We start from the raw sequence: 57,671 nt of genomic DNA on the forward strand, positions 1-57,671 counted from the left end.
GCAATGGTTAAATTGTCAATCCACTCTGGGCTGAGTATATTATTTAAGTCCATCTTTACCGAACCATTTTTGTACTATTTCATCATACTTCCCGTCTTTTTTCATATCTTCAAGTGCTTTGTTCACTGCTTTTACTAAAGAATCATCATCTTTACGGAACATAAATCCACTGTTAGAAGCATCATTTTCTAAAGCCGCAATTTTAACTTTTTTGTCACCAGTTTCTTTAATATAGTTTTGAGCTGATAATTTATCGTTAATTGTAACATCAGCACGACCAGTTTCAATTAATTGAATTGCTTGGCTAAATCCTTCTACGCCAACTAATTTAGCTCCATATTTTTTAGCTAAATCACCATAATTACTTGTTAATGATTGAGCAGCATTTAAGCCTTTAATTCCATCAAATGATGTAACCTTTGAATCTGATTTAACAATTAATGCACCTGATGAAGTGATATATGGATCAGAGAAATAGTATTTTTTCTCACGATCTGGTCTAATACCAACTTCATTTGCAATGATGTCAAAACGCTTTGCATCTAAACCTGCAAACATTGCATCCCATTGAGTTTCAAAATATTTTGGTTTTACTCCTAAACGTTTTGCAACTTCATTTGCTAAATCAACATCAAAACCTGTTAATTTACCAGATTTATCATGGAACGTGAAAGGTGCATATGTACCTTCAGTACCAATTTTTAACTCTCCGCTATCCTTCACTTGAGTTAATAAATCTTTTCCTTTTGCAGTTTCTTCTTTTTTATTTGTATTGCAACCTGCCATAACACCTGCTGCTAAAAATAACGAACCTAATGTCAAACCAATTTTCTTAATATTCATTCTTTAATCTCCCTTAACCTTATCGGAATTGTTTGTTTTGGATTGTGTGTCTTAAATATATTGCATGTATTAAAAAATTACAACAAAAAAATCTTATATTTTTATTATTTTTCTTTTTGTCTTTTTAATTCTATTTTTATGTTTGAAAATCCAATTTCTAAAACTGAAATTTCACTTTACTTTAGGTTCGACTAAATTAACTTTTACAAGAAAAGAATATGTAGTTTAGTACCACCACAGGATGCTCGCTTTCCATTGAGCATGAGCTGAGCCTCCTATTCAATTCGTTCCTGTGCGTCTCAAGCCTTCCTGGGAATTTCACTTTTGTTCTTTTTTCAAATGACTGTATTTCAACACATAAAAAACTCGGCTCCTAAGAACCGAGTTTACTTTGCAAATTTTGGTGATTTATTTTTACTATTACACTTTGTATTCTTCTATTTTGAACATCTTTAATGATGAAGGTTAAATTTTTATATTGAAGTAATTCTCCATTTTTTGGTATATGTTTAAAACTTTCTAATAACCATCCACCTAATGTTAAATATCTACTACTAGGCTTTTTTATGTTAAATCGATTAAAAAAACTCGATAAGTCAATTGAGGCTTGGAATTGGTATTCATTTTCATTTATTTGAAAAAAATCATCCTCTTGCTCATCAAATTCGTCTCTAATTTCGCCAACGAGTTCTTCTATTATATCTTCAAGCGTAACGATACCGGAAGTTCCTCCAAATTCATCCATAACAATTGCTAAATGTGCATTTTGTTTTTGAAGGATTTTTAGCACTGTAGAAATTTTCATTGTTTCCATAACATAAATCGGCTCTCTAATCAGTTCATGAATAGTAACTGATTTTTTTTGTATTAGTTGAGTTAAAAATTCCCTTTCAGAAATTACACCAATTATATGATCAATATCCTGCTCATAAACTGGGATTCTAGAATATCGTTCTTGTAAAAATAAATTACATATATAATCCACAGATTCATTTATATCAATCGCTACAACATTTGTTCTGGGTGTCAAAATGTCATTTACTTTTTTTTCTTTAAAAGAGATTGTTCTTAAAAATAATTCATCTTCGTACAAATTAAATTGTTCTTCATAAACAACATCAAATAAATAATTATGAATTAAGAGATGTTTTTCTTTCGAATCTACATTTTTGCGATCCTTTGATTCTTTTAAAAAAAGTCGGTTAATAAAGTTTAAAAATTTTTTTATACTATTACCCGAGGGAGCATCTGACAAACACTTCACACCCCTATTACAAATTTTTAAATGAGACTATCGACAATCCTTTACAAATATTTAATTTATATGTATTCAACAAAGGAAAAATTATGCAAAAAAAAGCCTCTGACTTTAGAAAAGTAGAGGGGGGAAAATGAGGTATTTTACGAAACGATTAAAAAATAAGCTGATTGAAATAGTTAATAGTACAACTAGTAGAAGAATTTAAAACTTCTGCTCAAATCAACCTTACAACCTTATTTTATAATAAAAGGTAATGAATTGGAGATGTAAGTTGTTAACTTTTTGTGAACTAATGTACAAACTTTAACACATATCGTATTAGTGTTAATTGTTTATAGAAAACAAATAAAGAAGGTATAAAGTCTTATGCCTTTATCCTTCTTTTTCATCTTTTTTATGATTTTACTGCCTGAATCAACTCATTTTTTTTTATTTCAACCAATTTAACTTGGTGTGAATCTAATTCAATAACTTTGAATTCAAAGTCCTCAAATATAACAGATTCACCTTGTTGGATGTCGTGATTTTGAGTTAAAATCCAACCACCAATTGTGTCAACATCATCTTCCTCAACATACAGTCCGAATAAGTCATTAATTTCAGTAATTAATACCTTTCCGTCTACAATTTTATGTGATTCTGAAATATGTTGAACAGCTGGTTTTTCATCATCATCATATTCGTCACGTATTTCCCCAACAATCTCCTCAAGAATATCTTCCATTGTTAATAATCCTGCCGTTCCACCGTATTCATCATACAGTATTGCAAGTGGAATACGTTTTTTTTGCATTAACAATAATAAATCATGGATAGCGATTGTTTCAATTACTTGTATAACTGGGCGAGTATAGTTTGCGAAATCGTAAGTTTTTTCAACTTTTCCATCAAGATAACGAATAAAAAAGTCTTTTACATTAACCATACCTAATATATCATCTTTATCTTCACCAAAAACTGGGTAACGTGTATATTTTTCATTTTTAATTATTTCAATTTGTTCTTCAATTGGGTCTTCTGCATATAAACCGATAATTTCAGTACGAGGGACCATAATTTCTTTTGCAAGTCGGTTATCGAATTCAAAAATATTATTTAAATATTTATACTCAGCTTGATTAATTTCTCCGCTTTCAAAGCTTTCTGATAAAATAATTCTCAATTCTTCCTCAGTATGAACTTCTTCTGATTCAGATGCTGGCTTAACTCCAAATAATCCTGTAAAAAATCTTGCAGAACTATTTAATGCCCAAATAAATGGATAAGCTATTTTATAGAAAACGATAAGTGGAGTAGAAAGTATTAAAGTGATCGATTCAGCTTTTTGAATAGCAACCGTTTTAGGTGCTAGCTCACCAATTACTACATGAATAAATGTCATAAATGAGAAAGCTAAAATAAACGAAATAGTTGTAGCGATTGTTCCGTTTAATCCAAGAAATTCTACGACTGGGTGGATAAGATGTTCAAATGTTGGCTCACCTAAATAACCTAACCCTAAAGCTGTAACCGTAATACCTAATTGACAAGCTGATAAATATTCATCCAAACTCGTCGTAACCTTTTTAGCAGCTACTGCACCTCGCTTTTTTTCGGCTACTAGTTGATCAATTCTACTTGATCTAACTTTCACTATCGCAAATTCTGCTGCTACGAAAAAAGCTGTAAGTGCGATTAAAACTGCAATCATAAACAAGTTAACTATGTCCAATGACGAACTCGAGTACATTACTCGAGTATTCACCTCCTGAGAATTTCAATCTACAAAAATATAAAATTATTATTTTACTTACTTAATAGATTACCATAATTTAGTAAAACACACATATTTTATAGCTTTAATAAATTGTTAAGTTTTAAAATTAATTTAGTCGTTATTTTACAAAATGTTTCAATGTTTCAAATAACGGAAATGTATGATGTGACAATGAATCTACTAAAGCATTTTTTTCACAATCATTCATACCTGATATTACTGGTACTAATTGAGCTAATTTAGCTTCAAGCTCGATAATTTGATTTGATATTTGTTGAAATTGTTCAAAAACGGAATTTTTTTGATTATAATTAGCTTGCAACAAATCTTTTATCTCTTCTAAGGATATTCTCATTTTTTTACATTGTTCAATAAATCTGAGAGTCTCAATTGCCTCTGTGGAATAATATCGATAGTTTGATTCTGATCGTTTTGCTTCTAGTAACCCTAATTTTGTATAATAATCAATTGTTCTTTTTGAAACTTGAGCTATTTCAGCTAACTCACCAATGCGATACTCGATCCCAAGTGACAACCCTCCCCATTTTAAATACTATTTCTATTATATAATTTAGAAAGTATACAGTCAAACGTTACAGTTCTACATAATTTTCATTATATGTAAGGTATATAAATAAATTATTATAAATTCCTGACAAATCTTTGTTGTTTTTTAAGAAGTTGATGTGTTGATTTTTCGCTCCAGGATGTTCGCTTTCCATGGGGCGAAACCTGAGCCTCCTCGGCAAGCCTGCGGGGTCTCAGTTTTTCCGCATTTCCCAAAAATTGGATCACTTGTCCCTAAACCAATTCACTTCATTGAATTGCCTGAAGAAGCTCTCACTATACATGCTGTCGAGTCTATTGTTGGAATTGATGGTGAGGAGTACTTGCAAATAATTTCTAAGGAACAACAATATCAATTAGGTATTCAAGCTGGAAATGAATTGCTTAAAATTCATTCTTTAGCAAATCCCGAGCAACATCAATCTTGGAAAGATGTGAGACTTACTAAATACAATCGATACATAGATTTACTAATGGAATCTTCTATTTCATTTCCAGAACTTGATTTTATTCTTAACTTTGTTGAGGAAAACAAGCATCTATTATCAAATCGACCAATTACATTTTTACATGATCATTTTCATCCATCAAATTTACTTTTTAAAGATGAGCAACTAAAATCTGTTATTGATTTTGATCGATTTGAATGGGGAGATCCATACCATGATTTTCACAAGATTGCTCTTTTTACAAAAGAGATAAGTATTCCGTTTGCAATTGGTCAAATTGCTGGCTATTTTTCAAACAATCTCCCTGATGATTTTTGGACTCTGTATGCTTTATATGCTGCGATGATTATTCCATCGGATATTATTTGGTCTTATAAGACTACACCACATTTGGTTGATTCCATGTGGAAAAGGGTTCGAACGATATTAGATGACCATCGCAATTTTAATCAAGTAGAACCAAGTTGGTATAACAATAAGAGTAGCCAATATAAATAAGGCTACTTTCTTTTTGCTGATCTATTCGGGGATTTTTTTATTTGTAGTTGTTAAAAACAATCTTTATTATTGATTCTAAGCAAATTTTTATCAAATTATTATTCTAAAAAGAGGTCTATTTGCTAATTCCATTTGAATTTTTTATTTTATTTTCGATTCACTGGAATTTAATTGCGATTCTCTAAATTTAATTGCAAAGCTCAGATTTTATTTGTGATTCCCTCTATTTAATCGTAATTCTCTGATTTTAATTGCAGTCCCTTGTTCTTTTGTACCTTTTCAAACTAAAAAGAGATTCCCCATAAAGCTTTTGAGATACCCTCTTTTTTAAGAATTTTTCATTCTCTAAAATCAAATAAGCTAAGGAAAACATCCGTAATTTCAGGATCAAATTGGGTTCCTTTATTCTTTGCTATTTCCTGTAAGCAGTCTTCTAAACTCATCCCCTTACGATATAATCGATTTGAGACCATCGCATCATAGCTATCGGCTATTGCTACTATTCTAGCAGTTAAAGGAATTTGATCACCCTTAAGTCCTTTTGGATATCCTTTTCCATCGTATCGTTCATGGTGGTATAAAACGATATCAAGGATACCATTTTCATTAAAAATAGCAATATGCTTAATAATGTCATATCCAATCACAGGATGATTTTTAATTGTATTATATTCATCTTTAGTCAATTTCTCATGCTTCAGTAAAATATGCTCCGGAATTCCAATTTTACCAATATCATGTAGTAGCCCACCTTGGTGGATGACTGCACATAGATTTTTAGATACTTTCATTTTCTTTGCTATTTTATAAGCAATATTGGCAACACATTCTGAATGATGTGCAGTATAGTTGTCTCTGGAATCTAATGCCTTTGATAAAGCTAATATTAACTCGATGGATCCAGTATTAACTCTCTGGTATTGTTTCATTAATCCGACTGATATGTACGTGATTAAGTAATATGTAATTAGATAGCTAATCATATGCCCTGCTTGGGGAACTAAATAGTATCTAGAAAGCACAATCATTGTTGAAACTAAGATGATAAACCAATTAGAGCTGTTGTAAAAACCAAGACCAAATATTACTGTATTAAGCATGTACAGAAGGTAAAAACTATCATTTTTTTCAGAACAAATTAGATTAAATAATATACTCACCGCAAAAAAAATGTAAAAGGCATAACGAAAATAAACTGGATTGTTAAACCATTTAGAAAACATTTAAACTCCCTTAAAAACAATATAATCTTTACATTTTCCATTTTCTTCTAAAATTATGCATTATTATCTTTCATCAATGTTTTAACCGACTTAATTTTTTTTTTACTCACATAAATTTTCTAATTTGAATTTACAATCAATACCATTCCATATTCATTAATTTGAAAATTAATTTATTTTTTGAAATTTTTATTATTTTATTTCATCTTTTATTGACCAACGTATATTGGTGGTTTAAAGTAAGAATATTATAAAAATAACAAGTGAGGATGATTATTATGGAACGCGTCTTTAACTTCTCCGCTGGTCCATCTGTTTTGCCTGTTCCTGTATTGGAAAAAGTACAAAATGAACTTGTTTCTTATGGTACTTCTGGTATGTCAGTTATGGAAATGAGTCATCGTTCGGCTGAGTTTGAAGGAATTATTAAGAAATGTGAAAGCTTATTACGTGAACTTTTAGAAATTCCATCAAATTATAAAGTGTTATTTTTACAAGGTGGCGCATCAACTCAGTTTTCAATGATTCCATTAAACTTATTAAGTAAGTATAAAAAAGCTGCTTATATTAATACAGGAACTTGGTCAAAGAAAGCAATCTCTGAGGCGAAAAAATATGGAAATGTAGATGTTATAGCTTCTTCTGAAGATGAAAATTTTTCATATATTCCTAATTTAGAAGATTTAGCTCTTTTTGAACCATATGATTATTTACATATAACAACCAATAACACAATTGAGGGGACAAAATATTCTACTTATCCTAAAACAAATTCCCCTTTAGTTGCAGACTTTTCTTCAAATATTCTTTCAGAACCAATTGATGTCTCACAATTTAGTTTAATTTATGCTGGTGCTCAAAAAAACCTCGGCCCAGCAGGGTTAACAATTGTCATTATTAGAGATGATCTCATTGGAAGTGCAGATATAAATTGCCCGACAATGCTCGACTATAAAACACATGTAGAAGCATCTTCACTTTATAATACACCTCCTACATTCAGTATTTATGTAGCGAGTCTAGTTTTAGAATGGATTAAAGAATTAGGTGGTTTAAATACTATTTATCAAAATAATCTTTTAAAAGCTCAGTTATTATATGATTTTATCGATCAATCCGACTTGTTCTCTTCACCAGTTAAGAAAGAGAACAGATCGCTTATGAATATTCCATTTACGTCAACTTCTGATGAATTAAATAAGCAATTTCTTGCACAGGCAAATTCAGCAGGCTTGGTGAATCTTGAGGGCCATCGATCTGTTGGGGGAATGCGAGCTAGTATTTATAATGCGATGCCATTAGAAGGCGTTGAGAAATTAGTACAATTTATGAGTCAATTTGAAAAGAAAATATTAGAGGAGATTGTAAGATGATTAAAATTCAAACATTAAATAATATTTCTGAGCATGGAATGAAAGAATTTCCTTTGGAAAACTATTCAATTAACAATCAAGTAAATGAACCAGATGGGATTCTTTTAAGAAGTCATAGTATGCATGAAATGACGATACCAAGTAGTGTTAAAGCAATCGCAAGGGCTGGTGCTGGTGTAAATAATATTCCAATTGATGAATGTACTTCAAGAGGAATTGTTGTATTTAATACGCCTGGTGCAAATGCAAATGCAGTTAAAGAACTAGTTCTGACAAGTTTATTCCTTTCTTCACGACGAATTATTGAAGGAATTGAGTGGACTCGTTCTTTATTTGGTGAAGAAAATGTTTCTAAAATTGTCGAAGCTGGTAAAAAAGAATTTGCAGGAACAGAGATCGCAGGAAAGAAATTAGGTATTATTGGTTTAGGCGCAATTGGTGCATTAGTAGCAAATGACGCTCTTGCGCTAGATATGGAAGTATACGGTTATGATCCTTATATTTCTGTTGAAACTGCATGGCGATTATCTAGAAATGTGCAACGAATCGATAATTTGGAGCAGATTTTTTCAACCTGCGATTATATAACAATCCATGTGCCTTTAACACCTGATACAAATGGATTTGTGAATGAAAAACTTTTATCAGGAATGAAAAAGGGAGCAAGATTATTTAATTTTTCACGATCTGAATTAGTAGACGATGTAGCACTTGAATATGCGCTTAATAACGGGACTGTAGGAGTTTATGTGACAGATTTTCCAAATGAAAAAGTGATTGGTATGAAGAATGTCATTCCAATTCCTCATTTAGGAGCATCTACAACTGAATCAGAAGAAAACTGTGCTCGAATGGCTGCAAAACAATTAAAAAATTATTTGGAAACAGGTAATATAAAAAACTCTGTTAACTTCCCAAATGTAGAATTACCTTATACAGGGAAAAAACGAATTACGATTGCACATAAGAACATTCCAAATATGGTCGGTCAAATTACAGGATTACTAGCAAACTATCAAGTAAATATTGCTGATATGCTTAACCGAAGTAAAGGTGCTTTTGCTTATACAATGATTGACCTTGATGAAACGATCAATGGTCCAGTTGAGCAGTTGTTAAGGGATATTGAGGGTGTTATTTCAGTAAGAATCATCTAACCTTCAGACTGCCCGCCAAACGCTCGCTTTCTTCGTTGCTTCGCTTGTCTGCGCGGTGCTCATTACGTCTAGGGTAACTCCGCTCCTCACCAGGCTTCACGCCTCGAAAGATAAGCGTTGCAATCAGTCTGAAACTCAGAATTGTTTTTGTGTTTTTGGTTTTGTCTACACAATAAAGCGGTAGGGTCATTTTGAGTCCTACCGCTTTTTTTTATTTTTTATTCATAACAATTTTCAATAATTGTCGCAACGCCTTCTCCACCACCAATACATAGTGTTGCAAGACCGTACTGTGTCTCTCTTCTCTTCATTTCGTGAATCAATGTAACTAGTATTCTAGTTCCACTTGCACCAATTGGATGTCCTAGCGCAATCGATCCTCCATTTACATTCACAATATTTTCATCAAAACCGCATTCCTTCATGACAGAAAGCGATTGCACAGCAAATGCTTCGTTCGCTTCAATCAAGCCTATTTCACTTAATTCAATCAATGATTTTTCAAGTGCTTTTTTAGCTGCAACTGCTGCTCCAATTCCCATTATGCTCGGATCAACGCCTGCACTACTATTTGCAGTAATTTTTACTAATGGTTTAATACCTAGTTCTCTTGCCTTACTTTCACTCATTATTACAACTGCTGCTGCGCCATCATTTATACCAGAAGCATTTGCTGCTGTAACTGTTCCATTCTTTTCGAAGGCTGGTCTAAGTGATGATATCTTATCAACAGTCGCACCAAATTTTGGATATTCATCTTCTTTAAAAATGATTGGGTCCTTCTTCCGTTGTGGAATTTCAATCGCAACAATTTCATCTTCAAATTTACCGGCCCTAATTGCATTCTCGGCTTTTTGTTGGCTATTTACCGCAAACTCATCTTGTTTTTCTCTTGAAACTTCATAACGGACAGCTAAGTTTTCAGCTGTGTTTCCCATGTGATAATCATTAAACGCACACCATAGTCCGTCTGCAATCATACTATCTACAATCTTTTGATCGCCCATTCTATATCCATCTCTTGCACCTTTAAGTAAATAAGGAGCTTGACTCATATTCTCCATACCGCCAGCAACTATAATTTCAGCATCTCCTGCTATAATTGCTTGAGTCGCCAAATGAATTGATTTTAATCCAGAACCACAAACCTTATTTATTGTCATTGCCGAGACAGTATTTGGGAGTCCTGCCTTTAATGCTGATTGTCTAGCTGGATTTTGACCTAAACCAGCTTGAAGTACATTCCCCATTATTACATCATCAACCTGATTTTCTTGAATACCCGCTCTATTAATCGCTTCTTTAATAACTTTAGCGCCTAAGTCTACTGCACTTACACCTTTCAATGTACCACTGAAACTTCCGATAGCAGTTCTAACAGCACTAACAATTACAACGTTCTCACTCATTTTATTTCCCCCTTTTTATTGCATCCTAATTTACCAAATTACATGAATTCCTTTAACTTTTTATGTTATAAGCCTTACATTTTTCATAAAAAGTTGACTTACTAATTTCTAATAATTTTGCAGCTTCAATTTTATTACCTTGAGTTTCAATTAAAGCTCTCTTAATTGCTTCTTTTTCGGTCTCTTCAATCATTTCTTTTAACGATTTTAAGGAATTTTGATTGTTTAAATGAGATGCATTTTTTTCGAATTCGACTGTATTTTTTTGATTAGTTGGATTTTCATATAAATAAAGAGGTAATTGCTTTGGTGTAATTACTTTACCATTTAGGACATTTATGCATCTCTCAAGTACGTTTTCTAGTTCTCGAATATTTCCTGGCCAATGATGTGACTTAAGAATTTGAAAAACTTCATTTGAAATTTGAATTCCGTTTCGATGAAATTTCCTTTCGAGTTTTTTTATTAGCGAATCTGCTATGAGAGGTAAATCATTTATCCTTGATCTAAGTGGAGGAATGTATATTTTAATTACATTTAAGCGGTAATACAAATCCTGGCGGAATTCTTTTAATACTACCATATTCTCAAGATTTCGATGGGTAGCGGCAATGACTCTTACATCAATAGAAATAGGAGAACTTCCACCAACTCTTTCAATCTCTCTTTCTTGAAGTACTCGCAGTAATTTACTTTGCATATGCAAAGACATATCACCAATCTCATCTAAAAAAATCGTTCCACGGTTCGCAATCTCAAATTTCCCTTTTTTCCCGCCTCTTTTTGCCCCTGTAAAAGCACCTTCTTCATAACCGAAAAGCTCTGATTCTAGTAAATGCTCTGGAATTGAAGCGCAATTTACTCGTACAAATGGAAAGTTTCTTCTTGGACTAGCATCGTGAATTGCATGTGCAAACAATTCCTTTCCTGTACCAGATTCCCCAAAAAGTAAGATTGCAGAGGAACTTGCAGATACTTGCTCTGCCAAATTTTTTGCAGCGTTAAAGACTGGCGTATCACCAATAATTTGATTGAAGCTATATTTACTATTTAATTCTTTCTCAAATTTTCTTTTATAATAGTTTAATTCTTCTACTAAAGGTTCTACTTTTTTAGAATACTCAATCCAATCTTGCGCATTTCGGAACATTACCGTTCCGACAGCACCTACTAATTCATCACCTACATACAGCGGATAACGATTAGCTACCATTTCAGTATTTTTTATTGGATGGATCTCAGCAACTTCTGCCTGACCGGTTTTAGCGACTATATGCATTCTTGAGTTTTCTATAACATCTACTACTGGCATTCCAATCACTTCATTGGGAGAACGCCCAACAAACTCACAATACGATTCATTCATATACAAAACTTTTCCTTCACGGTTGACGACAACAATCCACTCAGTTGCGAGATTAATAATCTCGGAAATCCAATCAAAAGGAAGACTTTTTAACATACTATTCATACTTACCTCGCTTAAAGTAGTAGGGTTCTAGAAAGGATAAGAGCAGGAATCTCCCCCTGCTCAAACAACCTTTCACACTTATCCTACTGAACTGTATACCCTGCATCTATTACATTCGCTTGACCTGTAACCCCACCAGTATATTCACTAGCAAGAAATACTGTATAATTTGCAATTTCTTTTACTGTAAGTAATCTTTTTTGAGGTACTAATGGATAAATTACTTCTTCAATTACACTTTCAATTGGTACATTTCTTGTTTTTGCTAAGTCCGCCAACTGGTTTTGAACTAAAGGTGTATCAACGTAACCTGGGCAGATTGCATTGACAGTAATACCATCTGTTGCACCTTCTAATGCGGCAACCTTTGTTAAACCAATCACACCATGCTTCGCAGAATTATAAGCAGCTTTACCAGCGAAACCTATTAATCCATTGATAGAAGCCATATTAATAATTCGGCCATACTTTTGCTTTTTCATAATAGGAAATACATGTTTGATACTAATAAAAGGTGCTGTTAACATGACTTTAATAAGTAATTCAAATTTCTCAGTAGGGAAATCTTCAATTGATGAAACGTATTGTAAACCAGCATTGTTTATTAAAATATGTAATTCACCAAATTGATCGATTACTTTATGAAACGTGTCAACGACTTGTTCTTCATTTGTAACATCACATGCATATCCAATTGCATTAAACCCTAGCTCTTGTAATGAAGAAGCAGACTTTTGAACATTTTCCTCATTTAAGTCGGTTAAGACAACTGTTGCTCCTTGCTCTGCAAAGGTTTTAGCAATTTCAAAACCAATTCCACTACCAGCACCAGTTATCAGTGCAACCTTCTCAGAAAGCACTTGCTGCATTTGTTTGCCTCCTTTTAAAGATTAGTTCACGTTATTTAATAACTTCGGACTAATTGTAAATGTAGCCTCTGTATTTTCAGTAATTTCTTGAATCGTTGCTCCACCAACGCATTCAACTAAAACCATTCCATTTTCTGTAAAATCAAAAACTGCTAATTCAGTAATTAGTCTATTAACTACGCTTTTTCCAGTTAAAGGTAAAGTACATGCTTTTTTAACTTTACTTTCACCATATTTATTCACATGTTCCATCACTACGACGATTTTCTTAGCTCCATTTACTAAGTCCATCGCGCCGCCCATACCTTTTACCATTTTTCCTGGAATCATCCAGTTAGCAAGATCACCAGTTTCAGAGACTTCCATGCCACCTAAAATAGCTAGATCAATATGGCCTCCTCTAATCATCGCAAAAGATTCAGCGCTATCAAAATAAGAAGCTCCTTTAGCCGCAGTTACTGTTTCTTTACCTGCGTTGATTAAGTCAGCATCTATTTCAGTTTCTGTTGGGTATGGTCCAATACCTAGTAAACCATTTTCAGATTGTAGCATTACTTCAATTCCTTCTGGAAGATAGTTTGCTAATAAAGTAGGTAGTCCAATTCCAAGGTTTACATACATACCATCTTGAATTTCTTTAACCGCAGTTTGAATAATTAATTGACGAATATCTTTCATGTTATTAGCCCCCTATACTCCTGTAGTCATTCTACGTTCAATTCGTTTTTCGTATGTTTCACCGTGGAATACATGTTGTACATAAATGCTTGGCGTATGAATTGCATCAGCATCAAGCTCTCCAACTTCTACTACTTCTTCGACTTCTGCAATTGTGATTTTTCCAGCCATCGCTGCAAGTGGGTTAAAGTTACGAGCAGTTTTTCTAAAAATTAGATTCCCTTGTTTATCAGCTTTCCACGCTTTAACAAATGCAAAGTCTCCTACGATACCTTCTTCTAATAAATAAGTTCTTCCATTAAATACTTTATGCTCTTTTCCTTCTGCAATTGGTGTACCTACACCTGTTGCTGTATAAAAACCTGGAATTCCAGCACCGCCTGCACGAATACGTTCAGCTAGCGTCCCCTGAGGAACAAGCTCTACTTCAAGTTCTCCACTTAAGAACTGCTTTTCAAATATTTTATTTTCTCCAACATATGAAGAAACCATCTTTTTAATTTGTTTATTTGCTAATAAAAGACCAAGACCCCAATCGTCTACTCCACAGTTATTACTTACGATTGTTAAATCCTTTGTCCCTTTATCTCGTAATGCTAAAATCATTTTTTCAGGAATACCGCAAAGACCAAAGCCACCGACAATAATTGTAGCTCCGTCATGAATTTGTGAAACAACCTCTTCAACTGAAGTAATTACCTTATTCTTGCCCATTATTTTGCTCCCTTCAAAAGTAAGATTAGTAGTTTAACATTCTTAAACAAGTCCTGTAAGTTTAAATACTGCAATGATTAAGAATACTGCAACTGTTTTAATAATTGTTATTGCAAAAATATCTTTATATGACTGGCGATGAGTTAAACCAGTTACAGCTAATAATGTAATGACTGCACCATTATGAGGCAAAGTATCCATACCACCCGATGCCATCGAAATTACACGATGCATTACTTCTGGCGGAATATTGTATTTATTTATCGCCTCGATATATTTTTCAGACATCGCACTGAGTGCAATACCCATACCACCTGATGCAGAACCTGTAATACCTGCTAAAGTTGTAGTTGTTACAGCTCCATTTACTAATGGATCCGTAAATGTATGAGAGATTCCTTTACTTACCATTCCAAATCCAGGTAAAGCAGAGATTACTCCACCAAAACCATACTCAGCACCAGTATTCATAGATGCAAGTAGTGCTCCACCAATGCTTGCATTAATACCTGTCTTTAGATTTGTACGTATATTCTTATAACCATAAATCATCGCTGAAAGAATCCCAATAACTAGAGCACATTCAACTGACCAAATACCAACAACTGCAGGAATTTGAACAACCCCAAAAGCTTCTAGTCCAATTGATTTAAAATCGAATCCATTTGGATACCATTTTGGGAACGAAAGAACAAAAAATTTATTTGAAAATCCAACTAATAAAAGTGGAACAAATGCTAAAATCTGTTTTAAAACTGGTGTAGAAGTATTCGTCGTTAATGAAGGAACTTCTGTTTGCGTTTCATTTGCAGCAGCTAGTTCCCCATTAAATCCAAAATAGCCTTCACCTGCTTTTTCTGCTTTTTTACGTCTTGATTCTAAATACCAAAGACCAACTGCAAATACAAAAACAGCAGCTAAAATACCTAGAAATGGTGCCGCATAAATATCCGTTTTGAAAAATGTAGTTGGAATAACATTTTGAATTTGCGGTGTACCTGGCAATGCATCCATCGTAAATGTAAACGCACCAAGTGCAATTGTTCCAGGAATTAATCGTTTTGGAATATTACCTTCACGGAATAAGTTTGCAGCAAATGGATAAATAGCAAATACAACAACAAACAAGCTTACTCCACTATATGTTAAAATTGCACCCATTAATACAATCGCTAAAATAGCTCTTTTTGCTCCAACTAATTGAATAATCGTCTTAGCGATTGACTCAGCGATTCCAGACATTTCAACGACTTTACCAAAAATTGCACCAAGTAAAAACACAGGAAAATATAGCTTTATGAAACCAACCATTTTTTCCATAAAAATATTACTAAAAAATGGAAGAATATAACTTGGCTCAGTTAAAAGTACTGCAAATAAAGCACAAATTGGTGCAAATAAAATAACAGAAAACCCACGATAAGCAACAAACATTAAAAGTCCTAAAGCTAATAAAATAATTAAGATTTCCATAATAACCTCCTTATGATCTTTCATTTTGATACTTTTTGATAACGCTTTCATTCAAACTATGCACTAGTTTAAATACCACTATTTACTGTATTTAGCTCCTTTCAACAGAATGTTCTTCTGTTTTTAATACAAGCAAATAGTATGCCAAGAGTTACTAACGGATTTTATGTGGAATGAATTAACTAGATTTAGGACCGTTTCTACACGGTAAAAACTTTTTTATAATTCTGATAATATTATGTTAATTTATAATTTTCAATATTTTTAAAGTGGTTTTTTCCGAAATTCCGGAATTACACTCTGATAAAATTCCGAAAACCTGGAAATTCCAGAAGTTCGGAATTTTATTTTTTGAACATTTTATGAACTTTTTATAATGAGCAATAATGATGAATTAATTTTCCCATCCAATCATGAACTTCTAAAAATTGGAAACCTTCTTTTTTAGCTTTCTCATTACTCAATGATTGATCGCTATAAGCATCAAATGGTGATTGATGTTCGACTGCACCATGAGAGTTAATAATAGCCATTTTTCCAGTTTCCTTTTCACAAATGTTAATAATTTCTTTAAACGTTATTACACCATTAGAACACGCGTTAAAAGGACCACTTTTAATCGATTCATTTTCACCTAACCAAAGTAGAAACTCGGCCGTTTCATTAGAATCGATAAAGGTCATCTCTTTGCTTAAATCAGATAGTATTATTTCTTCATTTCTTGAAATTTTATGAACATGGAAGAGTAATCTCTTAGTATAATCATCCGGTCCTAATACGATTGGGAATCTAGCCGCAAACACCGGAAAATTGGCTTCTTGAAATAAAACAGCCTCACAAAGACGCTTCCCTTCAGCGTATGAATATTCGTTATCTTTATTATACTCAATAGGATAGTTAGAAGGATCGAAGTCATTTTCCACATGGTTTAATCCCGAATCATAAACCGCTAAAGATGAAGTGAAAATATATTTTTTAACATGATTAGTTAATAGTTTAATAATTTCTTTCGCTTCATTTGGCGTGTAACAAATATTATCATAGACTATGTCCCAATTATGATTACTTAACTTGGTCATGGTTTCTGGATTCCGTCGGTCAATTATCAAGCGACTAACTCGATCTCCGAAGTTATCTTCTGTAAGTCCCCTTGTTGCGATTGTAACATCATAACCTTTTTCTACTAATTTATGAACAAGTCGTTTTCCGAAAAATCTCGTACCGCCTAACACTAAAACCTTTTTCATTTTTTACCCTCCAAACAAAAAAATCCCATATTAATAATTCGCCATAAAACTACAAATCACCTTTTTTTATAGGAAACTTCCTTTACTAAGTCGTTTTTCTAGTAGTCTATTAATTTGATTAGCGAAAAAAAAGAGCCTCATTCACAGAGGCTCCCCGTTTTTAATATTATTTGTTTAATACGACTGTTTCAGTAGCAACACTCACATTTCCTGCAGCATCTTTTGCTGTTACAGAGATGACTAATCCAATATAATCACCATACGATTTATGAGGTATTTCTAAACTGAAGTTACCATTTTGATCTACTTGTACTTCTGTCACTACATTGTTGAATTTTATAGCAACCGTCGCATTTGCTTCTGTTCTACCTGTAATTTTTTGATCTTTTTTCGTAACTGTATTTACGATTGGTGCGTCTGGTGCTGTACGATCTAATACAACAATCGATGCTGTTTCACTTTGGTTTCCAGTTGCATCATTTGCACTTACTGTTAATACACTGTCTGCTTTTTGTGGTTTAATTTGGATACTGTAGTTTCCACTTGCATCCGTTTTTCCTGAACCTATTACAGTACTATTATTTTTCACAACAAGATTGACATTAGCATTTGCTTTACCTGTAATCGCTGTATCATTATCATCGATTACATCAATAGTTGGTGTTAAAAGTAGAGTAGTCATCTGAATAACATTTGAATATCCACCATTTAAAGTTCCATTCAAGCCCCCTACAACAACCAATCTAAAACGATAGTTTGTACTGTCAATTAACCCTGTCACTTTCGCACTTGTTGAGCTAACTGTGATTGGTGTATCCAGTTTTGCATCTGTCCAAGTAGTTGGCCAAGTGATACCATCATTGCTTGATTGCTGCTGAATTTTCACTCCGCCCGATACAGATACGCCAGCAGGATCTACAGCTAACCAATTAAGTGTAACTGAGTTTGCATTTTTTGAATCAACTTTAAACGTATTTACATTACTATAAACTTTAGCTTTATTGAAGATATCTGATGCATACACATCTTTACCGTCAACCTTTGTGACTACTTTTGGTGTAATTGTAACATCTGGATTTGTTTTACCGAAATTAGTTGCGACAAACTGCATGTCCTTCTTATCAACAGTACCGTCTTTATTTAAATCTTCTATTGGATAGTCAACACTATTTTGTTGACCCATTTTATCAGATACTTGCTTCGCATCAAGAACGTCAATTACGCCATCGCCAGTTACATCACCAGCTGCTCCGTATGGTTGAGTTCCTGCGATGTATCTGCGCTCTGCAATATCCTCACCCCATGGTGATTTTTTACCAAGTGTGACAGATTGTATACTCTTTAAGTGTCCTGGACCTTCTACAATGAAATTGATTGGATCATTTGAAAGTGGAATGCCTTTGATATTGATGTAGCCTTTACTATCAATTGTACCTGGTATTTTCGTACCGTCCTTTAGTTGTGCGTACCCTTTAGCACCAATACTATCCATTTGCAATGAATAATTATTTTTTAACCCTTCTAATTTCACGTACGATTGTACTAGTGAATGCTTTGGAACGATTTGAAATTTATTTAATCGGCCAAAAGCTGGAATCTTTTTCTCTTCATCACTACCGTACTGTGTCATATTAAACGTTGTTGTGTCATCATCTTGTGTCAATTTTCCTGCCATAATATCCCACATGTCATCTGTCACTTTAAAGGTCACATCTAAGAATGGGCTATCGCCATTGAATCCTTTAAAGTCTGCTCCACCAGTTAAATGAGCCCCAATCTTTAAGTCTTTCGCGTTATTTGGGTAATCATTACTTGGTGTTACAACTGGTGTATCCACATTTACTTTGACATCATTTTGGTCTGCCCACTTTTGGAATTCTGGGTTGACCGTTATACCTTGTAGGTCGAAGTTACCATGGTAATACATCCCAGTATACGTTCCCGACATCATGTCTTTCACATTGTTTAGGTTTAACGTCATCGTGATCGTATCGTTTAGTGAAACTTTTTCTTTGTTATACGTTGGCACCATATACGGTGACCCTTTTTTAATAAACGCGTACTCATGGAAATCATTAATAAGCTCCACGTTATGTGCTGCATCACTTGGCATTAAGGTAATCGTTGCTGGACCATTTTCGATATCTGATTTTTCAATACCGAATTTTGTATCACCGTTTGCATCAACTGGGAAATCTCCTTCTGGGTACCAAATGCTATTGTGATAGTACCAAAGCGTATTTTCTGATTGTGTCATGCCAAGGGGTGCCAATTTTGCTGTCCCTTCATCCGATAAATTCGCGTGAACCCAGAATGCGTTGTATGTGTTGCCGTCTTGTTTTTCATCGGTAAAATCTTTGTCTTCTAACTCGTACACACCTGGTGCATGGTCTTTATACGTTAAAGTCGGTAACGTGTTGTCCACCACAAACAATTGCGATTTTTCATACGTTTTTGCTTTCATGTCAGTCGTATCAGTTGTTCGAATTTTCAACGTATATTGTCCTTCTGTTAATGATGCCTTCGTGAACATATTTGTTTTTTCTTCTTTAGGATCCCCAATAAATGGATAGTACGTACTCGGATCAAAGCTCACAGTCAAATCAGTATCAGTCGGAACAGTGCTCACATTTAATGGAGAATCCGTTGCTGCACCAATTGGATTGCCGTCTTTGTCATAAATTACAATCCAGAAATACTTCATTGGATTGTTGAAACGGAACCTTAAATAACGCAATGGATTTCCGTTAAAGTCCGAAGAAATTAACGGTTTTCGAGTCGGAGCAGCTGGAACATCCATTTGTAAGTTCCCAATTCCTTTTTCGACCATACGAACAGCCAATGGCATACGATATATTTCGCTTGGATCGTCATGGTTCACGATGTTCACATACCCTTCGTAACGACCAAATGAAGCCGTGTCTGGTACATTAATCGTCGCTGTGAAATTCGTTGTTTCGCCAGCTTTTACCGTTACAGATGATGAACTTGCTGAGAACGTCACTCCGTTTTTACTTGCATCATTCACCGCTGCACTTGGTTTTATGAATTCTGCTGAGATATCAAACGTTTTGTCTTTGTTGCCGCGATTTGTGACTTTCACTGTACGATTGCTCGTGTTCACTGTACCGTCTTTTTTGTAAACCGCACCGAATGTAAGAGAACCTTTTTCATAATTTAATGTTACACTACTACCAGAAGAGGTAATATTTGTAGTTGTATCTTGTACTTTAAACGATACATCGTTTTTCACGGCTTTTGCGACGTCAACAAGACCTGCCCCTTGCTCGTATACAGAGTAGTTGCCGTTTAATTTACCTGCACTATTTGTGATGGCTGCTTTTACATCTGCTGGTGTGTAATTCGGATGTGCCTGTAAAATCAGTGCTGCAACCCCAGCGATATGCGGAGAAGCCATTGACGTACCAGAAATACGCGCATACGCATTCGTGTAATCCACTTTTCCTGGACTATGAACAAAGTATGGATATGTGGAGTATACAGATACACCTGGTGCCACGATGTCTGGTTTTATATCGTACGTTGCTGCGACTGGTCCTCTTGAGCTAAAACTTGCTAAGTGGTTGCCATCAGTTACTGTTGAACCGATACTCGTAAACGTGATTGAGTGACTACCTGTAGATCGTAAACGCTCACCGTCTGCTTTTGTCATGCGGAACGTTGGGATAAAGCCAACATCACTCGCTAAATAGTTATCGATGTCGCCATCAATGTTGTTCGTCATTACTGCTGCGACCGCACCAGCTTTTGCAGCATTTGTTATTTTTTCTGCTAACGCGTTCGTTCCACGTGCAATTAGTGCCACTTTTCCTGTTAAGTCGATTGGGTTTCCATTAGCATCTTTAAAATCCGCTGCTTGCGCTAGCCCAACATCAACGAAGTCATATGTTTTACCAGAAAGGTCTGCTACATGATCGTTATATCCTTTTCCAAGTAACTTGAAGTTTGAGAACGTTTCGTTCCCAACTTTTGCAGTTGCTATAGGAATACTTACTGGGAAATCACTTGCCCCAACTGTAATCGCTAACGCAGATGCTCCTGGCGTACCTAATGTTCCTTCACCTGGACCTGAGTTTCCAGCTGAAATAACACATGTTACACCTGCAATTGTTGCGTTGTTAATCGCCACAGCTTCAGCTGATAAAGGATCGTTACTTGGTGCCCCAAGAGAAAGGTTGATAACTTTCATTCCATCTTTTACAGCTTTATCAATACCACCAATAATTGCATCTGTATAACCTGTACCATATGGACCAAGTACACGATAATCGTATAAGTTAACACCTGGAGCTACACCTTGAGCTGGGAATTCTACACTATTTTTACTTTGTGCTGCGATTGTTCCAGATACATGTGTTCCATGGTAAGTGATGTAATGTTCATACGTCCCATCCGGTTTACCAGCTTTTTCCCAGTCATCAATCGTTGTCTCCATTGGATCTGCATCGTTATCAACAAAATCCCAACCTTTGACTGACGTTGGATCCACTTTGCTTGCATCTTCACCCTTTGTCGCACGGTACCCTTTATAAACTGTTGTTAAATCCGGATGATTGTAATCAACCCCTGTATCAATAACCCCAACGTTCACGCCTTGACCCGTTGTACCATTTTTTTGTAAATCTTCAATTCCCGGTAGTGGAATATAGTTTTCTTTTAAGTCAGTACCGGATGATTCGTTAGTTGAGATTTTTTCTTCATTCGGATCAACTTTTACGATGTCATCATGTAATACACGGTTCACGACACCAGAATCCAATAGTCGTTCGACTAAATTTCCTGGTAATGTCATCGCTACCCCGTTTAACGCGTGTGTATATTCGCGCGTAATTGTAATAGATGCATCTGATGACGTCTTTTCTTCTGAAGGTGAAACGCTTAATGCTGATACACTATTTGGTTTCGCGCTCGTTTTTAAACTGCTGACAAACGTTTTAAACGCCGCATGAGATTCATTAACGGCACTTTTTTCAGCGCTAAGAGTTGTTGTTTCGCCCTCCACTTGTTTTTGAAGCATACTAATTTTTGCTGGGGCTTGTTTAAATTCAACAATTACTCGCACTGGCTGACTTGTCGTTATATCAATTTTCGGTGAAATCTTTACATCACTACTTGTTGACACTTTCTTTATTGCGTCAATTTGCTCAGCTGTTAAGTCTGGCGTGCTTGTGTTTTGAGCTAATGAACCCATGACCGTGTTTTTTGTGCTAGCATTTGGTGTAGCTGCTAGTACGTTAAAAGGAATCAACGAGCCCACGACCAGAGCACTGATTGTTGTTTTTGCTAAACTTGCTTTGAAGCTTTTTTTACTCACACTTTTCTCCCCCATATTTATATTTTTTGACAATCTAAAATATTGTGACAATTCTCTTGCTTTTTTTTATTTTAACGCTAGCTATCGACATCGTAAATTGGGGGAATATCAACAATTGAACTATAAAAATAACCAACTATTAAACTGTATTTATAGTTCGTTAAATACAGAATCTTAGTAAAACTAGCTTTTTAGATCATTTTAAATTGGGGGAATTATGCATTTTTGTACGAATAATTAGAACTTAAATTATCAATCAAAAATTGTTATAATTTTCCGACTAAATTATACATTTACTATCTATAATAAACATTTAAAAATTTTTCTATATTAAAAAACAAAAAAAGAGATACCCTGGATCTCTTTTTTTAATGACTTTATATACTCTTAATCTCAATATAATGAGTTTCCGGCCTTGCGCTTAACCTTAGTGGTATTTTCGTTGTCCCATATCCATTACTTATAATTTGAGTCACTCCCTCATACACATGTGTTTTACCTTTCTCATAAGGACCATAACCGAAAATCCTTATTTGCCCTCCATGAGTGTGACCACTTAAAACAAGAGAAACTCCTTGATCCTTCTTTAGTAACTTTAGGACTCTTGGATTATGACTAACTAATAGTTTAAATGCATTTTGTCCAACATCTTGAAAGGCAAGATCGAGGTCCACCTTCCCAGTTTTCAAATCATCTACTCCAATTAATGCCAATTCTTTTCCTAAATGATTAAACGTAACAGATGAATTTTTCAATACTACTACATTCCATTTATTAAATATAGTCTCTAAATGCTTATTTTCTATTTCAATATCATTATTTCCCCACACAAAGTAAACCTGACCAAGACTACTTAGCTTTTGAATATTTTGATCGATTCTTTTAAAAGGCACTCCCTTTTCTAATAGATCACCACCAATTATGACAAGATCAACTTGATTAGACATTCTATTTATCATAGAAGAATCTATTTTTCTTCTATGAATATCTGAAATAAAAAATAGTCTAATCGGCTGTTCAAGCGAAGTATTTGAAAAGGAAAATTCATGTTTTCTTACTATATTTAGATGAGCCTCTCTAAACATATAAACTAACAGCAGAAAACCTATTAATAGACAAATAGAAAAAATATAGAATATATAGCCCTCCACATTAACCTCTCCTTTAAAATTCTTTTCCACCTATTTCCCAGTTTTTTCTAACTGTTTCATGTTAGAGAATTAAAAAAATAAACAAAAAATTGATAGGAGGTATTTCATTAGATTGTACGTCATTATTCTTCCTAGCGTTTTTGCCTCAATTTATAGATAAACGCGATATGGCAGTACCTCTACAGATGATCGTTTTAGGTTTATCTTTTATGGTTTAACTCTCATTGTATTTTCAATTATAGCTGTTTTTGCAGGCAGCTTAGGTGAAAATTGTTACAAAATGAGAAATCATCTAAAATTCGTTAATAAGTAATCGTGAACAGAAAAATGAGTACTGTTTCTCGTACTCATTTTTTTGTTGGTATATCCATATGAATGGCCTTTTTAATTGGATGAGTTATATTTTAGTCAATTCACGTTCTATTTTATTGTTATTTCTTTTAATTTAGTAGGTTTCACGCTATATTATTCAAGTTAAGTAAACCCTTAATGGTAGTTTTCGAATTTTTATTTGCAGCGCATCAATAGACAGTCAATCAGTTTATAATATCTTCAACTCTCCAGCTTTAATCATACCCGCTTGTTTTAAGAATATGTACACGATATACGAAACAATCCCAGGTACTAATACGTATGTAACAATCATCGGAATAATAACTGTACTTCCGTATGTAGCTAATAAATTCATTGGTGCAACTAATGCGCATAACCCTAAACCTGCGATTTCTTTTGGTGCTTCAATATGAAATAGGAATGCTGAAACTGGTCCTGCCACAGCACTTGCAACTATGGTTGGTATAAGGATCCTGATATTTCTAGTTACATTTGGTAGCTGTAATTTCGGTGTGATGATTAATAATCCAAGGATACTTCCTGGATCATTCTCACGTGCTGAAATAACAGCTAATCCTACAAATTGCGCTGCGCATCCCGCTAATGCAGCTCCCCCAGCTATTCCATTTAAATTCAAAGCAATTGCTAATGCAGCAGAAGAAGCAGGCGAAACAATTAATATCCCCCAAACTACTGCCAATACAATCGAAGCAATAATTGGCGAACCTTCTGTTGAACTTTTAATAAAATTCCCAACCGCTATTAAGATCGGAGAAATCCATTTTGATAAATATAACCCAACTAAACCTGAAATTAAGATGGCAAATAAAGGCACAACCATTAAATCTAGTTTTGTTTTACCTTGAACAGCTTTTCCAATCAGGATTGCAACTAAAGCTGATAATAATGCTCCGACTGGTTCTCCCATTTTAATGGTCATTGCCGTATCAACCATTAATAATGCCCCCGAGCCAATTATTGCAGCTGCCATTGCAGAAAAAATGATTAAGGTACTTGAACCTAATAAAACGGCTATACCTGCACCAATAGCAGGTGCCATTAATAACTTAGTTGAAAATCCGATCGTCATTAAAGATTCAAAATGAAAGATTTTCCCAATACTTTCAAGTAAAGAACCGATACCGATCATAACAAAAACAGCATGCGCTATACCTTCTGATGCTCTAAATATCTTACTTTTTTCTTGCGTACTCATATCATACCTACCTTTTTTTAGTAACTACTTCTAGTATTTGCATAATGAATAGAAAATTATTAATAAATAGACACACAAAAAAACGTCCAAATGATTGGACGTTTTCAATTAGAAAATTATACCATATTTATTGAAAAGCTTAAACACTCTTCCGCTTTTACTATTTGTTTCCAAACTTCATTTGTAGAAGTTCCACCTTCACTAATTCTTGCTTCCATAACCGTTTTTGGATTTAATGTATGATAAATATCTTCTTCAAACACTTCATTAATCGACTTAAATTCCTCAAGCGTTAATTCCCCAAGAAATTTATGATTCTCTATCGCATATAGAACCGTTTTTCCTACGACTTCATGAGCTTGTCGGAATGGGATATTTTTTCGAACTAAGTAATCAGCAAGGTCAGTAGCATTTGAATAATCATTTTTAACAGCTTCATACATACGTTTTTCGTTTACTTTCATTGTATCGATAATTCCCGATAGTAATTGCAGGGCTCCTACGACAGTATAAACAGTATCAAACATACCTTCTTTATCTTCTTGCATGTCCTTGTTATATGCTAGAGGAAGTCCTTTTAAAACCGTTAATAATCCAATTAAACTACCATAAACTCTACCAGTTTTACCGCGGAGTAATTCTGGAACATCTGGATTTTTTTTCTGCGGCATAATACTAGAGCCAGTACAAAAAGCATCGTCTAATTCAATAAACTGAAATTCTTGACTAGACCAAATGACAAACTCCTCTGATAGTCTAGAAATATGAGTCATTAGTAATGACGAATCAGCAAGGAATTCTACGATAAAATCACGATCGCTTACTGCATCTAAACTATTATGATAAATATCGCTAAAACCTAGTAATTCAGCGGTACGTTGACGGTTAATTGGAAATGTAGTTCCAGCTAATGCACCTGCACCTAACGGTGAAATATCCACTCGTTTTAAACTATCTTTGAATCGACTTTTGTCACGCTCAAGCATCCAAAAGTACGCGAGTAAATGATGAGCAAATGAAACAGGCTGTGCTCTTTGTAAGTGTGTATACCCAGGCATAATTGTATTTACATGCTTTTTTGCTTGCATAACGATTTTATGTTGAACTTCTTCAATTAAATTAAGAATGGAAGACGTATTATTTTTTAGGAAAAGGTGCATATCCGTAGCTACTTGATCATTTCGACTACGCCCTGTATGTAGTTTTCCTCCTACAGGACCAATTTCTTCAATTAACAAGCTTTCGATATTCATATGAATATCTTCATTTTCGATGCTAAATTGGACATCATTCTTCTCAACTTTTTTTAAGATTTTATTCAAACCTTCTATTATTAATTCAGCTTCATTGATTTCAATTATGCCACATTCTCCAAGCATCGTTGCATGTGCGATACTACCAGCAATATCTTCTTTAGCCATTATTTGATCAAATTCAATTGATGCCGTAAATTCTTCTACTAATTGGTTTGTTTCCTTCGTAAAACGTCCGCCCCAAAGTTTTGACATAACTGCCTCCTTCATCTATCCTTTTTATTTACTTAAAACTGTATTTTTCTGAGTAACCTCGCTATATACCTTTGTTGGTAATCCCCAAAGTTTAATAAAGCCTACTGCTGCATTATGATCAAATAAATCACCCTTTGAATAGGTTGCAAGCTCTTCATTATATAGACTAGTTTCCGACTTTCTACCTACTACTGTATGAGTGCCCTTAAATAATTTCACTCGAACAATACCACTTACTGTTTCTTGTGTTGAATTTACAAATGCATCTAATGCACCCATTAAAGGTGAGTACCACAATCCATCGTAAAGCATTTTAGAAAATTGTTGTTCAATACTTACTTTAAAATTTGTCACTTCACGAGGCAATGTAAGGAACTCTAATTCTTTATGAGCATTAATTAAAATTAGTGCTGCTGGATTTTCATATACTTCACGTGATTTTATGCCTACTAATCTATTTTCAATATGGTCGATTCTTCCAACTCCGTGCTTTCCACCAAGAACATTTAATTGTTCAATTAATTGAACTAGATCAATAGGCTGTCCGTTTAAGCTAACAGGTACACCTTTTGAAAATTCAATTTCTATATATTCAGCAACATCCGGAGTATTTTCAATAGCATTCGTCCAATCAAAAGCTTCTTCCGGTGCTTCATTCCATGGATTCTCTAATACCCCAGCTTCACAAGCTCTTCCCCAAATATTTGCATCAATTGAAAATGGATTATCTAGATCGACCGGAATTGGAACACCATTTTCATGTGCGTACTGAATTTCCTCATCACGAGTCATGCCCCATTCACGAACTGGTGCCACTACTTTAAGATTCGGATTCAAGGCCATTACAGAAACTTCGAAACGAACTTGATCATTTCCTTTTCCAGTACAACCGTGTGCTACTGCAACTGCACCTTCTTGTTTCGCTACATCGACTAATAATTTTGCAATCAAAGGTCTTGATAGAGCAGATGATAGTGGATACTTTCCTTCATATAATGCATTCGCCTTTAGAGCCGGGACAATATATTCATTTGCAAATAAGTCCTTTACATTGATCATATAAGACTTAATTGCTCCTAAATTTAACGCTTTTTGACGAACCGCTTCAACATCTTTTCCTTCACCTAAATCTAGACAAAGTGCAATCACATCGTAGTTATATTTCTCTTGTAACCATTTAATACAAACTGAAGTATCTAAACCACCTGAATATGCTAAAACAATTTTTTCATTTCCCATGATATTACCCCCGATTAAATTATTAAAAAATAGAATAGTTTTTTAGAATTATAGATTTCCCATTAATGCAACTAAGATCGCTTTTTGAGCGTGAAGTCGATTTTCAGCTTCATCAAATACTACGGAATGCTTACCATCAATTACGGAAGCTGTTACTTCTTCCCCTCTATGTGCAGGTAAGCAGTGCATGAATAAATAGTCTTCTTTTGCGTTTTCTAATAAATGATCATTTACTTGATACGGGCTAAAATCTTTTAAGCGAATTTCAGTCTCCTTCTCTTGCCCCATACTAGTCCAAACATCCGTAATTACAACATCAGCTCTACTTACACCATCTACAGGATTATTTACTACTTCAATAACACTTCCAGTTGTTTTTGCAACATGCTTCATCGATTCAAGTACAACTTTATTTGGCTCATATCCAACCGGACATGCAATCGTTAAATAAACACCCAACTTAGCTGCACCTTCAATTAAAGAATGGCAGATGTTATTATTTCCATCTCCTACATAAGCAATCTTCAAACCTTTTAATCTTCCTTTATGTTCAAGAATTGTTAAGAAATCAGCCATGATTTGTGCAGGATGGTGCAGATTTGTTAAACCATTAATTACTGGAATTGACGAGTGTTCGGCAAACTCGGTCACCATCTCATGAGTATTTGCTCGAATCATGACCCCATCTACATAACGAGAAAATACTTTCGAAGTATCATGAACAGTTTCACCTCTACCAAGCTGTAAATCTTTACTACTCATAAAGATTGCATGACCACCTAATTGCATCATGGCAATTTCAAATGAAAGTCTCGTTCTAGTAGAATTTTTTTCAAAAATCATCCCTAGCACTTTATCTTTTAAATAAGGATGTGCCTCTCCCGCCTTTTGCATATTTTTCATTTCTAAAGATTTTTCAAGTAAGAATAATAATTCACTTGATGAAAACTCACTTATCGAAAGAAAATTTTTCCCTTTAAAATCCGACCACTTTACAGAGCTAAAATTCCCTTTTGTAACTTTCCCTTTTGTCTTTTGAATATAAGCATTTTTCTTTACATGGTTTTCTTTCAATACTTTACTCATAAATCCATCCCCTTTTTTTAGAATTTTAGTTCCTTATATAATGAATGATTATACACAACTATAAATAAATATACAATTGGTTTTTTAGTTTTTTTTGGTAATTTTTTATGAAAAATTTTACCTCACCACCAAAACCCTTATAAACACTCGTTTCTCACCCCAAAAAAAGATGATAAAAATAGTAAAATAAAAAAAAGATGAACTAACCAATCATATGTAATGATAGGTCAATCCACCTTTTTAAATATTTATTCATTTGCCAAGAAATGACTTTAACATCCAAAGCATCTTTTCAATTTCAGCAATCTTACCTAAAAATAAGTCCGCTGTTTCTTGATCATCACTTTCTTCTGCAATTGAGATTACATCACGCGATTCTTGTACAATTTTTTCATAGTCTTTAATCAGATCAGAAACCATTTCTTCTGCAGAAAACGTATGATTCCCTTCTTTAATCGTAGCCGTTTCTAAGTATTCACGAAGTGTAGCAATTGGTTTTGCACCAATTGTTAAAATACGTTCTCCTAAATCGTCTACCATTGCTTTTGCATCGTCATAATATAATTCAAATTTTTCATGTAGAGTAAAGAAATTCGGTCCTTTTACATACCAATGATAGTTATGTAATTTTACATATAACACATTCCAATTCGCCAGTTGTTGATTTAATAGACTTTCTAAATTTGCCAACTTCATTCACACTCCAATTTCTTTGTTAACATACAAAGAAATTTTTCCCAAAAAGTGTGTAGTCTATTCTATTTTTCCCATGAATGTTCAATTGTAGTTCGAAAAATATCATTTAAGTTATCAATATTCACCTTGTTTGATTCAGAAATCCCCTTAACATACTCTTCAAAAAACTGAATTTTGCTTTCAATAAAATCATTTAATATTTTTTTTCTAGGCTCTAAATCTAATTCTTCACCTTGTTTTTTTCGGATTAATAATTTGTCTACTTCTTCTTTAAATTCCTGTTCTAACCATTTCATCTCTAAAAGTTCATCAAACAAAATTGGAGGAATTTCATTGTTTTTTTGGATCCATATACAAGCTAAAATAGGTCTTAATACATAAAAATACTTTTTAATCTTTACTACTTCCCCTTGTAGATAATCACGGTAATTCCCTTTAGCCATATGGAGATAATGGTAAATACACGCCTTTTTAGAAAGAATTTCATTACCAAGTTTTCTTAATTCTACTGAAATCGTTAAATCATCATGATAAACAATTGGAGATCTTAACCATTCTAATAAGGCCGGGTTTGATTTTGCGAAAAGATTAAGTGCCTTTTTTAAGTCCCACCCACTAAAGTCGAGTAAATCATTGATTGGGTATTCAATTACATCACGATTTTGGTCGATACTTAAATACCAATCTCTGCGATGAACATAAACAAAACGTACATCATAATCGCTGTCTTTAGATGGAAATCCCCATGCTCTACTACCGGACTCAACTGCAAATAGTATTTTCACGTCATGTTCGGCTTCTATTTGTTTTAGTTTTTTTGATATTATTTCCTTCATATGTATTCCCTTACCCCCCGTCATTTAAATGTCTTAGTATAAATAGAATTACAAATATTTTGGAATCTTGATTTCATCTTTTATTATAAAATAAAAAAAAAACCGTACACCTTATGCTATAGTCAATAAGCCTACACTATATTTTTAATTGGTGTTTATTCTCATAAATCTCGAAGTGTTTCGCAATTAATTTTAGTCAGATTTTATGATATGTTCCACATTAAATGTAATTCTTTTTTTTAAATTTCCAACTCCCTGATATTTGTTCCTCCTTCTATATATAAGAAGTTTTATTATAAGCGCTTATTTTATTTTTCATGTAAAAGTAGCGCCGAAGTTTATTTATTTTTTAACTTGCGATATCCATACTTCACATGAAAAAAAATGTAAATCGAGGATTGTAAAAAGAATAAAGACAGTCGTTTAATGACTGTCCTTTAAAAACTCTCTTAGTCTATCTGATACCTCATCCATATTTTGAATTCCTTCTTTAACTGTTTGAACGACCACATCGTAATTTGGGTCTTTCAAATGCAATTCTTCATATAACCAATCATATAGATTTCTAGCGTCGGAACATAATTGATTTAAGCATTCCTTTTTGTTGGAAGGAAAAACTAAATCTTCTAAAGTTAGTTCACTTTTTTCTTTAGCTATGTCACTTCCTAATATCTGTCTACTTTTCAAATTTTCTATTCCTAATTCTTCTACTTTATCCCAAAATTCTTCACTCATTCAATCACCTACAAATTCTTATCTGTAAAGAAGTTTCATTTCTTTCGCGATTATTTACTCCTAGATACTATCCTTTTTTCACCTCAAATATAGTATCTCCAAATACATTAAAAAATGACTGAGCTTTTTTTTAACTTCTTATAAATTACTAGTTCTAGGAATGTCACGATTTGAAAATAAATTATACCTCTGTCTTCAGCTAGTTTTCTGACGAGTTCGATGATTCTCCAAATGTTCATTAATGCCTAATCTTCTGCTCTTGATAGTCGAAGCTTAATTACTTCATATGGCATTTTCCTATTTAACTCCTTGCATATATTTATGAGAGAAAAATAGTAACCCTCAGCGCTATTATACATAACTAATTTATCGAATACTTTTCCAACAATTTAAGTTGTATGCGCTAACCCTATGCCCTTTTAATTAAAATAGAATTTTTCATTACTTTATGATTTAATCATCGTTTACCCTACTTCTAAAGAATGATTCTTTGTACTTTTGGAATAATACCTTTGTATTAAGGAGGGAACCAAATGGAAAATCAAAAATTAGCCGATCATGAATCATTGGATTTACATGAAGTTATTAATTTCAAAACCCTTTGCTTAGCGAAATCAAAACTAATGCAAGGATTGGTATTTGATGATGATTTGAGAGCATTAATGCAAAAAGATGTTGAACAATCCATACAAGCGTTAGGAGAATTACAGTCAATTTATCAACGAGCACCTTTTGAAGCTCCTGTTCCTCAAAACCGCCCAACACCAATAGTAAATTAAAAGGAGGCAAATTCATTGAATAATGACTATTTAGACCCAATAAACTCGCTACATGTACCTGAGCTAGCAGATACCACATTTGCGATGGATTTTCTTCTTCGTGCCAAAGAAGGTGTTCGCAATATTGCTGTCGCATTAACAGAGTCAGCATCACCTGATGTTAGAACGCTCTTACGAAACCAATTAATGCAAGGGATTGCTATGCACCAAGAAATTACAGAACTAATGATTAGTAAAAAATGGTTCCATCCATACGAACTAAGTGAACAATATCAATTAGACCAACTCTCTGCCAACAATACATTAATGATTGGCAAAATGAATCTATTTCCTGTTGAGAACAATAGAAAAGGCTTGTTTGACCGAACACCTGATGAACATTAACACTGGAGGCTTGTAACCAATGAAGGCAGTAACGTATCAAGGTATTAAAAATGTAGAAGTGAAAGAAGTTCCAGATCCAAAAATTGAAAAACCAGATGACATGATTATAAAAGTAACAAGTACAGCTATTTGCGGGTCTGATCTTCACCTAATTCATGGCATGATTCCTAACCTGCAGGATAACTATATTATTGGCCATGAACCAATGGGAATTGTAGAAGAAGTAGGTCCAGGTGTGACTAAGGTAAAAAAGGGAGATCGAGTCATTATCCCCTTTAACATAGCATGCGGTGAATGCCAATACTGTAACACAAATTTGGAAAGCCAATGTGATAATTCGAATGATAATGGTGATATGGGTGCCTATTTCGGCTATTCTGGTACGACGGGTGGTTATCCAGGTGGGCAAGCCGAATATTTAAGAGTTCCATTTGCCAACTTTACCCATTTCAAAATTCCAGAGACTTGTGAAGAACCAGATGAAAAGTTAGCAGTTATTGCCGATGCGATGACTACTGGTTTTTGGAGTGTTGACAATGCAGGAGTAAAGAGTGGAGATACAGTTATTGTCCTTGGCTGTGGTCCGGTTGGTCTTTTTGCTCAAAAATTTTGTTGGCTAAAAGGAGCAAAGCGTGTCATTGCCGTAGATTATATAGACTATCGTTTGCAACACGCAAAACGTACTAACAAAGTTGAAATTGTAAATTTCGAACACTTTGAAAATGTGGGAATGCATTTGAAAGAAATAACAAAGGGCGGCGCTGATGTTGTCATTGATGCAGTTGGAATGGACGGTAAAATGACTGATTTAGAATTCCTGGCAAGCGGATTGAAACTTCATGGTGGATCATTCGGTGCGTTTATCACGGCTACACAAGCAGTCCGTAAAGGCGGGACAATTCAAGTTACTGGTGTTTACGGTGGGAAATATAATGGATTCCCATTTGGAGATATTATCAACCGAAACGTCAATATTCGATCCGGACAAGCACCTGTAATTCATTATATGCCATATATGTTTGAATTAGTGTCGACCGGGAAAATTGATCCAGGTGATGTCGTAAGTCATGTACTGCCACTTAGTGAAGCAAAGCGTGGCTATGAGATTTTTGACACAAAAATGGATAATTGTATAAAAGTCCTGTTGAAACCTTGAAGAAGGAGGTATAAAAAATGAACTACGCCTTACATGAAGTTCTTGAGGTCCATGAGATGGCTGCATTTAAGACCACTTGTTTAACGAAATCGAAAACGATGAAAGCGTTAGTCACAGATCAGCTATTAAAAGATATTATGCAGCAAGACATTGATCTATCTACTAGACAATTACAAGAATATGCTTCAATCCTTTCCAACGCTAAGCAGTAAATTAGGAGATGAATAAACATGAATCCAATCATTGAAACTTTAACTGGCATGGACGCAATAACGGATCAAGTGGTTGCAATGGATCTACTCATTTCAGCTAAAAGTGGCGTTAGAAATTATGCCATGGCAGTTACGGAGGCAGGAACACCGGAAATTAAAGAAATGCTCATTCGCCATTTAGAAGAAGCGCTTAATATGCATGAACAACTATCCACATATATGGCAGAAAAAGGATGGTACCATGCATGGGATACAAACGAACAGATTAATTTGGATTTAAATAATATCGATATAGCATTGAACTTACCAACATTATAAAAAATTTCCAGGAACAGTTTAACACTCTAAATAAACACTGTTTCTATTTTTCATATTGTGTTTATTTGGCAGAAGTAAAGATAGTTAATAATTCTTGTTACTCGTGTTTGTTTTACACTATAAAATGAAAACAATTAATGACTATTTTTATTATGAAAATGTCGGAGCAGGGAATTCATCAATTTTCATACGAAGTAAACTATAAGGTTTCTGTCTTAAGTCTTCTCCATAATGAAATCTAGGCTGTCGATGTAACTGGTTCACAATGAAATACAAATATTGATCAGGACCAATTGTAAAAGTATCCGGCCACAAAATTCTCGGATCATGTGCGATAGTTTCCATAATACCATTTGGATATATCTTACGGATACAGTTGTTTTCATAATCTCCAGCATAAACAGTTCCTTTTGCATCGGTAATCATTCCATCAGACGCACCTTTTTCTCCCCAATACTTCACATGATAAGATACATCCGTGTCCGGTAACGTTCTGTTTCTCAGGGTTTCTGTTGAAATTGAGAACAAGTGACGACTGGTTAGTGGAGCAAAAAACAATATCTTTCCATCGTGAGAAATGGCAAGACTATCAGACGCCAATCTAAATGGAGAAGTTGAACCGTCTTTGTTTCGATTCATTAAAATTTGACCTTCTACTTTCGGTAAAAAATAAGGATCGGGCGAAGTTGAATTTGCCCCATTTAATCGTCTAAACGCTTCTCCATTGGATAAATCTACGACGATAATAGCTCCTGGTCCTCTTGAAGATGAATCCGTTATATAAGCATAACCTGCTTTTCCAATACGAAAATCAAAACGGACATCATTCAGATAAGTTGTAGGCAGGACAACCTCTTCTGTAAAGGTATATACTTTTCTAATTGTATTAGTTTCTAAATCTACAGCGACTAATTTTGCCCCTCCTCTAATTGGTTCAGAAAAATTGGGTGCCGCTGTATCTAATATCCAAAGTGTTCCTCTTCCATCAGCAACTACACTTTGGACACTGATGAAAGTCATTGTGATATTCTCGGGGTTAACCAAATTGGTTTGGAGATTAGGATAAGGCTGCAATTTATCCTCAACAATTTCTCCCACCGTAAATTTAACATCGTCTCCCCATTTCGGAAAGCAAATGAAAATACGACCGGTCTCTGAAACAGTAACACCTGTAGGCATAGCTCCATAAAATGCATAAACTAGTTCTAAATTACCGAAATATTTTTCACTGGGTAAGATAGGTTTCATAAAATATCCTCCTCAAGCATTCAAACGGGATATCTCCAATATATTATTTATATTTTTTCTAGTGCATGTTTCTTAATAAGCTTTTTTCTCTATTATCTCACCTATTTACCCAAGGATAAATTTTTTCTAGTAAAAAGAAAGAACGATAAGAAACCAATTGTAAAATGATTAATAAATGAAAACCGATTATAGCAATGAACTTATCTTCAAATTTCGTCGGGAGCATTAATATTTCAGATATAGACCAAATATTAGACCAGATATAAATCCTAAGAAGCTGTGATTCATTGGTAATAAATAGCCTTTCTCAACTAACACATCAATTGATATGATTCTTTTAAAAAAATTAAAAACTCTTGATTTAGCTCGTCTACATTATGGAATCTAAAATTATTGTGGAATCGGTTTTTGGAAACTTGTTCAATTTTAGTAATCTTTTCGTGTTCAATTTGATGGTTTGTTACTAAATTAAAATCTAACCATTTCTTTTTTGGATAAACTCCTCCAAAGGAAGATTTATTCAAAAGATGAATAGAAGTCTTTTTAACCTCAATTTCAAATGCACCTATTTCTTTCAATAAATCGAGGATCTTTAAATATATTTCATAAACATTGGATCCCTTATTTGAGAATAATTCATCTTCTTCTGACATATTGTCATCTCCTAATTTCTTCTTACCACAGAAGATTGTATTACCATTTATTTTGCCTTTTTTTACATAATTTTACAATTATCTTTTTTCAACTAAACTGCCATTTGAAAATCAACAATCTTTTTTAACAGAGTCTAAAATTAAAAAATATAGTTTCTAATTCTTTTAACGTAGTAGCTTTCTTAGCTACCTCAGACTTTTCTTGATAGAAACTAATATTACTAAAACGATGTAGTAATAAATACGTCATTAATTCTTTTTGTAAGCTCTCATTTAACTCATTGCTCGTATAACCATAGCTTTCTAGAAAAATTTTATTTAGTCCTTCAATAGGATAAAACATAAACGCTATCGGCCCTAGTAAATCATATTTTGAGTTGCCTTCAAAGCAATCAGCAAAATCAATTAAACCAGTAAATTTCCACATGCCCTCAACTTTATTCATGATTAAGTTAAATGGTGTGTATTCTCCGGTTAATAGCACGATTTTTTCATTTCCTTGCAATGTTTTATCTTCTACATAGCTTGTTAATTGTGTATATAATTCAAGATTCATTCCGTTGTTTTTATGATGATTCTCTACTTGCTCTAATTGATTCGTAATAAATTGCTTCCATTGACCATAATCATCTCGTTTTGTTGAGATTGTTGCATCATGGATTTCTCTTATTATTTTTCCTAAATCAAACGCAATTTGCTTTTTCTCATCAAGAGACAATTCATCAAAGATATCAATTAAAAGTGTCCCATTTAGTTCACTCATTACTAAATAACTCCAGCCTTCAAATTGACCAGTTGAAATTAATTTAGGAACATCTACCGACAGAGTTCTTCTGTTTAAAAACTCAAGAACCTGCTTCTCCTTTATGAACTCGTCATTTACATAAGAAGGATATAATTTAATGACAATTTCACCATCTATACTAAAAACAATATTTCCACCGTACGAAAATCGAGTAAGCTTCTCATAATCGATCTTTTCTAACTCACAAATTTTACGGATCTTACCTTCCCAAAAACAATTTTTCTCACGCATTATTTTATATTTTTCTTTTGTTATTTTATAAAGATAGGTCATTCATTCTACCTCATTAATAAATTTTTGTTTTATTATATTTCCATCTACGCAGAAAGATTTTGATTTAAAACCGCTCTTTTTTTTATATTAAGTACAAATAATGTTGCAACCAAACAAAAGATACCTGCTGCAATAAAGATTGATTGATAGGCATTTAACCAAGAATAAACTATACCTCCACCATATGCTGCAGCTCCAGCACCTAATTGATGAGCAGTATAAATCCAACCATAGATTACCCCTACCTTCTCTTTACCGAAATGATCCGTCGCTAGTTTAATAGTTGGAGGAACTGTCGCAATCCAATCCATTCCATAGAAAATGGCAAAAGCACTTAAATAAATGATTGAATTAGTAGATAAAGCAAAAGGTAGAATAAGTAGCGATAATCCTCTTAAACCATAATACCAAAATAACAACCAACGATTATCAAATCGATCGGAAATATATCCGGATAAAGTTGTTCCGATAATATTAAATATTCCCATGAACGCTAAAATACTAGCAGCCGTCACCTCTTTATATCCATAATCGATACAAAGTGAGATAAAATGAGTACCAATTAAACCACTAGTTGAAAAGCCACAAACGAAGAAACTTCCCGCTAATAACCAAAAAACTTTCGATTTTGCACCTAATTTTAACCCAGCAAAAGCTGCCTTCACTGGATTAATATTGTTCGCTTGCTTCTGATTACTTTTTTCAGCCCCTAAAGGTAAAGCCCCAACATCTGCCGGATCATTTTTCATAAAAACCCAAAGTAAGACATAAATCAAAACACCAAAAGAGAATATAGTTAAAACGGCATTTCGCCATGAATAATTTTCAACAATATATGCCATTAACGGTAAGAAAACAAGCTGACCGGCTGCTGAACTAGAGGTTAAAAGACCTAGCGCTAAACCGCGCTTTTTTTCAAACCATGTAGTTGCAACATACGCATTTAAAACCGTTAAAAATGCCCCCGCACTTAATCCAATAATAATTCCCCAAATGATAAATAAATGCCAAATTTGGGTCATAATGGTTGTTAATAAAATAGCAGCTAATAATGTTCCCATACCTACTAACAATACTTTCCTAACACTAAACTTTTGATATAGTCCAGCAATAAATGGACCAGAGAATCCAACAAGAGTTATACAAATCGCAAACGCACCGGAAATTGATGCTCTACTCCAACCAAATTCCTTTTCAAAAGGAATCATCATCACTCCAGACATCGTATTTGTTACTGCAGCGATAATGACGGATAAGAAAGTAACAATTAAAATAATCCAAGAATAATGTATTTTTCCACTCTTCAATCAAACTCCTCCTTCACTTTTAGACCATTATCTTACTCTCATTTAATAACAAGCTTTTTAGCTGATCTACACTATTAACAATTACATTCGCTCCTGCATCAGCTAATTCCAATTCACTCCCATAACCATAAGTTACTCCAATTCCATCTATATTAGCGATTTTGGCACCTTTTATATCGTGAAGTCGATCCCCAACCATTACCGAATCTTCCTTAGAAAGATCATTATTCATTTCAAAAATATACTCAATGATCTCGCCTTTATCGATTCTTGTGCCATCTAATTCACTTCCAACAATATCAACAAAGTATTCATCTAGTTGGAAATGGCACAATATTTTCTTTGCAAAAATAGTTGGTTTTGAAGTCGCTACATATAGCCTTTTTTTCTCCTTTTGTAGATTACTTAGAAGGTCACGTATCCCATCATATACATTATTTTCAATCATACCACTCTGCGAAAAGTATTCGCGATAAAAACGAACTGCATTTAATCTATCTTTTTCATTTAAATGAAAAATTTCAGAAAAAGATTGTTGAATCGGAGGTCCAATAAATTTTAAAAGCTCTGCTTCTAATGGAATAGCTATATTCATTTTCTGTAATGCATACTTTACCGAGTTCAAAATCCCTACCTTTGGATCCGTTAATGTACCATCTAAATCTAATAAGATTGTATTATAAGTCATTATTTTTTCCTCCATCATTATTACTCCACAAAAAAGCGTTAGCATTTTTAGCTAACGCAAATATATCAATTTACTTTTTCCATTCATTTTTTAACATACTATATACAGCAATATCATAAAACTTATCTCTAATTTGCTGTGCTTCTCTTTGGACACCTTCTTGTTTAAAGTTTAAGCGTTCAGGAATTGCCCTACTCTTCCCATTTTCAACAGCTGCTCTAATCACAACTCGATTAAGATTAAGCTCATCATAACAATATGAAACTAAACCTTCTACAGCACGAGTCATTATTCCTTTACCTTGTACATGTTCACTTAACCAATAGCCTATTTCAGTTGTTTGATTTGACCAGTCTATATAATGTAATCCTAACATACCTACTAGTTCATTTTTGTAAAAAACGCCCGCTTCAAAACCATTATTATCTGCAAATTTTTGTAGCCACATAGGTATAATCGATTTTTGATAATCCTCGATCAATGGAATATTTTCAGCCCAAATTAACCATTCTTTTAAGGAGTTTTGATTTTCCTTCAGTGCCTCTACTAATGTTGCTGCATATTTAGTTGTTAATAAATTGATTGATAAATCCTCACTTATTTGAACCTTAAACATGTCCATCCTCCTTTTTTTACTAAGTCATTATTCCTAATTAGCTAATTACATTGCTTTAGATTTAGGAGAAGTATTGTAACCAAATTTAATTTCTGCTTTTATATTAATCTACTTTAATTCTCTATATACGGATCGAAATCCTCTGACTTTCAAAAAAATATTTTTTTATCCATTGTTCACTAGACATAAAATCTACATTTATTAGTTGTTTATTTAATCTATTTTTGGAACAAGTAACACAATTACTTGCCTAGATCACTAGTTACATAGTATATTTTTTCAAAGGAATATTAAAAACTTCTAATTATTTCTTAAAATAAAATTAAACTTGAGGTAATTTCATGCAAAACTGGATTATTGAAACGATGGATACATTTGGCTATTTAGGTATCTTTTTATTAATTGCATTAGAAAACATATTTCCTCCAATTCCTTCTGAAGTAATTTTAACGTTTGGAGGGTTCATGACTACAGAATCTTCACTATCTAAAATAGGTGTTATTTTTTTTTCAACTTTAGGATCAGTAATTGGAGCAATCGTACTTTTTTGGATTGGTACTTTACTAGATATAAAAACGTTAGAAAAAATCGTCGATCGCTGGGGGCATTTTTTACGTTTAACTAAAAAGGATGTTCATAAAGCGGACGAATGGTTTTCAAAATACGGTGTTTGGACTGTCTTTTTCTGTAGACTAATTCCATTAATACGTAGCTTAATTTCTATACCAGCTGGAATGGCTAGAATGAATTTTTGGATCTTTTTGTTATTTACAACTTTAGGCTCATTAATATGGAATACAATATTAGTTTTAGTTGGTGCATCAGTCGGTGCATCCTGGGAAAAGATTGTTGAATATATGGATGTGTACTCAAGTATCATTTATGGAATAATAGCTACTGGATTGGTTGTTTTTATCTTCCTTTTTATCAAAAAAAGAAAACGCTCTGTTTAAATAAGAAAAAACTCAGACTAATTTCGTTTAGTCTGAGTTTTTTAGCTTTATTTATATCTAAGTACTCTCATCGAATTCAATACTGCCAAAACAGTAACTCCCACGTCTGAAATTACTGCTTCCCACATTGTAGCAATTCCGATTACACCTAGTAATAAGAAAAATCCTTTCACTGCTAAAGCAAAAATGATGTTTTGCCATACAATTTGTCTAGTACGTTTTGCGATTTTAATTGCATCTACAATTTTTGAAGGTTCATCCGACATTAATACAACATCAGCAGCTTCAATCGCTGCATCAGAACCAATACCACCCATTGCAATTCCTATATCTGCTTGTGCTAAAACTGGTGCATCATTAATCCCGTCCCCAACAAATGCAATTTTTTCTTTCGATGATTTCATTTTTTCAATCATTTCAAGCTTTTCTACTTTTTGATGAGGAAGAAGCTCTGCATAAATATCATCTATTGCTAACTCTTTACCTATACTTTGCGCAACTAAGTTAGAATCACCGGTTAACATGACAGTCTTTTTAATTCCTAATTTATTAAGCTCAAGTATCGCTTTTTTCGCATCAACTTTTAGTTGATCTGCAATAACAATTGATCCGATATAATGATTATTTTTTGCTAAATAAACTGTTGTGCCTACTTCTCTAGTTGGTTCATATAAAATAGATTGACTTTCCATTAGTCTTGAATTTCCTACTAACAGAGCATCTCCATTTATCGTAACGCTAATTCCATGTCCGGCAATTTCAGTATAGTTTGATAGCTTTGCTTCAACAATATCTTTACCATACTTTTGACGAATTGATAATGCGATTGGGTGAGTAGAATAAAACTCTCCATAAGCAGCTAATTCTAATAACTCCTCTTTCGAATGCCCACGAGTAGGTATAATCGAGCTAACTTGGAATTGCCCTTTCGTCAACGTTCCAGTTTTATCAAACACTATATATTTCAAATCATTTAATGCTTCTAAATAATTACTTCCCTTAACTAGTACTCCTGATTTTGAAGCTGCTCCGATTCCTCCAAAAAATCCTAAAGGAATTGATACAACCAGAGCACATGGACATGAAATAACTAGGAAAATTAATGCTCGATATACCCAATCATAAAGTGTTTCACCTGGAATAATAATTGGTGGAATAATTGCAACAATAGCTGCTGTAATCACAACTATAGGTGTATAAACCTTTGCAAATTTTGTAATAAAATTTTCAGTTGGAGCCTTTTTATTAGTCGCATTTTGTACAAGTTCTAATATTTTTGATACTGTTGACTCATTAAATTCCTTTGTGACTTCAATTTCGAGTACACCATGAACATTTATAAATCCGCTTAATACTTCATCCCCTTCACCAATTTCTCTTGGTAAAGACTCACCAGTTAAAGCAGAAGTATCAACACTTGAAAATCCACTTTTTACAATTCCGTCTAACGGAACCCTTTCCCCAGGTTTAACAATGATTGTATTACCAATTTGAATCTTTTCAGGTGAAACTTGTTCAGTTTTGTCACCATTTTTTAAATTAGCATAATCAGGACGTATATCCATTAATTTCGAAATCGAATTCCGTGAACGATTTACTGCAATACTTTGGAACAATTCACCTAGCTGATAAAATAGCATTACCGCAACAGCTTCAGGATATTCTCCAATAATAAATGCACCAATTGTAGCTACTGCCATTAAAAAATTCTCATCAAATACTTGACCTCTAAAAATATTACGAATAGCTTTTAAAACAACGTCAGCACCCGCTATTAAATAAGCAGCAATAAAAATTAGTAATTGATAGAGCATTGGTACATCAAGTAATTGAGCTAAAATTAATAAAGCAGTACCGCTCCCTAATTTAACAATCAGTTTTTTTGTTTCAGCATTCATTCCGTGTTGCTTCTCTTGCCCAAGTTTTGAATCCATTTTTGAAACAGGATTAATATGAGGTTCTAATACACGGATCTTATCTTTAGCGCTCTCGATAACTGTTTCTTTTTGTTCCTCACTCGTCGTAATTGTCATCGTTAATGTTGCAAAATTTACTGAACATGCATCAACGCCTTCAAGTGTGGAAACTCCTTTTTCAATCTTCATCGCACAATTTGCACAATCAAGACCTTCTAATTTTAATTCACTATTTACTTGCCTTTGCCCCCTACTCAATAAACTCAACTCCTCTCTCAAGAAACACCTATATTAATCCTCTAAAATATGTTCTAATGCTTGATTGAAAATTTGCGTAACATGGTCATCTGCTAACGAATAATAAACTACTTTACCTTCTTTACGATTTTTTACTAAATGCGCTTGTTTTAATACACGTAACTGATGTGATATAGATGATTGAGTCATTTCTAATAAATAAGCTAGGTCACATACACACATCTCAGATTGACTAAGTGCATGTAATATTCTTGTTCTCGTCTTATCTCCGAGAACTTTAAAAAGTTCTGCTACTCCTGTCAGTGTTTCTATATTTAACATGCTTTCTTTTACTGAAAGTATTATATCCTCATGCATAACCGTTTGTTGACAGTTTTCTTCACAAACTTCGTCAACTTTCTTCTTTTCTTCAATCATAAACTAGCCTCCTATGAATACATGAACAATCATTCATATGTTTTCTATCTGTATATTATTATATGAGTAATCGTTCATATGTGTCAAAATATTATTTGTAAAATTTAAAGGAATATTTCATATGATAAAGAAATGATTAGTAATGCATACAAAAGGAGAAAAATTAATGACTCTAATTGGATATCTTTTTTGGGGAATTTGCTTAGTAGCCGTATTATTTACCTTTTTTATCGAAAAAAAATTAGGAACAACTCCTCCTTATAAAACAGAGCATCAAGCATTATTTGAAGAAATTACGAAGATTGATCGAGCTTTAGTGCAGGAATAAAAATAAAAAAGTCAGACAGTAACTGGATTTTCTCAGTAACTGTCTGACTTTTAATTTGTCTTTATTCTTATCCTTGTTCTTTTGGCATAGGGGTATTTGTCGGCTTTGCATATCCATCTTTATATTTATTATCAATGATTTTTCGAATTTCAAACGGCTCTTTTCCTTCTTGCTGTAATTTCGCTGATTCAACGGCAATTTCCATACAGTTGACACATGAAGTTGCATGGCTATCCCACACAATTGAACCATCATCTTTTACTTCATGAATAAAGCAATCTAAATTACTTTTATGACCTACACTCTCACCACAACCACAATAACACGGAATATTTTTAAGTAAATCTGCATGCTGTGCTGCCACCAGATAAATTTGTTGAATCTGTTGTTCTTTATCACCTAAAAATTTCGGTAAAGTTTCTTTATTGATTGTTTGTTCTCTTAGATCACTTGTTTGAATATGCTCACCATGATTTTCGTGGTTCTTCGTATTATTCGTTTCAGCTTGTTGGTTACTGCATCCTGTAAATAAAATGGAAATCGTTAAAGCAGAAAGTACATTATGAATTGTTTTACGTTTCATCCATATCCTCCAATAAATACACGTTAATCTTATTTTAATAATTATTGGAGTGGAAAACAATTTCTTTTACCTATGAATAAATTACTGAATCGATCAATAGTTGCAATAAACTTGTTAATAAAAAGAAAAACCTAATCAAAAAACCCGCCCATGCAAAACGTCTATATTTCTCCCATCGTTCTTGATTATCTTTTCGTTTACAGATCCACATTAAAATCCAAAATCCAAGTGGTAAAATTGGTATTTCAATTCGGTATTGATTAAAATTCAAATTAATACTAAAGACAAATAAACCGATAAGTGTTGCAATAATAGCCTTCCATACTTCTGGTTTTAAATCATTTGTTCTATAAATCCAAAATAGTAAAATACCAAGAGTAATATAATTTACTAGCGTAATAATGATAGTAGAAACAAAATGATATTCATCAAAATGGATATTAACGTCCATTAGATTCTCCTTTTAGATAATTTGATGGTTTCTAATAATTATGACGGTCTTTACGATAATATTTAGTTAATTCACCATTTACATCATTAATTGATTCTAAAATTAAATTAACCCCCCTTTTCTCAAGGATCTTTACTGAATAGATGTTTTTTGCTTCAACGGTAGCTACTATAAAATTTAACTTTCTAATTGTAAAACAATAATCTTCTATTAAACTAGCAATCTCAGAGCCATAACCATTTCCCCATTCTTCTTCAGCTAATCGATAGCCTATTTCAAACTCATCTGCTTCATTTTTTATAACCGCACATGTTCCGATTAATTGATCAGTCTCTTTTTTACAAACAGCCATCACTTCATAATCAGCGTTTTTTTCCTTATACATTTGAAGAATCTTCATTAATTCTTTTTCAGTTTCTTCTAATATTTTGGGACGATTTGTAATATACCTCATTACATTCGCATTAGATTGAAGTCTGTGTAATGAACCTATGTCATCCTTTTTAAGCTCTCTTACAAATAGTCTAATTGATTTCATCATCATAGTTATCTGCCACTTCTTTCTAATAAAAAGTCACCTATTAAGATAGGTGACTTCAGACTGCGCCAAAGGCTCACTTTCTTCGTTACTTCGCCTGCCTGCGCGGTGCTCATTACCGTCTAGGGTAACTCCGCTCCTCACCAGGCTTCGCGCCTCGAAAGACAAGCGCTTGCAATCAGTCTGAAAATCAAGTTTTTAGTACTTTGTCTACACACTGAAGTCACCTATTAAGATAGGTGACTTTTCCAATTAACAAATACATGTTTTTTTCTTAACTCCAAGCTTTCCTTTCGCTTCGACCTTTTCAATATAGTCGCTTGCTAGAGGTACCTTACAAGCCGTATCTCCTACGTCTACATGGACTTTTCCAATCTTTTTACCAACCATCATTGCTTCAACTGTGAGACTTGGAACAAAACTACCTACTGAAATTACAAACCCATTCATTGTATAACGAACTCTATTTTTTGAAGTATGTATATTATTTTCAACATAATTAAGTAATTCACGAACTTCTTCCTTATCAATCTCTTCATCGGGTGCAATTGATAAATAATGACTGTACGTGCTCCATCCACAATCTTCAATTAACTCATAGTCTGACTTCAACCATTCTCTAGCTAATTCGATTGCATACTGACTTTCTGCTGCAACAGCACCTACAATACTTTCAGCAATCATATACCAGTGAGCTTCTTTCGCCCAATTTTGAAGCTGTTCTTTTGTCATTAATTTTGGATTAATTGATAAACCCGCTAAATACATTGCATCTGAATTTCCTGTATCAAAAAGTGATAATGCTAATTCCTGGTCCTTTTTGATATATTTAACAAGCTTTTTCATATCACCAATTTTAACCCCAAAGAATGGTTCCTTTGCACCATGACGCAAAAAAGTTTTTTTCGTTTGCTCAGTTCCCATTTCCTCTAATGATTTCATAACTTCTTCTAATGTCATCATCTTCTCCCCCTTAATAAAGGTTTGTTCCGTAACATCGTTGTCTAAAATGTATCCTATCATACATATCATGGAAGGGAAGTACATAATGAACTATATTTTTCTATTCATCATACTATTCAGTTTTACACTCTCATCCTATTCATATAATCAGATTGTACATGAGGTTCATCAAAATAGATCAGTAGTTGTTGCAACTGCAAGAAATGAAGACTGGTCTTACACAGGAAAAACAGGACCAAATTATTGGAGTGCAATTAATCAAAAATATGCACTTTGTTCAAATGGGAAACAGCAATCTCCAGTTAATATTGATCAAGCTATAAAAAAATCACTACCATTAGGTATAAACTACCATAATGATCTTTTTAAAATCGAAAGGTCGCAGTACACGGTAAAATTCATTCCGATTAATCACTCCAACTCAATAAATTTAAATGGAAAAAACTATCCATTAATACAGTTTCATTTCCATACCCCAAGTGAGCATACAATCAATGGGAAACAAAGTGATTTTGAAATACATTTTATAAATGAAAATAAAAAAAAATCTATTATTACTATTGGGGTACTTGTTGATAGTGGGAGATTGAATAAAGAATTCCAAAAAATTCTAAATGCAAATCCTATGGATGCAGATCTTGAGGGAAAGATTGTAAAAATTAATTTGCAATCTTTTATTCCGTATACTAGTAAAAAATTTTCGTACACTGGCTCTTTTACAACTCCTCCATGTACTGAAGGAATTAAATGGATCATCTTTAACAAACCAATACATTTTTCAGAAGAACAAATCAATTCTTATCAAAATTATTTCAAACCAAATAGCAGGCCCGTACAGCCTTTAAATGGTAGAGATTTATTTGAATTTTGGTAAATTTAGCGGCTTTATGAGGTACTATTTTTTCTGGATTCCCATAATTACTTACTCATAACCTCCTCATGAGTCACTATACATGTCCATAAAAAGTTCATAAGGTTCAATAATTGCTCAATCGAAATCGATCATTACACATCCCTAGTAGAAATAAACATAATAATTCGCTTGCTACCATTCTTTTTCAACAACATAAAAAAAGTTATCCTACTTATAAAATGTACCCTATAGAGGTCACTTTTTTTAAGTGTCTACTCTATAGGGTACATTTTACTTAAAGGATAACTTTTTTGTTTAAACCATTATTCAGCAGTATTTTCATCTCGATGCACTACTTCTAATTTTCCTGTATGTGGGTCAATTACTAAACCATGAACTTCAACCTCTTTTGGAACAAGTGGGTGGTTTTTAATAATTGAAACACTGTGGTTAACACTGTCATATACATTCGTAAAACCAGTTAACCATTTATCTAAATCTAGACCTGAAAAACCTAAAATTTCTAGGTTTTCTTTATTAATTCCTCGTTCAACCATTTTTTCTTTCATTCGTGTAGGATTTGTATTACCCATTCCACACTCATGGTGACCGATTACTAATACTTCTTTAGCTCCAAGTTCATAGATTGAAACTAGAATACTTCGCATAACTGAACCAAACGGATGCGCAATAACTGCACCAGCCGTTTTAATCATTTTCACGTCACCGTTTCTAATATCAAGAGCCTTTGGTAAAAGCTCAACAAGACGTGTATCCATACAGGTAACAACTACTACCTCTTTATTCGGAAACTTTGAAGCTATATATTGCTCATATTCCTTATTCTCAACAAACTTCTTATTAAAATCTAAAATTTGATCTAACATAAAATTTCCCTCCAAACAAAAATAAAGAGCATTTTTCCTATACCTATATTGAAGGAAAAGCTCAAAATATACAACCATTTTGCACTCATTTATAGTATTATTCTAAAATTATTTTTTCATTTATACCGTTTTATTTTTAAGTATGGAAAATACACAACCAATCGAAATGCTTAATTTTTAAATTCCTATTTATTTATATCAAATTTTTTTATTTTTAAAGTTTATATTGTACACTAGATTTAGTCTTTAATAAGGAGGGTTTTTAAATGAAGTTTGAACATTCTATTGCATTACATAATGGAGTTAAAATGCCTCAATTAGGTTTGGGCGTGTGGCGTGTGTCACCTGAAGATGGTGTAGATGCAGTTAGAACAGCAATTGAAGTAGGTTACCGTCATATTGATACTGCAGCTGTCTATCAAAACGAAGAGCAAGTAGGTGAAGCAATTCGCCAATCTGGTGTTTCCCGTGATGAACTGTTTATTACAACAAAGGTTTGGAATGCTGATCAAGGGTATGATTCAACTTTAAAAGCTCATGAAGAAAGTCTTAAAAAATTAGGCTTGGACTATGTTGATCTTTATTTAATTCACTGGCCAGTAAAAGAAAAATATTTAGATACATATAAAGCAATGGAAAGACTTTATGATGAAAAGCTAGTGCCAGCAATTGGTGTTTCCAATTTTCATGTCCATCACTTAGAAGATATTGCAGCTCATCGTAATATTAAACCAATGGTCGATCAAGTCGAATTACACCCAATGTTTCAACAAAACGAATTACATCAATATTGTCATAAAAACGGCATTGCATTAGAAGCATGGAGCCCATTAATGCAAGGTGGCGAAGCTTTAACAAATCCTGTTATAAAAGAGATTGCGGATCAATATGGTAAAACAACTGCCCAAGTCATCATCCGTTGGCACTTGCAACGCAATGTAATCGTAATTCCTAAATCAATAACACCTTCACGAATTCAAGAAAACTTTGAAGTATTCAACTTCGAGCTTTCATCAAATGATATGCAACAAATTGCTACACTAGATGCAAATAAACGTGTAGGTCCAGACCCTGATAATTTTGATTTCTAAGAGCTGTATATCTGTAATTCATATAATTGAAAGAAATTAAAAATAAAAATGGCTACCTTATTGAAAGGTAGCTATTTTTTTTGAATTTAAATTCATCTATTTAGGTACTCATATTAAATAAATTTCTATCCGTTCTTTCCCTCCCCCTATATTGTTTCGTTTTAACTTTATTCCTTTAATTTCTCCTGTTCGCTTAATATGTGTCCCACCGCACGAAACTTTACCAAAGCCTTTGATTTCCCAATATCTTCTTTGTTTATCCACATCATCAAACTCACTAATTATTTCCAAATTTGCATCAATTAACTCTTTTGCTTTTGTCTCTATAAGTGGGAATGTTTCCGAAATTTTCCCATCCCAATAGAAATCAATTCTTGCTTTATCACTAGTAATATTTGCTCCAATTTTTTCAGGATTATTATAATTTTGATACATTAGCTCCAAGATGATTTCAGCAGCAAAATGTAGCTTCATAATTCGATATCGTTTCTCCCAATCGATTTCAATCACTACTTCTTGTCCTTTTAGAAGGTCATGATTTTCTGTTAATGTGTAAATAATCTCTAACCCTACCTTCTTAGCTTCAATCACCTCATAATTACTAATTCGCCCTGAGTCTGATTGTTGCCCGCCAGAAAAAGCATAAATAATGGTTTCGTTTAAAGTAACATTCACGCCATCTACTCCCGTAACAATTGCAGACGCCCTTGTAAGATAAGGATCTTCCCAAAAAAGTTTTTTTACTCCCATTGCTTTACTCCTTTTCCCTTTTATAGTTAATAAAAAAGGAACAATTACTATCAATTGTCCCTCTCAAATTCATCCATATAATTTACTTTGTTACAGCTTCACTACCTTTTACTAATTCAATACGTACCTTTTTCATCCCATCTTTATCATCAACATATGTACTTAATTTCCAATTTGCAGAAAGAGTATGTTTAATTAGATTAATTGCTTCTTGAGATAAATAAATTCCTTGAATTGCAGTTCCCGCGTCTTCATAGTCTTTTTCAACTTCAATGCCAAATTTATATCTTAATAAAGTCATTAATGATCCTTTTGTTAGAAATTTGATTTGATAGCCATCATTAACAATTTTACTAAAATTCTCTTCATTGTTTTTGTACAGTTTAATTAATGTTTCCCAATCAGGAAAACCATTACCATATTGATTTAAAAACTCGAAATTCTCTTCTTTCACAGCGTTTATTAACTGAGTGTTTTCTACACCAGCACTACGTAGACTTTCAATCATAATTGCATTATTTATCGCGATACTAACAAAGCTCATCTCTGTTCTCCTTCCGAATTACAAGAATTTTCTTTTTATTCAACTTTATCATAAAATACATTTCTAAACGATTAATTTGATGATGAAATAGTTTGGAATATGTTACTAAAATACGCAAAAAACCAATAATGCTTGTACTATAGGAGAAGCAGGAAGGCTTAAGACCCCGCATGTCCGAGAATGCTTTAGCTCATGCCCTATGGAAAGCGAACATCCTGTAGTGGAAAATTAACGAGACACTTCTTATTAAATTGACCACTTCTTTTTAACGACAAAAAACCACAAGATACCAATAAATATCTTGTGGTTAACTTCTTTTTGAGACGTTTAAATTGTGTTTAATGTGATGAAAGCAGTTGTACCTTCTCCATATTTACTTGTAATTTGTAGATTTCCACCATAGTTCTCAATTAGGTCTTTTGCTATTGATAAGCCTAAACCATTACCACCGTTAGCTCGACTTCTCGCTTTATCAGCTCGATAAAATCGGTCAAATATATGATTAATATCTTCTTCTTGAATACCGATTCCATTGTCTTTCACTTTGATTTCGATCTTGTTTGCAACTGTTGCTGTAGTTATGTCGATAATGGTATGTTCTTTACTGTATTTCACTGCATTATCAAACAATATTATTAATATTTGCATTAAATGTTCTCTTGCAATATTTGCTTTATCAACAATTTGATTAGGAGTATCGAAGTGAATTTCCAAATCTTCATGTAACAGTTGATAATTATTTATGATCTCATTTAATACTTCATTAATATTTGTTGGAGCATACTGTTCAATCTTTTCGCTATTTTTTTCTAGCTTTGTTAATTGTAAAAGCTCATTCGTTAAAATAATCATTCTGTTTGTTTCATTAATACATGTATTTAATGAGTTTTCTAAAACAGTTTCGTCGTTTTTCCCCCAGCGATTAACTAGTGATAAATGACCATGAATAATTGCTAAAGGTGTTCTTAGCTCATGAGAAGCATCTTCAACAAATCGCTTTTGTCTTGTAATTGAAGCCTCTAACTCATCCATCATTTTGTTAAAGAGTAAACCGAGTTCAGATAGCTCATCTTTTGTTTCTCCTACAAAAACTCGCTCTTTTAATTGATTATTTTTTATTTTAATCATAGTTTGATTTAAATTTTTAATAGGATTTAATATTTTTTTAGATAAGAAATAACCGCTTAAAATACTTAAAATTAACGAAATGATTGTTCCGAGAATGAAAATCATAAAAGATTCTTTAATTAATTTCGAAAAGATTTCTACATTCATTGCAACTTCTAATACACCGTCAAAATTCTTATAATGTAACAACTTACTATTAATTAAAATTTCTTGATTGTGTAGTCTATATTTTTGGATTTTACCGAAGCCGTTTTTATTAATATGAATTTTAGGCATTGTTCTTGAAACTGTAAATATTTCTTTTCCATCTTTATCGATTAATCGAATCATCTCATTATTTTGTATAATTTTTTCAAAATATGATTTATTTTCTGCAAAAGATGCTGCATTAGGTCGTTTCGTTTTATATTCTTCATCTAAATAAGCTGACGTATCATATAATCTCTTTTCAATACGATGTTGCTGCTGATTCATGACTGACATTTGTATCAAAGCACTTTGAATAAGATTACATAATGTAAATATGACAAACATAAGCACAGCGATTGTAATTGTTATTTTCCATCTAATCGAAAGCTTATTTAACAAGGTAAGATCCACCTCTACATCCTCATTACATACCCAGTACCCCTTACAGTGTGAATATAGGTATTATTTTTATCATCTAGTTTTGTTCTTAAGTAGCTAATATAAACATCCACTACGTTTGTTTCAATTGTAGAGCCATAGCCCCATACTGTTTCTAATAAAATTTCTCTAGTTAATACACGATTTACATTGCTCATTAATAAATACAATAAATCGAATTCTTTTTTAGTTAAATCAATGATCGCTTCATCTTTCTTCACAACTCGAGCTGCAGAATCTAATGACAAATCTTTAAACTTTAAGCAGTGTAAATTTGTAGAACGATCAATTCGTCTAAAGATTGCACGCATATGAGCTAAAAGTTCTTCAATAACAAATGGTTTTGAAATATAATCATCTGCACCACTATCCAATCCAGAGATTCGATCAAATACACTATCTCTTGCTGTAATCATAATAATTGGTGTGTCTTTATGGGCTCTGATTCGTCTACAAACTTCAATTCCACTTAAATTAGGAAGCATTAAATCAAGCAAGATTAAGTCAAATTCCTGGTCAATTGCTTGGTTTAAACCGTCTCTACCATCATTTGAAATATGAACTTCATTTCCTTCATACTCTAATTCTAATCGTATAAAATTTGCTAATTCTTTCTCATCTTCTATAATTAATATTTTTTTCATATATTTTATCCCTCATTTTTTTTATAATAACATCTATAAAATTATTATTTGTATTGTATAAGGATATCTGTTTAAGATGAAAATGGCTTTATGGATATTTTAAAATTTAATTAGATTTTTATTAGAAATTTTTAATATTTTAACTTAATAACCTTGATATTACTACCTATTGTGTACATTTTCTAATAATTTCACTTAAAAACGATTAAAATTTATTTAAGAAAAGTTCAAAAGCTTTCCAAAAGATAAAGAATAAGCTTTTTTATTTTAGGCTATTTTATGTAATTTTTAAAGTTAATTTCTCAATTAAAAAAATGACTTTAGCATTTACTAAAGTCATTTCCATGCTGTTGAAAAACTATCTTGTCAATTAATTATCAAATTTTCGTAAAAGGAGTAAGTGTTGTTGATTTCCATTACAGGATGTTCGCTTTCCATGGGGTGAGATTCTTTCGCCTCCTCTGCCAAAGCCTGGAGTTTCAGCCTTCCAGCTTATCTCATAGAAGTCAAGCACCCCTTTCGTTCCAATTAACTTATTTATAATTTGGAAACTGAATCGGTATATTTAGTACATTTTCTGGTTGGCCGTCTTTTGCACTTGCTACATATAGTGTAAGTACTCCATTTGGACTAGTTGGTTGATTATAATTAATTACTAGTTTAAAGTTCCCCCATTCTGGGGCTCCCATATCAGCCATTGTGTGACCTTCCGCTAATACATTATGGCCATCTTCTATTCGATAAAGAAATGTTGCTTCAAAAACACTAGCTTTCCCTTCAACAATTAACACATTTTTACCTGTTGAGTCATTTACGACTGAAGTAACTTTAAATGCATCGTTTTCAACTGGAGTAAATACTTTAACTGGTGGCTTAGTTTCATCTTTTTTGGGTGGATTATTAGTTCCCTTATCTTGTGTATTCCCCTTATCAGTATTTTTGTCTGTATTGCCTTTATCAGTTGTTTTTCCCTTATCAACTTGTGATGACTGATCATCTTTTTTGCCATTACCGTAGTCACTTGACTGACAGCTGGTTAAACAGAATACGCTTAAAATGATAAGTCCAATAAATAAAAGTCTTTTCATTCTACTAATCACCCCTAAATTAATTTATTTCTGTAGATTAATAAATCCAACAATTTATTTTTAGCAAAAAGAAGAAATGCATTTTATCGAGGTGGACTTCTAAGAATAGGAATGAATTTTTAAACACATTAAAAGAACGTACTGGCAAGTTGTATTACGATTGGTAATGTTAGACTGCTTAATATAGTTGAGGTAATTACAGTTTGTGCTGCAAAACTTGCGTGCTTACCTTTGAATGATAGTAATGCACTATTTCTTGAACTTGGAAATGCACTACCAATAAAAAGAGCTTTTGCAACCACACCTTCAAAACCGAAAATTTTTATAAGGGCAAATGCAATAATCGGACCACCAATTAATCTTAAGAAGTTACTAATCGCTAAATTGTTCCAACTAATTTCTTTCCCCGATTCAGCTAATTGAGCTCCAAGTGTAATTAATGCAAATGGGGCAAATGATTCAGTAATAGGATTTAAAATGGTAACCAATTCGTGATTTAATTTTACATGAGATAGTTGAAGGATAAAGCCAAGGGCAACACTATATATAATTGGTAGCTTAAGCATTTTCAAAATGGCTTCTTTCATTTGGACTGAAGCCTCTGCATTATATACCCCAACAGTAAATGTCATTATATTTTGGAACAAAACGATTAAAACTCCAATACTCAATGCAAAAGGATCATTTTTAAAAACTAACGCATTTACTGGCAATCCAAGATTTCCTGAATTATTTAATGCGATGCTATTAGCAAATGTACCTTGCATAGATTTTTCAATTCCTCTCCATCGACAGATTAAGGTTGAAATTAGAGACATGGAGACAAATTGAATAACCAAGTAAAATAAAACACCACCTGCAACTTTACCAGATAACGGACTATCATATATTTTCATAAATACTGCTACTGGAAGAAATAAATAAACTAAGAGGGTTGTTAACGTACGTAAGTGAAGTTTAAAAAGATGATTAAACAAAAAGCCTAATATAACATAGAAAAATAGAGGTAGCATAACTTCTAGTAATAATTTTATGACCATTTCTTTTCCTTCTTTCAGATGATCAATTACTGTTTATTTTATCTACATATCTTGGTTAAAAAATTTTTCTTTTTGTTTCTGAAATTCACTGTCTGTAATCACCCCGTCATTTTTTAATTTATTTAATATATGAAGTTTCACTTCAAAATCTTCTTTCTCCCTTGTTCTATACTTTCCAACATTAACTTCATAACTGGATATACCACGATCACTAAAAAAGTTGTATCCATTGATTATCGTAATCATTAGCGCAATTCCGGTCCATAACAATCCGAACAAGCCAGCTTTTGGTATTACAATTGTAAAACCAAGGACAATAAAAATAATGCCAATCAGTAACCCTAAAAATGACTGCCCTTTACTTGGTTTAACTCGAATCTTTCTCAAATTTCCACCTCTTTTCATTTTAAAATTAATTTTTGAATGAAATAGAAGCTTTGACGGTTAAGTTTGATAAAATATTATTTTGCTTTCGAAATACTATATTCGACAAATTATGTTTAAATACCTATTGCAAAAATAAAAAACCACCAAATTATGTGATTTTTTATTAACTTATTTACACTATTTTAAATTCAATCTGATAGGTTGGTATAAATAGAATCCAAATCATTTATTAAACAAATTTTCAAAAGGGCTATTTTGAATATTTTTCTTTCCATTCACTTAAATAGAGAACTTCATTTGTTTTTATAGATTCACCATCAAGTAGCGCTATAAATTCTAAACTATTTCCATCAGGATCTCCGAAATAAACACTTGCTGCTGGCATCCAAGTATGTACTACAGGTTCAATTGGATTTAATCCAAAAAAGTTTTCAGATGGGGTTATCCCTCTCACTTTTAGCCAATCAATACTATTCTCTAGTTCATGTAGACTGACTCCAAAAGCGAAGTGACCCTTGTGAAATTCCATTCCTTTCTCTACTTCCCATAGTCCGAGCATTTGTTTGTCCTCACCAATAAAAAAGAAAGCTACTCTTCTTTTTTCAATTTTATGAGCAAGCTTAATACCTAGTTTTTCGTAAAACGTGATGGATTCTTCTAAATTTCTCACTTCTAAATGAGTTTCATATATACTTTTAATCATGGCTTTTTCCCCTCTCATCAGATTAAAGTAAATTCGTAAGTATTTATATTTTAGCATTAAGCGATTTATTATAATAAAATTCTGAATTTACAACTCCTCGAGAAATCTCTCAGATGATATGATTTTATTAACTTTATTCCAAATGTAAGGAGGTATTACGTGATCTTCCAATCAAATAAGCTTACTATTCGTCAATTAAAAGAAAGTGATGTTTCTCTTCTAGCAAAATGGCTTTCGAATCCTAAAGTTCTTCAATATTATGAAGGTCGTGATAACCCGTTCAACGCTGAAAAAGTAAAAAGTATATTTTTTACGAAAGATCCCTCTATTCAAATGTGTATTGTCGTTTATGAAAATATTGAGATAGGCTATATACAATTTTATAAATTAGACAATGATTCAAAAATTGAATATGGATATGAAAATACAAGTGAAATTATTTACGGAATGGATCAATTTATTGGTGAAACTGATTTTTGGAATCGTGGGATTGGCAGTTTACTTGTCTCATCGATGGTTAATTTCTTAGTTAATCATCAAAACGTAAAAAAAGTAGTAGTAGATCCCCAAACATGGAATGTACGCGCGATTAAATGCTATGAAAAATGTGGATTTAAAAAAATTCGATTACTTCCCAAACATGAGTTACATGAAGGAGAATATAAAGATTGTTATATAATGGAGTACAATTAAATAGAAGGCTGCCTAATTATGATTAGACAGCCTCAGACTACCCGCCAAACGCTCGTTTTCTTCGTTGCTTCGCCTGCCTGCGCGGTGCTCATTACCGTCTAAGAACTCCGCTTCTCACTAGACTGCGCGCCTCGAAAGACAAGCGCTTGCAATCAGTCTGAAAATCAAGCTTTTAGTATTTTGTCTACAACTTTAAAAGATGCATACCCTTCATCCGCTAAAAAGGTTAAAACAGGTTGAGCTATGAGTTTTAAATTAGTCATATTAAAGGGATTTCTCACTTTTTTGAGAAATCCCTCATAATCTTACAAAATTTAAGTTATTGAACAAAAACTTGTTTTAAAGGTTGTTCTGCTGGTCCTTCTAATACGTCACCATAAATTGAAAATCTTGAGCCATGGCAAGGGCAATCCCATGATTTTTCACCATTATTCCACTCGACCTCACAACCTAAATGAGTACAAGTTGTGTCTACACAATGAACTTTACCATTTACATCTTTATATGCTCCAACTCTTTTCCCATCTAATGTTACTACTGAGCCTTCATCATTGTATAATTCTTCTATTTTTCTAGAAACAGGTTCTAATTTCCCTTCAATTAAATGTTTAGCGACATCTAGGTTTTGCATTAAGAAATGCTTGATGCTAGGGTCTGCTTGAAATCTCGAAGGAGTGAACACATCAGCATCAACTGCTTCTTTATCTAAAATTAAATTACTTATTAACTGGGCAGCGACTGTTCCATTTGTCATACCCCATTTACGGAAACCTGTGGCAACATAAATGTTTTGATGTTTTGATGATAGTCTACCAATATAAGGCATTTTATCTATCGTGATTAAATCTTGGGTAGACCATCTGAATAATACATCTTCAATACCAAAAGTTTCTTCACCAAAAAGTTTTAAATTTTCATAAAAACTCATAGTACGAGTTTCTACACCTGTTTTATGACTTTCTCCACCTATTAGTACTAGTTCTTGATTATTATATTTAAATGATCTTAGAGATCTTTTCGGATTTTCCGCACTTAAATACATGCCTCCTGGATATGCTGTTTTTAATTTTGCAGCTAAGGCATATGAACGATCTGCATGTAGTTTCGTAAAGAAAAATTGATTTCCATCATAAAAAGGAAAATGGGAAGCACTAACTACATGCTTACATTTAATTTTTCTTCCACTTTGAGTAACTACAACCGGAAAGTTACCTGTTTCAACATCAACGACGACAGTTTCTTCATAAACTTTTAATCCGTTTTCAAT

At 33.1% G+C, this 57,671-nt stretch carries 56 protein-coding genes and 1 pseudogene (2 of these 57 cut by a window edge); 13 read left to right on the forward strand and 44 right to left on the reverse strand.

The genetic code is table 11. The annotated features are described in order from the left end of the window. The 5 genes from RAH41_RS05135 to RAH41_RS05155 form a co-directional block, all read right to left on the reverse strand. Positions 1 to 53: the beginning of an amino acid ABC transporter permease gene (locus tag RAH41_RS05135; protein WP_331221097.1), read on the reverse strand. The gene continues 643 nt to the left of window position 1, outside the view; the window shows 53 of its 696 coding nt (coding positions 1-53); it begins with the start codon at positions 51 to 53; the stop codon falls past the left edge of the window. Continuing rightward, entirely contained in the window at positions 40 to 837 is a 798-nt protein-coding gene (locus RAH41_RS05140) for an amino acid ABC transporter substrate-binding protein (protein WP_419471571.1), read from the reverse strand. The genes RAH41_RS05135 and RAH41_RS05140 overlap by 14 nt, the downstream gene beginning before the upstream one ends. A 379-nt stretch (positions 838 to 1,216) precedes the next feature. Further along, a complete protein-coding gene (locus tag RAH41_RS05145; protein ID WP_331221099.1) occupies positions 1,217 to 2,098 on the reverse strand; it encodes a hemolysin family protein in 882 nt (293 codons plus the stop codon). A 400-nt stretch (positions 2,099 to 2,498) separates the two neighbouring features. Next, on the reverse strand, positions 2,499 to 3,815 hold the full coding sequence (locus RAH41_RS05150) for a hemolysin family protein (protein WP_331221468.1): 1,317 nt from the start codon (positions 3,813 to 3,815) through the stop codon (positions 2,499 to 2,501). A gap of 163 nt (positions 3,816 to 3,978) precedes the next feature. Further along, positions 3,979 to 4,395, reverse strand: coding sequence for a MerR family transcriptional regulator (locus RAH41_RS05155; protein ID WP_331221100.1), 417 nt, complete (start codon positions 4,393 to 4,395; stop codon positions 3,979 to 3,981). A 154-nt stretch (positions 4,396 to 4,549) separates the two neighbouring features. On the opposite strand from RAH41_RS05155, the gene RAH41_RS05160 reads away from it, so the two are divergent. Then, on the forward strand, positions 4,550 to 5,374 hold the full coding sequence (locus RAH41_RS05160) for an aminoglycoside phosphotransferase family protein (protein WP_331221101.1): 825 nt from the start codon (positions 4,550 to 4,552) through the stop codon (positions 5,372 to 5,374). Positions 5,375 to 5,712: 338 nt separating this feature from the next. Here the strand turns inward: RAH41_RS05160 and RAH41_RS05165 are convergent, their stop codons facing one another. Next, entirely contained in the window at positions 5,713 to 6,357 is a 645-nt protein-coding gene (locus RAH41_RS05165; protein ID WP_331221102.1) for an HD-GYP domain-containing protein, read from the reverse strand. A 518-nt stretch (positions 6,358 to 6,875) separates the two neighbouring features. Between RAH41_RS05165 and serC the strand changes: the two genes are divergently transcribed. Together serC and RAH41_RS05175 are read left to right on the forward strand one after the other, a co-directional pair. Then, complete coding sequence (gene serC / locus RAH41_RS05170; RefSeq protein WP_331221103.1) at positions 6,876 to 7,970, forward strand: 3-phosphoserine/phosphohydroxythreonine transaminase; 1,095 nt, start codon at positions 6,876 to 6,878, stop codon at positions 7,968 to 7,970. Continuing rightward, positions 7,967 to 9,127 (forward strand): phosphoglycerate dehydrogenase, encoded by a 1,161-nt coding sequence (locus RAH41_RS05175; protein WP_331221104.1) that lies wholly within the window; start codon positions 7,967 to 7,969, stop codon positions 9,125 to 9,127. Before serC ends, RAH41_RS05175 begins: the two co-directional genes overlap by 4 nt. Positions 9,128 to 9,345: 218 nt before the next feature. On the opposite strand, the gene RAH41_RS05180 is transcribed toward RAH41_RS05175, so the two are convergent. The 16 genes from RAH41_RS05180 to RAH41_RS05255 all read right to left on the reverse strand — a co-directional run bounded on the left by RAH41_RS05180 (position 9,346) and on the right by RAH41_RS05255 (position 31,123). Beyond that, on the reverse strand, positions 9,346 to 10,536 hold the full coding sequence (locus RAH41_RS05180; RefSeq protein ID WP_331221105.1) for an acetyl-CoA C-acetyltransferase: 1,191 nt from the start codon (positions 10,534 to 10,536) through the stop codon (positions 9,346 to 9,348). A 52-nt stretch (positions 10,537 to 10,588) separates the two neighbouring features. After that, positions 10,589 to 12,007, reverse strand: coding sequence for a sigma-54 interaction domain-containing protein (locus RAH41_RS05185; RefSeq protein WP_331221106.1), 1,419 nt, complete (start codon positions 12,005 to 12,007; stop codon positions 10,589 to 10,591). Positions 12,008 to 12,090: 83 nt separating this feature from the next. After that, positions 12,091 to 12,876: a 3-hydroxybutyrate dehydrogenase gene (locus tag RAH41_RS05190; RefSeq protein WP_419471563.1), complete on the reverse strand. Its 786-nt coding sequence runs from the start codon at positions 12,874 to 12,876 to the stop codon at positions 12,091 to 12,093. A 21-nt stretch (positions 12,877 to 12,897) separates the two neighbouring features. Continuing rightward, positions 12,898 to 13,554 carry a 3-oxoacid CoA-transferase subunit B gene (locus RAH41_RS05195; protein ID WP_331221107.1) on the reverse strand — a complete coding sequence of 219 codons (657 nt, stop codon included), beginning with the start codon at positions 13,552 to 13,554 and terminating at the stop codon, positions 12,898 to 12,900. A gap of 12 nt (positions 13,555 to 13,566) precedes the next feature. Then, positions 13,567 to 14,268 (reverse strand): CoA transferase subunit A, encoded by a 702-nt coding sequence (locus RAH41_RS05200; protein WP_025568519.1) that lies wholly within the window; start codon positions 14,266 to 14,268, stop codon positions 13,567 to 13,569. Between the two features lie 42 nt (positions 14,269 to 14,310). Further along, on the reverse strand, positions 14,311 to 15,741 hold the full coding sequence (locus RAH41_RS05205) for a GntP family permease (protein ID WP_331221108.1): 1,431 nt from the start codon (positions 15,739 to 15,741) through the stop codon (positions 14,311 to 14,313). A gap of 371 nt (positions 15,742 to 16,112) precedes the next feature. Beyond that, a complete protein-coding gene (locus RAH41_RS05210) occupies positions 16,113 to 16,988 on the reverse strand; it encodes an NAD-dependent epimerase/dehydratase family protein (RefSeq protein ID WP_331221109.1) in 876 nt (291 codons plus the stop codon). Positions 16,989 to 17,154: 166 nt separating this feature from the next. Continuing rightward, the gene (locus tag RAH41_RS05215) at positions 17,155 to 22,323 is read right to left on the reverse strand and encodes a S8 family serine peptidase (RefSeq protein ID WP_331221110.1); all 5,169 of its coding nucleotides are present in this window, start codon (positions 22,321 to 22,323) and stop codon (positions 17,155 to 17,157) included. A gap of 377 nt (positions 22,324 to 22,700) precedes the next feature. After that, a complete protein-coding gene (locus tag RAH41_RS05220) occupies positions 22,701 to 23,504 on the reverse strand; it encodes a metallophosphoesterase (protein ID WP_331221111.1) in 804 nt (267 codons plus the stop codon). Between the two features lie 511 nt (positions 23,505 to 24,015). Beyond that, positions 24,016 to 25,023, reverse strand: coding sequence for a PTS sugar transporter subunit IIC (locus RAH41_RS05225; protein WP_331221112.1), 1,008 nt, complete (start codon positions 25,021 to 25,023; stop codon positions 24,016 to 24,018). 116 nt (positions 25,024 to 25,139) lie between these two features. Further along, positions 25,140 to 26,531, reverse strand: coding sequence for an argininosuccinate lyase (gene argH / locus RAH41_RS05230; RefSeq protein ID WP_331221113.1), 1,392 nt, complete (start codon positions 26,529 to 26,531; stop codon positions 25,140 to 25,142). 24 nt (positions 26,532 to 26,555) lie between these two features. Further along, positions 26,556 to 27,770, reverse strand: coding sequence for an argininosuccinate synthase (locus tag RAH41_RS05235; protein WP_331221114.1), 1,215 nt, complete (start codon positions 27,768 to 27,770; stop codon positions 26,556 to 26,558). Between the two features lie 48 nt (positions 27,771 to 27,818). Then, on the reverse strand, positions 27,819 to 28,856 hold the full coding sequence (gene argF, locus RAH41_RS05240; RefSeq protein ID WP_331221115.1) for an ornithine carbamoyltransferase: 1,038 nt from the start codon (positions 28,854 to 28,856) through the stop codon (positions 27,819 to 27,821). A 252-nt stretch (positions 28,857 to 29,108) separates the two neighbouring features. Next, positions 29,109 to 29,552 (reverse strand): DNA starvation/stationary phase protection protein, encoded by a 444-nt coding sequence (locus RAH41_RS05245; RefSeq protein WP_331221116.1) that lies wholly within the window; start codon positions 29,550 to 29,552, stop codon positions 29,109 to 29,111. A 62-nt stretch (positions 29,553 to 29,614) separates the two neighbouring features. After that, positions 29,615 to 30,388, reverse strand: coding sequence for a nucleotidyltransferase domain-containing protein (locus RAH41_RS05250; protein WP_331221117.1), 774 nt, complete (start codon positions 30,386 to 30,388; stop codon positions 29,615 to 29,617). A 423-nt stretch (positions 30,389 to 30,811) separates the two neighbouring features. After that, the gene (locus RAH41_RS05255; protein ID WP_331221118.1) at positions 30,812 to 31,123 is read right to left on the reverse strand and encodes a hypothetical protein; all 312 of its coding nucleotides are present in this window, start codon (positions 31,121 to 31,123) and stop codon (positions 30,812 to 30,814) included. Positions 31,124 to 31,656: 533 nt separating this feature from the next. On the opposite strand from RAH41_RS05255, the gene RAH41_RS05260 reads away from it, so the two are divergent. Genes RAH41_RS05260 through RAH41_RS05280 form a run of 5 tightly spaced genes read left to right on the forward strand, consistent with a single transcriptional unit; the run spans position 31,657 to position 33,972 of the window. Further along, positions 31,657 to 31,902, forward strand: a complete 246-nt coding sequence (locus RAH41_RS05260; protein ID WP_331221119.1) for a spore gernimation protein GerQ — start codon at positions 31,657 to 31,659, stop codon at positions 31,900 to 31,902. A 15-nt stretch (positions 31,903 to 31,917) separates the two neighbouring features. Then, positions 31,918 to 32,286: a spore coat protein gene (locus tag RAH41_RS05265; RefSeq protein WP_331221120.1), complete on the forward strand. Its 369-nt coding sequence runs from the start codon at positions 31,918 to 31,920 to the stop codon at positions 32,284 to 32,286. A gap of 19 nt (positions 32,287 to 32,305) precedes the next feature. Beyond that, positions 32,306 to 33,442: a zinc-dependent alcohol dehydrogenase gene (locus RAH41_RS05270; protein ID WP_331221121.1), complete on the forward strand. Its 1,137-nt coding sequence runs from the start codon at positions 32,306 to 32,308 to the stop codon at positions 33,440 to 33,442. Between the two features lie 17 nt (positions 33,443 to 33,459). Then, the gene (locus tag RAH41_RS05275; RefSeq protein ID WP_192602419.1) at positions 33,460 to 33,654 is read left to right on the forward strand and encodes a hypothetical protein; all 195 of its coding nucleotides are present in this window, start codon (positions 33,460 to 33,462) and stop codon (positions 33,652 to 33,654) included. A gap of 18 nt (positions 33,655 to 33,672) precedes the next feature. Beyond that, positions 33,673 to 33,972: a spore coat protein gene (locus RAH41_RS05280; protein WP_331221122.1), complete on the forward strand. Its 300-nt coding sequence runs from the start codon at positions 33,673 to 33,675 to the stop codon at positions 33,970 to 33,972. A 150-nt stretch (positions 33,973 to 34,122) separates the two neighbouring features. Here the strand turns inward: RAH41_RS05280 and RAH41_RS05285 are convergent, their stop codons facing one another. The 6 genes from RAH41_RS05285 to RAH41_RS05310 all read right to left on the reverse strand — a co-directional run bounded on the left by RAH41_RS05285 (position 34,123) and on the right by RAH41_RS05310 (position 39,562). Beyond that, complete coding sequence (locus RAH41_RS05285; protein WP_331221123.1) at positions 34,123 to 35,220, reverse strand: L-dopachrome tautomerase-related protein; 1,098 nt, start codon at positions 35,218 to 35,220, stop codon at positions 34,123 to 34,125. 311 nt (positions 35,221 to 35,531) lie between these two features. Further along, the gene (locus RAH41_RS05290; protein WP_331221124.1) at positions 35,532 to 35,873 is read right to left on the reverse strand and encodes a DUF5655 domain-containing protein; all 342 of its coding nucleotides are present in this window, start codon (positions 35,871 to 35,873) and stop codon (positions 35,532 to 35,534) included. A gap of 124 nt (positions 35,874 to 35,997) precedes the next feature. Continuing rightward, positions 35,998 to 36,951 (reverse strand): aminoglycoside 3'-phosphotransferase/choline kinase family protein, encoded by a 954-nt coding sequence (locus RAH41_RS05295; RefSeq protein WP_331221125.1) that lies wholly within the window; start codon positions 36,949 to 36,951, stop codon positions 35,998 to 36,000. Between the two features lie 44 nt (positions 36,952 to 36,995). Then, positions 36,996 to 38,258 carry an MFS transporter gene (locus RAH41_RS05300; protein ID WP_331221126.1) on the reverse strand — a complete coding sequence of 421 codons (1,263 nt, stop codon included), beginning with the start codon at positions 38,256 to 38,258 and terminating at the stop codon, positions 36,996 to 36,998. Between the two features lie 19 nt (positions 38,259 to 38,277). After that, positions 38,278 to 38,946 (reverse strand): HAD family hydrolase, encoded by a 669-nt coding sequence (locus RAH41_RS05305; protein WP_331221127.1) that lies wholly within the window; start codon positions 38,944 to 38,946, stop codon positions 38,278 to 38,280. 70 nt (positions 38,947 to 39,016) lie between these two features. Further along, positions 39,017 to 39,562, reverse strand: coding sequence for a GNAT family protein (locus tag RAH41_RS05310; RefSeq protein WP_331221128.1), 546 nt, complete (start codon positions 39,560 to 39,562; stop codon positions 39,017 to 39,019). Positions 39,563 to 39,903: 341 nt separating this feature from the next. Here RAH41_RS05310 and RAH41_RS05315 point away from each other — a divergent pair, with 341 nt between their 5' ends. Then, a complete protein-coding gene (locus RAH41_RS05315) occupies positions 39,904 to 40,515 on the forward strand; it encodes a DedA family protein (protein ID WP_331221129.1) in 612 nt (203 codons plus the stop codon). Between the two features lie 47 nt (positions 40,516 to 40,562). Here the strand turns inward: RAH41_RS05315 and RAH41_RS05320 are convergent. Further along, positions 40,563 to 42,650 (reverse strand): annotated as a pseudogene (locus RAH41_RS05320) (heavy metal translocating P-type ATPase); the annotation flags it as partial. Between the two features lie 72 nt (positions 42,651 to 42,722). Beyond that, the gene (locus RAH41_RS05325; RefSeq protein WP_331221131.1) at positions 42,723 to 43,106 is read right to left on the reverse strand and encodes a metalloregulator ArsR/SmtB family transcription factor; all 384 of its coding nucleotides are present in this window, start codon (positions 43,104 to 43,106) and stop codon (positions 42,723 to 42,725) included. A gap of 166 nt (positions 43,107 to 43,272) precedes the next feature. Between RAH41_RS05325 and RAH41_RS05330 the strand changes: the two genes are divergently transcribed. Then, complete coding sequence (locus RAH41_RS05330) at positions 43,273 to 43,434, forward strand: hypothetical protein (protein ID WP_331221132.1); 162 nt, start codon at positions 43,273 to 43,275, stop codon at positions 43,432 to 43,434. A 67-nt stretch (positions 43,435 to 43,501) separates the two neighbouring features. Here the strand turns inward: RAH41_RS05330 and RAH41_RS05335 are convergent, their stop codons facing one another. From RAH41_RS05335 to RAH41_RS05350, 4 genes are all read right to left on the reverse strand, one after another. Then, the gene (locus RAH41_RS05335; RefSeq protein WP_331221133.1) at positions 43,502 to 44,017 is read right to left on the reverse strand and encodes a PCYCGC motif-containing (lipo)protein; all 516 of its coding nucleotides are present in this window, start codon (positions 44,015 to 44,017) and stop codon (positions 43,502 to 43,504) included. Positions 44,018 to 44,087: 70 nt separating this feature from the next. Then, the gene (locus RAH41_RS05340) at positions 44,088 to 44,468 is read right to left on the reverse strand and encodes a hypothetical protein (RefSeq protein WP_331221134.1); all 381 of its coding nucleotides are present in this window, start codon (positions 44,466 to 44,468) and stop codon (positions 44,088 to 44,090) included. Between the two features lie 31 nt (positions 44,469 to 44,499). Further along, positions 44,500 to 45,009, reverse strand: coding sequence for a GNAT family N-acetyltransferase (locus RAH41_RS05345; protein WP_331221135.1), 510 nt, complete (start codon positions 45,007 to 45,009; stop codon positions 44,500 to 44,502). A gap of 249 nt (positions 45,010 to 45,258) precedes the next feature. Beyond that, the gene (locus tag RAH41_RS05350; protein ID WP_331221470.1) at positions 45,259 to 45,966 is read right to left on the reverse strand and encodes a DNA alkylation repair protein; all 708 of its coding nucleotides are present in this window, start codon (positions 45,964 to 45,966) and stop codon (positions 45,259 to 45,261) included. Positions 45,967 to 46,054: 88 nt separating this feature from the next. On the opposite strand from RAH41_RS05350, the gene RAH41_RS05355 reads away from it, so the two are divergent. Next, entirely contained in the window at positions 46,055 to 46,843 is a 789-nt protein-coding gene (locus RAH41_RS05355; protein WP_331221136.1) for a carbonic anhydrase, read from the forward strand. Positions 46,844 to 47,145: 302 nt separating this feature from the next. On the opposite strand, the gene RAH41_RS05360 is transcribed toward RAH41_RS05355, so the two are convergent. Then, a complete protein-coding gene (locus RAH41_RS05360; protein ID WP_025671855.1) occupies positions 47,146 to 47,709 on the reverse strand; it encodes a beta-class carbonic anhydrase in 564 nt (187 codons plus the stop codon). Between the two features lie 266 nt (positions 47,710 to 47,975). Here RAH41_RS05360 and RAH41_RS05365 point away from each other — a divergent pair, with 266 nt between their 5' ends. Beyond that, positions 47,976 to 48,800, forward strand: a complete 825-nt coding sequence (locus tag RAH41_RS05365) for an aldo/keto reductase (RefSeq protein ID WP_331221137.1) — start codon at positions 47,976 to 47,978, stop codon at positions 48,798 to 48,800. Between the two features lie 108 nt (positions 48,801 to 48,908). On the opposite strand, the gene RAH41_RS05370 is transcribed toward RAH41_RS05365, so the two are convergent. The 8 genes from RAH41_RS05370 to RAH41_RS05405 form a co-directional block, all read right to left on the reverse strand. Then, positions 48,909 to 49,550, reverse strand: a complete 642-nt coding sequence (locus RAH41_RS05370; protein ID WP_331221138.1) for an alanyl-tRNA editing protein — start codon at positions 49,548 to 49,550, stop codon at positions 48,909 to 48,911. Between the two features lie 82 nt (positions 49,551 to 49,632). Beyond that, positions 49,633 to 50,094: a hypothetical protein gene (locus tag RAH41_RS05375; protein ID WP_331221139.1), complete on the reverse strand. Its 462-nt coding sequence runs from the start codon at positions 50,092 to 50,094 to the stop codon at positions 49,633 to 49,635. 327 nt (positions 50,095 to 50,421) lie between these two features. Further along, positions 50,422 to 51,810, reverse strand: a complete 1,389-nt coding sequence (locus RAH41_RS05380; RefSeq protein WP_331221140.1) for a HAMP domain-containing histidine kinase — start codon at positions 51,808 to 51,810, stop codon at positions 50,422 to 50,424. Between the two features lie 14 nt (positions 51,811 to 51,824). Then, positions 51,825 to 52,493, reverse strand: coding sequence for a response regulator transcription factor (locus tag RAH41_RS05385; protein ID WP_248266815.1), 669 nt, complete (start codon positions 52,491 to 52,493; stop codon positions 51,825 to 51,827). Between the two features lie 533 nt (positions 52,494 to 53,026). Then, positions 53,027 to 53,581 (reverse strand): Gmad2 immunoglobulin-like domain-containing protein, encoded by a 555-nt coding sequence (locus tag RAH41_RS05390; RefSeq protein WP_331221141.1) that lies wholly within the window; start codon positions 53,579 to 53,581, stop codon positions 53,027 to 53,029. 128 nt (positions 53,582 to 53,709) lie between these two features. Beyond that, on the reverse strand, positions 53,710 to 54,621 hold the full coding sequence (locus tag RAH41_RS05395; protein WP_331221142.1) for an AEC family transporter: 912 nt from the start codon (positions 54,619 to 54,621) through the stop codon (positions 53,710 to 53,712). Between the two features lie 42 nt (positions 54,622 to 54,663). Beyond that, positions 54,664 to 55,008 (reverse strand): SHOCT domain-containing protein, encoded by a 345-nt coding sequence (locus RAH41_RS05400; RefSeq protein WP_331221143.1) that lies wholly within the window; start codon positions 55,006 to 55,008, stop codon positions 54,664 to 54,666. Positions 55,009 to 55,258: 250 nt separating this feature from the next. Next, positions 55,259 to 55,711, reverse strand: a complete 453-nt coding sequence (locus RAH41_RS05405) for a VOC family protein (RefSeq protein ID WP_331221144.1) — start codon at positions 55,709 to 55,711, stop codon at positions 55,259 to 55,261. A gap of 159 nt (positions 55,712 to 55,870) precedes the next feature. Between RAH41_RS05405 and RAH41_RS05410 the strand changes: the two genes are divergently transcribed. After that, entirely contained in the window at positions 55,871 to 56,404 is a 534-nt protein-coding gene (locus tag RAH41_RS05410; RefSeq protein WP_331221145.1) for a GNAT family N-acetyltransferase, read from the forward strand. A 319-nt stretch (positions 56,405 to 56,723) separates the two neighbouring features. Here RAH41_RS05410 and RAH41_RS05415 read toward each other — a convergent pair whose 3' ends face one another. Then, on the reverse strand, positions 56,724 to 57,671 hold the 3' portion of the coding sequence (locus tag RAH41_RS05415; RefSeq protein WP_331221146.1) for an FAD-dependent oxidoreductase. 591 nt of this gene lie beyond the right edge of the window; the window shows 948 of its 1,539 coding nt (coding positions 592-1,539); the start codon falls outside the window, past its right edge; its stop codon occupies positions 56,724 to 56,726.

The sequence above is a fragment of the Gottfriedia acidiceleris genome (genome assembly GCF_036421055.1).
GTDB classification, from domain to species: Bacteria; Bacillota; Bacilli; order Bacillales; family Bacillaceae_G; genus Gottfriedia; species Gottfriedia acidiceleris_C.

Coding starts and splice junctions, on each gene's coding strand:
- RAH41_RS05165 (WP_331221102.1), bottom strand. CDS start 6,357: ATGATTAGCTATCTAATTACATATTACTTAATCACGTACATATCAGTC.
- serC (WP_331221103.1), top strand. CDS start 6,876: ATGGAACGCGTCTTTAACTTCTCCGCTGGTCCATCTGTTTTGCCTGTT.
- RAH41_RS05175 (WP_331221104.1), top strand. CDS start 7,967: ATGATTAAAATTCAAACATTAAATAATATTTCTGAGCATGGAATGAAA.
- RAH41_RS05180 (WP_331221105.1), bottom strand. CDS start 10,536: ATGAGTGAGAACGTTGTAATTGTTAGTGCTGTTAGAACTGCTATCGGA.
- RAH41_RS05185 (WP_331221106.1), bottom strand. CDS start 12,007: ATGAATAGTATGTTAAAAAGTCTTCCTTTTGATTGGATTTCCGAGATT.
- RAH41_RS05190 (WP_419471563.1), bottom strand. CDS start 12,876: ATGCAGCAAGTGCTTTCTGAGAAGGTTGCACTGATAACTGGTGCTGGT.
- RAH41_RS05195 (WP_331221107.1), bottom strand. CDS start 13,554: ATGAAAGATATTCGTCAATTAATTATTCAAACTGCGGTTAAAGAAATT.
- RAH41_RS05200 (WP_025568519.1), bottom strand. CDS start 14,268: ATGGGCAAGAATAAGGTAATTACTTCAGTTGAAGAGGTTGTTTCACAA.
- RAH41_RS05205 (WP_331221108.1), bottom strand. CDS start 15,741: ATGGAAATCTTAATTATTTTATTAGCTTTAGGACTTTTAATGTTTGTT.
- RAH41_RS05210 (WP_331221109.1), bottom strand. CDS start 16,988: ATGAAAAAGGTTTTAGTGTTAGGCGGTACGAGATTTTTCGGAAAACGA.
- RAH41_RS05225 (WP_331221112.1), bottom strand. CDS start 25,023: ATGAGTACGCAAGAAAAAAGTAAGATATTTAGAGCATCAGAAGGTATA.
- argH (WP_331221113.1), bottom strand. CDS start 26,531: ATGTCAAAACTTTGGGGCGGACGTTTTACGAAGGAAACAAACCAATTA.
- RAH41_RS05235 (WP_331221114.1), bottom strand. CDS start 27,770: ATGGGAAATGAAAAAATTGTTTTAGCATATTCAGGTGGTTTAGATACT.
- argF (WP_331221115.1), bottom strand. CDS start 28,856: ATGAGTAAAGTATTGAAAGAAAACCATGTAAAGAAAAATGCTTATATT.
- RAH41_RS05245 (WP_331221116.1), bottom strand. CDS start 29,552: ATGAAGTTGGCAAATTTAGAAAGTCTATTAAATCAACAACTGGCGAAT.
- RAH41_RS05250 (WP_331221117.1), bottom strand. CDS start 30,388: ATGAAGGAAATAATATCAAAAAAACTAAAACAAATAGAAGCCGAACAT.
- RAH41_RS05255 (WP_331221118.1), bottom strand. CDS start 31,123: ATGAGTGAAGAATTTTGGGATAAAGTAGAAGAATTAGGAATAGAAAAT.
- RAH41_RS05260 (WP_331221119.1), top strand. CDS start 31,657: ATGGAAAATCAAAAATTAGCCGATCATGAATCATTGGATTTACATGAA.
- RAH41_RS05270 (WP_331221121.1), top strand. CDS start 32,306: ATGAAGGCAGTAACGTATCAAGGTATTAAAAATGTAGAAGTGAAAGAA.
- RAH41_RS05275 (WP_192602419.1), top strand. CDS start 33,460: ATGAACTACGCCTTACATGAAGTTCTTGAGGTCCATGAGATGGCTGCA.
- RAH41_RS05280 (WP_331221122.1), top strand. CDS start 33,673: ATGAATCCAATCATTGAAACTTTAACTGGCATGGACGCAATAACGGAT.
- RAH41_RS05285 (WP_331221123.1), bottom strand. CDS start 35,220: ATGAAACCTATCTTACCCAGTGAAAAATATTTCGGTAATTTAGAACTA.
- RAH41_RS05290 (WP_331221124.1), bottom strand. CDS start 35,873: ATGTCAGAAGAAGATGAATTATTCTCAAATAAGGGATCCAATGTTTAT.
- RAH41_RS05295 (WP_331221125.1), bottom strand. CDS start 36,951: ATGACCTATCTTTATAAAATAACAAAAGAAAAATATAAAATAATGCGT.
- RAH41_RS05305 (WP_331221127.1), bottom strand. CDS start 38,946: ATGACTTATAATACAATCTTATTAGATTTAGATGGTACATTAACGGAT.
- RAH41_RS05310 (WP_331221128.1), bottom strand. CDS start 39,562: ATGTTTAAGGTTCAAATAAGTGAGGATTTATCAATCAATTTATTAACA.
- RAH41_RS05315 (WP_331221129.1), top strand. CDS start 39,904: ATGCAAAACTGGATTATTGAAACGATGGATACATTTGGCTATTTAGGT.
- RAH41_RS05325 (WP_331221131.1), bottom strand. CDS start 43,106: ATGATTGAAGAAAAGAAGAAAGTTGACGAAGTTTGTGAAGAAAACTGT.
- RAH41_RS05330 (WP_331221132.1), top strand. CDS start 43,273: ATGACTCTAATTGGATATCTTTTTTGGGGAATTTGCTTAGTAGCCGTA.
- RAH41_RS05335 (WP_331221133.1), bottom strand. CDS start 44,017: ATGAAACGTAAAACAATTCATAATGTACTTTCTGCTTTAACGATTTCC.
- RAH41_RS05340 (WP_331221134.1), bottom strand. CDS start 44,468: ATGGACGTTAATATCCATTTTGATGAATATCATTTTGTTTCTACTATC.
- RAH41_RS05345 (WP_331221135.1), bottom strand. CDS start 45,009: ATGATGAAATCAATTAGACTATTTGTAAGAGAGCTTAAAAAGGATGAC.
- RAH41_RS05350 (WP_331221470.1), bottom strand. CDS start 45,966: ATGACATTAGAAGAAGTTATGAAATCATTAGAGGAAATGGGAACTGAG.
- RAH41_RS05355 (WP_331221136.1), top strand. CDS start 46,055: ATGAACTATATTTTTCTATTCATCATACTATTCAGTTTTACACTCTCA.
- RAH41_RS05360 (WP_025671855.1), bottom strand. CDS start 47,709: ATGTTAGATCAAATTTTAGATTTTAATAAGAAGTTTGTTGAGAATAAG.
- RAH41_RS05365 (WP_331221137.1), top strand. CDS start 47,976: ATGAAGTTTGAACATTCTATTGCATTACATAATGGAGTTAAAATGCCT.
- RAH41_RS05370 (WP_331221138.1), bottom strand. CDS start 49,550: ATGGGAGTAAAAAAACTTTTTTGGGAAGATCCTTATCTTACAAGGGCG.
- RAH41_RS05375 (WP_331221139.1), bottom strand. CDS start 50,094: ATGAGCTTTGTTAGTATCGCGATAAATAATGCAATTATGATTGAAAGT.
- RAH41_RS05385 (WP_248266815.1), bottom strand. CDS start 52,493: ATGAAAAAAATATTAATTATAGAAGATGAGAAAGAATTAGCAAATTTT.
- RAH41_RS05390 (WP_331221141.1), bottom strand. CDS start 53,581: ATGAAAAGACTTTTATTTATTGGACTTATCATTTTAAGCGTATTCTGT.
- RAH41_RS05395 (WP_331221142.1), bottom strand. CDS start 54,621: ATGGTCATAAAATTATTACTAGAAGTTATGCTACCTCTATTTTTCTAT.
- RAH41_RS05405 (WP_331221144.1), bottom strand. CDS start 55,711: ATGATTAAAAGTATATATGAAACTCATTTAGAAGTGAGAAATTTAGAA.